The organism is Nocardia sp. NPDC049935, from assembly GCF_055586645.1.
On record NZ_JBVJHV010000001.1, the window covers coordinates 1762174 to 1819105 of the forward strand.

At 69.8% G+C, this 56932-nt stretch carries 50 protein-coding genes and 1 riboswitch (2 of these 51 running past the window's edge); of the genes, 34 read left to right on the forward strand and 16 right to left on the reverse strand.

Going from position 1 to position 56932, the window contains the following annotated elements; all coding sequences use genetic code 11:
* On the reverse strand, positions 1-2317 hold the start of the coding sequence (locus ACZ6SF_RS07965) for a non-ribosomal peptide synthetase (protein WP_466061218.1). The gene continues 22118 nt to the left of window position 1, outside the view; 2317 of the gene's 24435 nt are visible here — the first part of the coding sequence; the start codon lies at positions 2315-2317; its stop codon lies beyond the left edge, outside the window.
* Positions 2318-2630: 313 nt separating this feature from the next.
* On the opposite strand from ACZ6SF_RS07965, the gene ACZ6SF_RS07970 reads away from it, so the two are divergent.
* The 4 genes from ACZ6SF_RS07970 (at position 2631) to ACZ6SF_RS07985 (ending at position 7060) form a co-directional block, all read left to right on the forward strand.
* Entirely contained in the window at positions 2631-3569 is a 939-nt protein-coding gene (locus tag ACZ6SF_RS07970) for an undecaprenyl-diphosphate phosphatase (RefSeq protein ID WP_466061219.1), read from the forward strand.
* Between the two features lie 147 nt (positions 3570-3716).
* Positions 3717-5339 (forward strand): vWA domain-containing protein, encoded by a 1623-nt coding sequence (locus ACZ6SF_RS07975; protein WP_466061220.1) that lies wholly within the window; start codon positions 3717-3719, stop codon positions 5337-5339.
* 6 nt (positions 5340-5345) lie between these two features.
* Entirely contained in the window at positions 5346-5933 is a 588-nt protein-coding gene (locus ACZ6SF_RS07980; RefSeq protein WP_466061221.1) for a hypothetical protein, read from the forward strand.
* Positions 5930-7060: a hypothetical protein gene (locus ACZ6SF_RS07985; protein ID WP_466061222.1), complete on the forward strand. Its 1131-nt coding sequence runs from the start codon at positions 5930-5932 to the stop codon at positions 7058-7060. The genes ACZ6SF_RS07980 and ACZ6SF_RS07985 overlap by 4 nt, the downstream gene beginning before the upstream one ends.
* 3 nt (positions 7061-7063) lie before the next feature.
* Here ACZ6SF_RS07985 and ACZ6SF_RS07990 read toward each other — a convergent pair whose 3' ends face one another.
* Complete coding sequence (locus ACZ6SF_RS07990) at positions 7064-7945, reverse strand: LLM class flavin-dependent oxidoreductase (RefSeq protein ID WP_466061223.1); 882 nt, start codon at positions 7943-7945, stop codon at positions 7064-7066.
* Positions 7946-8051: 106 nt separating this feature from the next.
* Here ACZ6SF_RS07990 and ACZ6SF_RS07995 point away from each other — a divergent pair, with 106 nt between their 5' ends.
* Positions 8052-8801: an SAM-dependent methyltransferase gene (locus tag ACZ6SF_RS07995; protein ID WP_466061224.1), complete on the forward strand. Its 750-nt coding sequence runs from the start codon at positions 8052-8054 to the stop codon at positions 8799-8801.
* A gap of 19 nt (positions 8802-8820) precedes the next feature.
* Here ACZ6SF_RS07995 and ilvD read toward each other — a convergent pair whose 3' ends face one another.
* The gene (gene ilvD / locus ACZ6SF_RS08000) at positions 8821-10500 is read right to left on the reverse strand and encodes a dihydroxy-acid dehydratase (protein ID WP_466061374.1); all 1680 of its coding nucleotides are present in this window, start codon (positions 10498-10500) and stop codon (positions 8821-8823) included.
* 442 nt (positions 10501-10942) lie between these two features.
* Between ilvD and ACZ6SF_RS08005 the strand changes: the two genes are divergently transcribed.
* The 4 genes from ACZ6SF_RS08005 to ACZ6SF_RS08020 are packed head-to-tail and all read left to right on the forward strand — an operon-like array spanning position 10943 to position 15738.
* Positions 10943-11920, forward strand: coding sequence for an ornithine cyclodeaminase (locus ACZ6SF_RS08005; RefSeq protein WP_466061225.1), 978 nt, complete (start codon positions 10943-10945; stop codon positions 11918-11920).
* Positions 11911-13257, forward strand: coding sequence for an alanine racemase (locus ACZ6SF_RS08010; RefSeq protein WP_466061226.1), 1347 nt, complete (start codon positions 11911-11913; stop codon positions 13255-13257). The genes ACZ6SF_RS08005 and ACZ6SF_RS08010 overlap by 10 nt, the downstream gene beginning before the upstream one ends.
* Entirely contained in the window at positions 13254-14321 is a 1068-nt protein-coding gene (locus ACZ6SF_RS08015; protein ID WP_466061227.1) for a PLP-dependent cysteine synthase family protein, read from the forward strand. The genes ACZ6SF_RS08010 and ACZ6SF_RS08015 overlap by 4 nt, the downstream gene beginning before the upstream one ends.
* A gap of 7 nt (positions 14322-14328) precedes the next feature.
* Positions 14329-15738 carry an MATE family efflux transporter gene (locus ACZ6SF_RS08020; protein WP_466061228.1) on the forward strand — a complete coding sequence of 470 codons (1410 nt, stop codon included), beginning with the start codon at positions 14329-14331 and terminating at the stop codon, positions 15736-15738.
* 61 nt (positions 15739-15799) lie between these two features.
* On the opposite strand, the gene ACZ6SF_RS08025 is transcribed toward ACZ6SF_RS08020, so the two are convergent.
* Together ACZ6SF_RS08025 and ACZ6SF_RS08030 are read right to left on the reverse strand one after the other, a co-directional pair.
* On the reverse strand, positions 15800-16618 hold the full coding sequence (locus ACZ6SF_RS08025; RefSeq protein ID WP_466061229.1) for a mycofactocin-coupled SDR family oxidoreductase: 819 nt from the start codon (positions 16616-16618) through the stop codon (positions 15800-15802).
* A gap of 80 nt (positions 16619-16698) precedes the next feature.
* Positions 16699-17814, reverse strand: a complete 1116-nt coding sequence (locus ACZ6SF_RS08030) for a cytochrome P450 (protein ID WP_466061375.1) — start codon at positions 17812-17814, stop codon at positions 16699-16701.
* Positions 17815-18193: 379 nt separating this feature from the next.
* Here ACZ6SF_RS08030 and ACZ6SF_RS08035 point away from each other — a divergent pair, with 379 nt between their 5' ends.
* Positions 18194-18832 (forward strand): HD domain-containing protein, encoded by a 639-nt coding sequence (locus ACZ6SF_RS08035; RefSeq protein WP_466061230.1) that lies wholly within the window; start codon positions 18194-18196, stop codon positions 18830-18832.
* A gap of 9 nt (positions 18833-18841) precedes the next feature.
* Here the strand turns inward: ACZ6SF_RS08035 and ACZ6SF_RS08040 are convergent, their stop codons facing one another.
* The gene (locus tag ACZ6SF_RS08040) at positions 18842-20152 is read right to left on the reverse strand and encodes an aminotransferase class V-fold PLP-dependent enzyme (RefSeq protein WP_466061231.1); all 1311 of its coding nucleotides are present in this window, start codon (positions 20150-20152) and stop codon (positions 18842-18844) included.
* 45 nt (positions 20153-20197) lie between these two features.
* Positions 20198-20311, reverse strand: a riboswitch (SAM riboswitch).
* A gap of 196 nt (positions 20312-20507) precedes the next feature.
* On the opposite strand from ACZ6SF_RS08040, the gene ACZ6SF_RS08045 reads away from it, so the two are divergent.
* Entirely contained in the window at positions 20508-21569 is a 1062-nt protein-coding gene (locus tag ACZ6SF_RS08045; protein WP_466061232.1) for an LLM class flavin-dependent oxidoreductase, read from the forward strand.
* Positions 21570-21586: 17 nt separating this feature from the next.
* Here ACZ6SF_RS08045 and ACZ6SF_RS08050 read toward each other — a convergent pair whose 3' ends face one another.
* The 4 genes from ACZ6SF_RS08050 to ACZ6SF_RS08065 form a co-directional block, all read right to left on the reverse strand.
* A complete protein-coding gene (locus tag ACZ6SF_RS08050) occupies positions 21587-22618 on the reverse strand; it encodes an aldo/keto reductase (RefSeq protein ID WP_466061233.1) in 1032 nt (343 codons plus the stop codon).
* Positions 22619-22724: 106 nt separating this feature from the next.
* Entirely contained in the window at positions 22725-23552 is an 828-nt protein-coding gene (locus ACZ6SF_RS08055; RefSeq protein ID WP_466061234.1) for an NADPH-dependent oxidoreductase, read from the reverse strand.
* Positions 23553-23643: 91 nt separating this feature from the next.
* On the reverse strand, positions 23644-24294 hold the full coding sequence (locus ACZ6SF_RS08060) for a nitroreductase family protein (protein ID WP_466061376.1): 651 nt from the start codon (positions 24292-24294) through the stop codon (positions 23644-23646).
* A 90-nt stretch (positions 24295-24384) separates the two neighbouring features.
* A complete protein-coding gene (locus tag ACZ6SF_RS08065; RefSeq protein WP_466061235.1) occupies positions 24385-25005 on the reverse strand; it encodes a TetR/AcrR family transcriptional regulator in 621 nt (206 codons plus the stop codon).
* Between the two features lie 105 nt (positions 25006-25110).
* Between ACZ6SF_RS08065 and ACZ6SF_RS08070 the strand changes: the two genes are divergently transcribed.
* The 7 genes from ACZ6SF_RS08070 to ACZ6SF_RS08100 all read left to right on the forward strand — a co-directional run bounded on the left by ACZ6SF_RS08070 (position 25111) and on the right by ACZ6SF_RS08100 (position 30768).
* Positions 25111-25794 (forward strand): SGNH/GDSL hydrolase family protein, encoded by a 684-nt coding sequence (locus ACZ6SF_RS08070; RefSeq protein WP_466061236.1) that lies wholly within the window; start codon positions 25111-25113, stop codon positions 25792-25794.
* Positions 25795-25900: 106 nt separating this feature from the next.
* Positions 25901-26611 carry an oxygen-binding di-iron domain-containing protein gene (locus ACZ6SF_RS08075; protein WP_466061237.1) on the forward strand — a complete coding sequence of 237 codons (711 nt, stop codon included), beginning with the start codon at positions 25901-25903 and terminating at the stop codon, positions 26609-26611.
* Positions 26612-26698: 87 nt separating this feature from the next.
* Entirely contained in the window at positions 26699-27337 is a 639-nt protein-coding gene (locus ACZ6SF_RS08080) for a class I SAM-dependent methyltransferase (protein WP_466061238.1), read from the forward strand.
* Positions 27338-27452: 115 nt separating this feature from the next.
* A complete protein-coding gene (locus tag ACZ6SF_RS08085; RefSeq protein ID WP_466061239.1) occupies positions 27453-28382 on the forward strand; it encodes an ABC transporter ATP-binding protein in 930 nt (309 codons plus the stop codon).
* The gene (locus tag ACZ6SF_RS08090; RefSeq protein WP_466061240.1) at positions 28379-29230 is read left to right on the forward strand and encodes an ABC transporter permease; all 852 of its coding nucleotides are present in this window, start codon (positions 28379-28381) and stop codon (positions 29228-29230) included. The genes ACZ6SF_RS08085 and ACZ6SF_RS08090 overlap by 4 nt, the downstream gene beginning before the upstream one ends.
* A complete protein-coding gene (locus ACZ6SF_RS08095; protein ID WP_466061241.1) occupies positions 29220-29462 on the forward strand; it encodes a helix-turn-helix transcriptional regulator in 243 nt (80 codons plus the stop codon). Before ACZ6SF_RS08090 ends, ACZ6SF_RS08095 begins: the two co-directional genes overlap by 11 nt.
* A gap of 82 nt (positions 29463-29544) precedes the next feature.
* On the forward strand, positions 29545-30768 hold the full coding sequence (locus ACZ6SF_RS08100; RefSeq protein ID WP_466061377.1) for a lipase family protein: 1224 nt from the start codon (positions 29545-29547) through the stop codon (positions 30766-30768).
* 27 nt (positions 30769-30795) lie between these two features.
* Here the strand turns inward: ACZ6SF_RS08100 and ACZ6SF_RS08105 are convergent, their stop codons facing one another.
* On the reverse strand, positions 30796-34050 hold the full coding sequence (locus ACZ6SF_RS08105; RefSeq protein WP_466061378.1) for an arabinosyltransferase domain-containing protein: 3255 nt from the start codon (positions 34048-34050) through the stop codon (positions 30796-30798).
* Positions 34051-34830: 780 nt separating this feature from the next.
* On the reverse strand, positions 34831-35088 hold the full coding sequence (locus ACZ6SF_RS08110) for a hypothetical protein (RefSeq protein ID WP_466061242.1): 258 nt from the start codon (positions 35086-35088) through the stop codon (positions 34831-34833).
* Between the two features lie 18 nt (positions 35089-35106).
* Here ACZ6SF_RS08110 and ACZ6SF_RS08115 point away from each other — a divergent pair, with 18 nt between their 5' ends.
* The 8 genes from ACZ6SF_RS08115 to ACZ6SF_RS08150 all read left to right on the forward strand — a co-directional run bounded on the left by ACZ6SF_RS08115 (position 35107) and on the right by ACZ6SF_RS08150 (position 45809).
* Positions 35107-35763: a hypothetical protein gene (locus ACZ6SF_RS08115; RefSeq protein WP_466061243.1), complete on the forward strand. Its 657-nt coding sequence runs from the start codon at positions 35107-35109 to the stop codon at positions 35761-35763.
* 233 nt (positions 35764-35996) lie between these two features.
* Positions 35997-36830, forward strand: a complete 834-nt coding sequence (locus tag ACZ6SF_RS08120; RefSeq protein ID WP_466061244.1) for a GntR family transcriptional regulator — start codon at positions 35997-35999, stop codon at positions 36828-36830.
* A 52-nt stretch (positions 36831-36882) separates the two neighbouring features.
* Positions 36883-38319 (forward strand): amidase, encoded by a 1437-nt coding sequence (locus ACZ6SF_RS08125; protein ID WP_466061245.1) that lies wholly within the window; start codon positions 36883-36885, stop codon positions 38317-38319.
* Positions 38316-38477 carry a hypothetical protein gene (locus ACZ6SF_RS08130; RefSeq protein WP_466061246.1) on the forward strand — a complete coding sequence of 54 codons (162 nt, stop codon included), beginning with the start codon at positions 38316-38318 and terminating at the stop codon, positions 38475-38477. Before ACZ6SF_RS08125 ends, ACZ6SF_RS08130 begins: the two co-directional genes overlap by 4 nt.
* A 394-nt stretch (positions 38478-38871) precedes the next feature.
* Entirely contained in the window at positions 38872-44337 is a 5466-nt protein-coding gene (locus tag ACZ6SF_RS08135; protein WP_466061247.1) for an ATP-binding protein, read from the forward strand.
* A 186-nt stretch (positions 44338-44523) separates the two neighbouring features.
* Positions 44524-44667, forward strand: a complete 144-nt coding sequence (locus ACZ6SF_RS08140) for a hypothetical protein (protein ID WP_466061248.1) — start codon at positions 44524-44526, stop codon at positions 44665-44667.
* A gap of 88 nt (positions 44668-44755) precedes the next feature.
* On the forward strand, positions 44756-45268 hold the full coding sequence (locus ACZ6SF_RS08145) for an OsmC family protein (RefSeq protein ID WP_466061249.1): 513 nt from the start codon (positions 44756-44758) through the stop codon (positions 45266-45268).
* 250 nt (positions 45269-45518) lie between these two features.
* A complete protein-coding gene (locus ACZ6SF_RS08150) occupies positions 45519-45809 on the forward strand; it encodes a hypothetical protein (RefSeq protein ID WP_466061250.1) in 291 nt (96 codons plus the stop codon).
* A 5-nt stretch (positions 45810-45814) separates the two neighbouring features.
* Here the strand turns inward: ACZ6SF_RS08150 and ACZ6SF_RS08155 are convergent, their stop codons facing one another.
* Both ACZ6SF_RS08155 and ACZ6SF_RS08160 read right to left on the reverse strand, forming a co-directional pair.
* Positions 45815-46756 (reverse strand): NAD-dependent epimerase/dehydratase family protein, encoded by a 942-nt coding sequence (locus ACZ6SF_RS08155; protein ID WP_466061251.1) that lies wholly within the window; start codon positions 46754-46756, stop codon positions 45815-45817.
* A gap of 14 nt (positions 46757-46770) precedes the next feature.
* Positions 46771-46968: a hypothetical protein gene (locus ACZ6SF_RS08160; protein ID WP_466061252.1), complete on the reverse strand. Its 198-nt coding sequence runs from the start codon at positions 46966-46968 to the stop codon at positions 46771-46773.
* Positions 46969-46994: 26 nt separating this feature from the next.
* Here ACZ6SF_RS08160 and ACZ6SF_RS08165 point away from each other — a divergent pair, with 26 nt between their 5' ends.
* Positions 46995-47501 (forward strand): CGNR zinc finger domain-containing protein, encoded by a 507-nt coding sequence (locus tag ACZ6SF_RS08165; protein WP_466061253.1) that lies wholly within the window; start codon positions 46995-46997, stop codon positions 47499-47501.
* Between the two features lie 24 nt (positions 47502-47525).
* Here the strand turns inward: ACZ6SF_RS08165 and ACZ6SF_RS08170 are convergent, their stop codons facing one another.
* Positions 47526-48614, reverse strand: coding sequence for a methyltransferase (locus tag ACZ6SF_RS08170; RefSeq protein WP_466061254.1), 1089 nt, complete (start codon positions 48612-48614; stop codon positions 47526-47528).
* 119 nt (positions 48615-48733) lie between these two features.
* Positions 48734-49345 carry a TetR/AcrR family transcriptional regulator gene (locus ACZ6SF_RS08175; protein WP_466061255.1) on the reverse strand — a complete coding sequence of 204 codons (612 nt, stop codon included), beginning with the start codon at positions 49343-49345 and terminating at the stop codon, positions 48734-48736.
* 98 nt (positions 49346-49443) lie between these two features.
* Here ACZ6SF_RS08175 and ACZ6SF_RS08180 point away from each other — a divergent pair, with 98 nt between their 5' ends.
* The 7 genes in view from ACZ6SF_RS08180 to fadD11 are tightly spaced (at most 20 nt apart) and all read left to right on the forward strand, a layout consistent with a single transcriptional unit that may run on beyond the window.
* Positions 49444-50325: a metal-dependent hydrolase gene (locus ACZ6SF_RS08180; protein ID WP_466061256.1), complete on the forward strand. Its 882-nt coding sequence runs from the start codon at positions 49444-49446 to the stop codon at positions 50323-50325.
* Positions 50322-51353 carry a PDR/VanB family oxidoreductase gene (locus ACZ6SF_RS08185; RefSeq protein ID WP_466061257.1) on the forward strand — a complete coding sequence of 344 codons (1032 nt, stop codon included), beginning with the start codon at positions 50322-50324 and terminating at the stop codon, positions 51351-51353. Before ACZ6SF_RS08180 ends, ACZ6SF_RS08185 begins: the two co-directional genes overlap by 4 nt.
* A gap of 20 nt (positions 51354-51373) precedes the next feature.
* Positions 51374-51883: an SRPBCC family protein gene (locus ACZ6SF_RS08190; RefSeq protein WP_466061258.1), complete on the forward strand. Its 510-nt coding sequence runs from the start codon at positions 51374-51376 to the stop codon at positions 51881-51883.
* Entirely contained in the window at positions 51880-53346 is a 1467-nt protein-coding gene (locus tag ACZ6SF_RS08195) for a flavin-containing monooxygenase (RefSeq protein WP_466061259.1), read from the forward strand. Before ACZ6SF_RS08190 ends, ACZ6SF_RS08195 begins: the two co-directional genes overlap by 4 nt.
* Positions 53343-54218: a short-chain dehydrogenase/reductase gene (locus ACZ6SF_RS08200; protein WP_466061260.1), complete on the forward strand. Its 876-nt coding sequence runs from the start codon at positions 53343-53345 to the stop codon at positions 54216-54218. Before ACZ6SF_RS08195 ends, ACZ6SF_RS08200 begins: the two co-directional genes overlap by 4 nt.
* A complete protein-coding gene (locus ACZ6SF_RS08205; RefSeq protein WP_466061261.1) occupies positions 54215-55144 on the forward strand; it encodes an alpha/beta hydrolase in 930 nt (309 codons plus the stop codon). The genes ACZ6SF_RS08200 and ACZ6SF_RS08205 overlap by 4 nt, the downstream gene beginning before the upstream one ends.
* Before the next feature lie 17 nt (positions 55145-55161).
* Positions 55162-56932, forward strand: partial view of a fatty acid--CoA ligase FadD11 gene (fadD11, locus tag ACZ6SF_RS08210; protein WP_466061262.1) — the 5' portion only. Its footprint extends 50 nt past the window's final position; the window shows 1771 of its 1821 coding nt (coding positions 1-1771); it begins with the start codon at positions 55162-55164; its stop codon lies beyond the right edge, outside the window.

A 56932-nucleotide genomic window follows, 5' to 3' on the forward strand; every position in this document is an offset into this window, starting at 1 on the left:
AGCTGTTGACCAGCACCGGCCGATCGGGGTGGCGCCGGTACCACTGCTCCAGACCGGCCGGGTCCAGCCGTTCGCCCGACAGGATCACCAGTCGCAGCGCGAGCCCGCCCTCGGGTTCACCGGCTCGCGCGTAGCGCTCCCGGGCGGCGCTGAACTGCTGGAACGCCGACGGTGTCTGGTTGAACACCGTGACCCGCTCCCGGGCCACCAGCCGCACCATCTCGTCGGGCGACCGGGTGGTGGCGGCGTCCACGACGACCACCCGCCCGCCGCTGACGAGCGCGCCGAATATCTCCCATACCGAGTAGTCGAACGCGAACGAATGGAACAGCGTCCACACATCACCGGTACCCGCCCCGGCCGCCGCGCACGAATTCAGCAGGTACGTGGCGACCGCGCGGTGCGTGATCGCCACCCCCTTGGGCCGCCCCGTGGAACCGGAGGTGTAGATAACGTAGGCGATATTGTCACCGCGCAGCGGTGCGCGGCGGTCGGCATCGGTGATCGGTGCGGCGGACCCGGGCTCGACGGCCGGATCCTCGATGGCCGGATCGTCGAAGAGCACGATCCGGGCGGCATCACCCGGCAGCCGCTCCCGGCCGTCGCGATCGGTGAGCACGAGGATCGGATCGGCGTCCGCGCACACGTATTCGAGCCGCTCGGCCGGATGCGCGGTGTCCAGCGGCAGATAGCCGGCGCCCGATTTCAGGACCGCCACGGCCGCGACGATCAGGTTCGCCGTACGCGGCAGCGCGATCGCCACCAGCTGCTCCGGGCCCGCGCCCCGCGAGATCAGCACCCGGGCCAGCCGATCGGACCGCTCGTCCAGTTCGCGGTAGGTCAGGACGACCGATCCGTCGGTCACCGCGACGGCCGCCGGATCCGCGGCCGCCCGTTCGGCCAGCAGATCCACCAGCGTCGCCTCGGTGACCGCACCGTCGCGCCCGGCGAGTTCGCCGACGATGCGCAGCCGTTCGGCGGGGTCGAGCAGCGGGATCGCGGCGACCGGGGTGTCCACCGGTGAATCGGTGACCCGCGCCAGGAAATCCAGGAACCGGTCCGCGTGCGAATCGAGTTCGTCCTGGTCGTAGAGGTGGGCGTTCCCGTGCATCTCCAGCAGCAGCGGCGCGTCGGCGCCCGAGCGGTACAGGTTGAGCTGCAGATCGTCGAGCGGTCCGGAGGTCAGCGCGCGATAGTGCCCGACCGCCGACCCCAGCCGGATCTCCGATTCGAAGAACAACACATTCACCACCGGGCCGAACGAATTCGCGTCGGAGTCCATCGCCTCGGAATCGCGGCGCAGATCCTCGAACCGGTAGAGCTGGTGGCGGATAGCGGATACCAGTTCGGTCGCGGAGGTACGCACGAGCTGTGCCACGGTGGCCGCGGGGTCGAGCGGGAACCGGATCGGCACCATATTGGCCAGCATCGCCAGCGAATCCCGCAGTCGCCGGGTGACCCGTCCGCTCACCGGCATCGACAGCACCACATCGTCGCTGCCGGTCATCCGGGCGAGGAACGCGGCGAACACCGCGATCACCACCTGCGCGGGCGAGGCGTGCAGATCGGCGGCGAGCGCGTCGATCCGCTCGCCCAGCCGGGGCGGGAGTTGCCGGCCCGCGACACGGTCGACCGGACTCCAGCGCGCGGTCCGGCCGGACAGGCTCACCGGGGCGGGCAGATCGGCCACTTTGCCGAGCCAGTAGGCCCGGTCGGACTCGAAGCGCGGGCCGGACCGGTAGGCGAGTTCGGCGTCGGCGACCGCCCGCAGATCGGCGGCCGTCCAGGGCGCCGGGGGTCTGTTCTCGACGATCGCGTTGTAGTGCTCGGCGATCCGGGTGACACCGTTGAACGCGCCGTAGCCGTCGACCACCAGGTGATGCGCCCGCGCGTACCACAGATGGCGATCGGCGCCGATCCGGAAGAGCTGGGTGGCGGCGAGCCGGTCCCGGCTCAGATCCACCGCCTTGGTCTGGTAGTCGCGCCGCATCCACTCCATGGCCGCGGCGAACGGATCGTCCTCGCCGGTGAGGTCCAGTACCGACCGGGAGTAGCCGATACTGCGGTCGACGAACTGGTAGGGGCGGCCCTCGAATTCGACGACCCGGACGACGAGCGCCTCGGTCTCCTCGCCGAAGGCGATCACCGATCGCGTGAACACGTCGACGTCGAGCGGGCCTTCGATCTCGATGTAGTGCGCGATATTGGCGGCGGGCCTGCCGGGCAGATTGTCGGCCAGCCACATGCCGTACTGGGCACGCGACAGCGGTATGAGATCCAGTTCGTGATCAACAGTTCCGGCCGACTTCAGGTCCATCTCCAACCTCTCGCTCAGACTCGGAGGCACGAGAGCACGGCAGACCGATCCCCCTGCACATGCCCGAATTTGCCTGTATGCACTGCGTTCAGGTCGATGTGGCCCGCACCCCTGCTGCCGGTGCCACTCAAGAGCAAACAGCTATTACAGCCTGCGCGGCACAGTCTAGGCACACCCGCCCGCGGGCCCGCAAGACGAGTCGGCGCGTCGCGCTCCCCCGGGCGCGGCGCGCGACCGGGCCTCGCGGCACCCGGCCGGATATCGGGTATCCGCGCTGCGCAGCCGCTTTCGGCAGCGTGCGAGAATCGTCGCGATGCTCACCTACCTGCAAGCCACCGTGATCGGCGCGGTGCAGGGTGTCACCGAACTGTTCCCGATCTCGAGCCTCGGGCACTCGGTGCTGCTGGCCGGCTGGCTGGGCGACGATTGGGCGGCCCTGGTGCGGGCCGACGAATCCGAGGCCGAGACGCCCTATCTCGCCTTCGTGGTCGCGCTGCACGTGGCGACGGCGGTCGCGCTGATCGGCCACTACCGCCGGGACTGGTGGGCCATCGTCACCGGCCTCCTCACGACCCTGCGCACCGGGCGGCTCGATACGGTCCCGCATCGCCTGGGCATGCTGCTGGTACTGGCCACCGTTCCGGTGGCCGTGGCCGGACCGCTACTCGTGGATCCACTGCACGCACTGTTCGCCGCACCGGTTTTCGCGGCGGTGTTCCTGACCCTCAACGGTGTGGTCCTCCTGATCGGCGAAGGCCTGCGCCGGCGCAACGAGCCCACCCTGGCGGAATACGGCCGCCGCCACGCGCTCCGGCTGACGCGCCACAGTTCGATCACCACCGCCGACAATCCACCGCGCCGGTCGGACCGGCGCCTGGCGGCCCTCGACAGCACCGACGCGATGGCCATCGGCCTGACCCAGCTCGGCGCGTTGCTGACCGGATTCAGCCGGGCCGGGCTCACCATGGTCGGCGGGCTGTGGCGCGGCCTCGAACACCCCGACGCCGCCAAATTCGCCTTCCTGCTGGCCACTCCGGCGATTCTGGGTGCGGGACTGGTCGAGGCGCCGGAACTGGCCGGTCCGGCGGCCGCGGCGATCCGCGGGCCGATCCTGGCCGGCGCCCTCGTCTCCGGGTTGTCGTCCTGGCTGGCCGTACGCTACCTGGAGCGATACTTCCAGACCCGTACGCTCTTACCGTTCGCCGTGTACTCGCTCGTCGCAGGCGCGCTGTCCATCGCCCATTTCGGCTGAGGGTCGCGGCTGTCCTGCCGGTAACCCGGGCGCGCTTCCCCGGGCCGGGAAGGCCGACCCCCGAGGATTCGCCCGGCCGTCATCGGTTGTTCATCACCGAAACCCGTTCTCCCGCTTACGCTCACGGGAACGAGGGGAGGTGGCGCCGTGCCGTATCTGCGCACGCTGGTGCTGTTCACGGCGCTGGTCCTGCTGTGCGGGGTGGCGACGGCATGCGGGGGCGGCGACGATTCCCGAACTGTCACCGCCTACGATCCCGATCCGGATGTGCTGAACATCGTCGCGGGTTCCGAGCAGCGGGAGGTCTTCGCGCGGATCGTCGAACCCTGGTGCCGGGAACAACAATTGACCTGCACACTGACCGAACTCGGTTCGGTGGATCAGGCCCGGCTGCTCGATACCGGCGACGCGCCCTACGACGCGTTCTGGTTCGCCGGCGGCGTATTCCAGAAGTTCGGCGACAGCGCCGGCCGGCTGCGGCGGGTACGCCCGATGTTCGGCACCCCGCTCGTGTTCGCCGGCCCCCGCGCCGAGCTCGACGCGCTCGGCTTCACCGGGCGCGAAGTCGGGACCGAGGAGATCCTGGCCGCCGTCGAAGCCGGGCGCACCACCACCTGGATGACCAACCCCACCCAGTCCAACTCCGGCGCCACGGTGTTGCTGGCCCTGCTGAACCATTTCGCCGGTAACGGACCCGGAGTCGCCCTGACCCGTGAACAACTCGATTCCGACGCGGTGCGTACCGGATTCACCAGAATCGCGCGCGCCTTCACCCGGACCCCGCCGTCGACCGGGCTGCTCATGGACGAATGCCTCGCGGCGCCGCACCGGTGCCGGACCCTGTTCACCTACGAGGATCTGGTGATCGAACGCAACCGGCAGCTGGTGCGCGCGGGCGCGGAGCCGCTGCAGGTGGTCTACCCGAAGGACGCGATGGCCGTCGCCGACGCGCCACTGGGCTTCCTGCCACACGGCGACGATCCACAGAAGCTGGACAACTTCACCCGGCTCCAGGATTTCCTGCTGGCCGACGATACCCAGCAACGCCTCGTCGGCCTCGGCCGGCGCCCGATCACCAGTATCGGGCTGTCCCTGCCCGACGCGCCGCGCGAGGTGTTCGATCCGGCCTGGGGGATCCGGGCCACGTTGTCGGGGCAGCCCCTCACCTTCCCGTCCGCCGCGGTGATCGAGACGGTGCTGGAGAGCTACCAGATGGTCTACCGCACCCCCACCGATCTGGTGTATTGCATCGACGCCTCCCGGAGTATGGCCGGAAACAACGGCTGGACGGGAGTCCAGCAGGCCGCGGACCTGCTGTTCGACCCGGTGCAGTCCAAGCGCTACCTGTTGCGTACCGGGCCGCAGGACCGCACCGCGGTGCTGCTGTTCGACCAGGATTCCGCGACCACCCCCTGGACCGAGGGGAACGCCGCCCCCGCGCTGGCCGCGCTACGCGACACCATCCGCGACCGGGAACCGGGCGGCGATACCGGGATCCATCGCTGCCTGGGCACCGCCGCACGCCAATTCGAGGGCCCGGCGGACCCGCAGCGCAAACGCCTGGTGATCCTGATGACCGACGGTGACGATACCGAGGGCGGCACCGGCCTCTCCGAACTGTCCGCCACCGGTATTCCGGTGGTGGCGATCGGGTTCGGCTCGGCGGTCCACCACGACGCGCTCCAGGAGATCGCCCTGCGCACCGGCGGGTCCTTCCTCACCACCGACGATATGGTCGGGGCACTGCGCCAGGCCACCGGCTACCGGTAGCCGCCGGTGCCCAGTAATCTCGCCGGAATCACCGCGCTGGTCGTCCTGGTCCCCGTATTCCTCGTCCTCTACGCCCTGATCGGCTCCCCGGTGGGCGCGGCGCTGGTCGCGGGCGGCGCGGCCGTGCTGGCGGGACTGGGCGGGCAACTGGTGTCCGCGACCGCCCGCCGCCGGCAGCTGCCGCAGCGCGTCGGCGGGACCACACGACGGGTCGCGGAGCTGGCCCGCCGGGTCGACGAGCCGGGTACCCGGGCCTCCCTGCTCCGCGCCTGCGATACGGTCCCGCGGCTGCTCGACCGGACCGCGGCGGTGGATCCGGCGAGCCTGGCCGCCACCGCCCACGGCCTGCTGGACTATCTGGAGAGCGTGGAATCGGCCTTGCGCCGCTACCTCGAGATCCAGGACGATACGGCGTCCTACCGTGACGCCGCGGCGCTGCTGGCCCGCGGCCGCGCCACGCTCGCCGGTTTCGAGGCGTTCACCACGCACAGCGCCGATCGGCTCGGCGACGCGGACCTCACCGCGTTCTTTCGCGATCTCGCTCATCTGGAATTGATGAATCCCCCGCGGCTGCCCCCGAACGAGGAACGATGAACAGATCCCGCCTGCCCCTCGTCGTCGCGCTCGTGGTCGCCGTCGCCGCCCTCGTCGCGGGGGTGGTGGTGATCCGTGATACCGCCGGCACCGCGACCGTCCGGACCCTGAGCTGCCTGGGCGGATCGGAGAAATCGGCACTGATGGCCGACCCCGAGGTGACCGCGCTCCTGCGCGACGAGTACGGGCTGACCGTGCGATTCGACGAACGCGGCTCGTATGATCTGGTGCAGATACCCACCGACCGCCTGCGCGAGCAACGGATCGACTGCCTGTGGCCGGCCTCGGCCAGTGCGCGCAGCATTTTCGAGGACACCCACGACACGGCCGATTTCCCCGGCTATCGGGCCGAACCCGTGCTGGAGACACCCGAGGTGCTCTACGCGGGCGCCGCCGCCACCGACGCCCTGCTGGCCGCGGGGCTGGTGACCCGGCGGGACAACACCTACTACCTGGTCGATTTCAAGCGTCTGCTGCTGGATTACGTACTACCGCACCGGAAATGGGAAGCCCTGGGCGCGGCGAACCCCGCCGGGCCCATTCGCCTCACCAGTACCGATCCGGTCTCCTCGAATTCCGGATTCACCCTCATGCAACTGGCCCTGACGGTGATCGCCTCGGGCGATGTGTTCCAGCCTCCCACCGTCTCCGAGGCCCGGGCCGGGCTCCCGGCGGTCCGCGGTCTCTACGACGCCCAGGGCCTGCAGTCCGACACCTCCGACGGCGGGTTCCGCGAATGGCTGATCCAGGGCGCCTCCACCTTGTACGCCGGATACGAGAACCAGATACTGCAGCAGCTGGTGGCCTATCGCGGCAACAGCACCGCCACCGACGCGCTGCTGGCCGGTACCCGGCTGCTGTACCCGGACCCGACCATTTTCAACAGCAATCCGCTGCTGGCCCTGACCGCCGGCGCCGAGACACTGATCACGGCGCTGCAGGATCCGCGGATCCAGGAGATCGCCTGGAAACGCTACGGATTCCGCTCCGCCACCCAGCTGGGGACGGCCCAGGCCGCCGATTTCGCGCCGATCCCGCTGGCCGCCGCGCCGCGCTCCACCACGCCCCCGCGCGCCGATATCACCCGGCTGCTGCTGGACTGCCTCCACGGCAACCGGTGTTCCTGAGGCTCAGCGGGAGCCGATCAGCGCCAGGGTCTCCTCCAGTACCGGCACTCCCGGCGCTCCGGGGACCAGGATGAATTCGTCGAGACCCGCGGCCTCGGCCGCGTCCAGGGTGCGGTGCAGGGCGTCGGCCTCGAAGGTCTTCATCGCCGCCGCGGCGGCCGTGGCGTTACCGGAGCCCAGAAAGCCCAGGTACTCCGCGGTGAAATCGCGCAGCACGGTATCGGGTTCGGCCACACCCAGGGTGTAGAAGCAGCCGCTGACCAGGCGCGGCGCGGTGCGGCCGGCATCGGCCCACGCCCGCCGCGCCGCCTCGGCCGACCAGGCGATCTCCTCCGGGGAACCACTGACGCTGAAGGCCACCACACCGTCGGCCCAGCGCGCGGCGCGGGCCAGGGCTTTCGGGCCGAGCGCACCCGCGAGCACCGGCGGACCGCCGGCCTGGACACAGGGCGGGCCCACCGGGTCGGTGCCGGCGAAGGGCGGCTCTCCGGCCCACAGCGCGCGCAGTTCGGCGACCGCGTGATCCACCCGCTCGTGCCGCCGCTCCGCCCCGGCCCCGAGGCTCCGGTAGTCCGTGCCCCGGCCGCCGACCCCGACGCCGAGTGTGAACCGGCCCTCGGACAGCACATCGATGGTGGCGGCCTGTTTGGCCACCAGCGCGACCGGATGAGCGGGGAGCACCGAGAGGTTGGCGAAGATCCGCACCCGTTCGGTGACCGCCGCGGCGGCGGCCAGCGTGGTCCACATCTCGGCATTGTGGAACGTCATCCGTTCACCGCAGGAGACGCTGGACACCGGTCCCTCGTCGGCGAGACGGCACCATTCGACGGTTGCCGCCCGGTCGTAGCCCCGGCACATGGTGGGCAGCGCGATCCCGATTTCCATCGCCCCAGCATCGGCCAACCCGCCGCACATGGCAAGAACACGTTCCAGTTTCCCGCCCGGTGCGGCGCCGCGCTCCGCCCGCCGCGGGGTCTGCGATGATCCCCGGATGCGATCGTTCGACGAGCTCGTCGCCGAGGCCGAGGCCGCCGACGTCACCGGCTGGGGCTTCGACTACCTCGACGGCAGAGCCACCGAGACCCGGCCACCGTGGGGGTATGCCCGGCTGCTGGCGCACCGCCTGGCGTCGGTACGGTCGGCCCTGGATCTCGATACCGGCGGTGGCGAGGTCCTGTCCGAGGCCGCCGCCTTCCCGCCGATCCTGTTCGCCACCGAATCGTGGCCGCCCAACGCCGACCGGGCCCGGCGGCGGCTGGCGCCGCGCGGAGCGCAGGTGGTGCGGACCGCTCCCGGAGAACCGCTCCCGTTCGCACCGGGCGCTTTCGAGCTCGTCACCGCCCGGCATCCGGTGGCCCCCGACTGGCCCGGGATCCACCGCGTACTGACCGGCGGCGGACACTATTTCGCCCAGCACGTGGGACCCGGATCGGCGTTCGACCTCATCGAACGATTCCTCGGCCCGCTCCCCCGGCAGCGTCGCGACCGGGACCCCGCGGCCGAGACCGCCGCCGCGGAGGCGGCCGGCCTGACCGTGCTCGAGCTGCGCACCGCGCGCTGCCGGATGGAGTTCTTCGATATCGGCGCGATCGTGTGGACGCTGCGCAAATGCGTCTGGTGGGTGCCGGACTTCTCGGTGGACCGCTACCGCGCGACCCTCCGCGAACTCGACGCGCAGATGCGGGCGGGACAGCCGGTCGTCGCGTATTCGACCCGCCACCTCATCGACGCCGTCCGCTGACGCCGCGTTCCTCCGGGGTTCAGTCGCAGACCGCGCCATAGGAGGCCGAGCCGACCAGACGCGCGTACTTCGCGAGGACACCGCGGGTGTAGCGCGGCGGCAGCGGGGCCCAGCCCTCGGCCCGCCGGTCCAGTTCCTCGGGTTCCACCAGCAGGTCCAATGTCCCGGCGCCGACGTCGAGGCGGATCCGGTCGCCGTCGCGGACGAACGCGACGGGTCCGCCGTCGACCGCCTCCGGGGCGACATGACCCACGCACAGACCCGTGGTACCGCCGGAGAACCGGCCGTCGGTCAGCAACAGCACGTCCTTACCGAGCCCCGCGCCCTTGATGGCGGCCGTGATCGCCAGCATCTCGCGCATCCCCGGGCCGCCCTTCGGCCCCTCGTACCGGATCACCACCACATCCCCCGCGGCGATGGTGCCGTCTTCCAGCGCGTCCATCGCGGCGCGCTCCCGGTCGAAGACCCGCGCCGTACCGGTGAAGACATCGGATTCGAACCCGGCCGATTTGACGACGGCCCCACCGGGCGCCAGCGAACCGCGCAGAATGGTGATCCCGCCGGTCGGGTGGATCGGCGCGGACAGCGCGCGCACCACTTTGCCATCCGGATCCGGCGGCGCGATCTCGGCGAGGTTCTCGGCCACCGTGCGGCCGGTCACCGTGAGACAGTCGCCGTGCAGCAGACCGGCGTCCAGCAGGGCCTTCATCAGGACCGGGACACCGCCCACGCGATCGATATCGGTCATCACATGCCGCCCGAACGGTTTCACATCGGCGAGATGCGGAACCCGGCGGCCCACCCGCGCGAAATCGTCGAGATCCAGTGACACTCCGGCTTCGTGCGCGATCGCCAGCAGATGCAGCACGGCGTTGGTGGAACCGCCGAACGCCATCACCACGGCGATGGCGTTCTCGAAGGCCTCGAGAGTGAGGATGTCGGAGGTGGTGATTCCGCGCCGGATCAGTTCGACCACGGCCTGACCGCTCTTGCGGGCGAAACCGTCGCGCCGCCGGTCGGTGGCCGGCGGCGCCGCGCTACCGGGCAGCGACATCCCCAGCGCCTCGGCCGCGCTGGCCATCGTATTGGCGGTGTACATCCCGCCGCAGGCGCCCTCCCCGGGGCAGATGGCCCGCTCGATGGCGTCGACGTCCGCCCGGCTCATCAGCCCGCGCGCGCACGCGCCGACCGCCTCGAAAGCGTCGATGATGGTCACTTCGCGTTCGCTGCCGTCGGAGAGTTTAGCGATGCCGGGCAGGATGGATCCGGCGTAGAGGAACACACTCGCCAGGTCGAGCCGGGCCGCCGCCATCAGCATCCCCGGCAGCGATTTATCGCATCCGGCGAGCAGTACCGAACCGTCGAGGCGCTCGGCCTGCATCACCGTCTCCACGCTGTCGGCGATGACCTCCCGGGACACCAGCGAGAAATGCATCCCCTCGTGGCCCATCGAGATCCCGTCGGAGACCGAGATGGTGCCGAACTGCATGGGGTACCCGCCGGCGGCGAAGACACCGTCCTTGCAGCCCCCGGCCAGCCGGTCCAGCGAGAGGTTGCACGGGGTGATCTCGTTCCACGAGGACGCGACCCCGATCTGGGCCTTGCCCCAGTCGTCGTCGCCCATACCGACGGCGCGCAACATGCCGCGGGCCGCGGTCTTCTCCAGGCCGTCGGTGACATCGCGGCTGCGGGGTTTCATATCGGGTGCGGTGGATTGGTCGGTCACGCCGCCCATCATCCTCCCCGCATCCCGTGGCACCCGGGAACCCCGCCCGGCGCGCTGTCCCGGGCATCGTGACGGCCGCTCACCGGGTGCCGGCGCAGTCGTCGATCGAGCCGGACCCGGAGCCCGTGCGGAAGTTTGCACAACGACCCCCGCCGATCCGTGAATTCTGCGAAATCAATTGGCCCAGAATGTTATCCGTGCCCCGGCGAATCGCACCGGCAACGGACCCGGCGGCGGCACCCGGACACCGGCACATCCCGGGCATCCCGCCGGGCATCGACTCCCGGGCGAGGCGGTGTTCCATGTCACAAGCTACTGGCAATGATTGTCATTATCAGTATACTTCGATGCCGGTCCACCTTGACGTCGATCAAAACTGTTCTGCCGCAGATGATTCGCATGACATCGGAGTTCCATGAGCAACGCGTTACACATACTCACCCGCACCGATCTGGCCGATATCGAGATCACACCGGAGGAGGTCATCGAACTCGTCGAGGAGGGATATCTCGCCTTCGCCCGCGGGAGTTCGTCCTGCCCGGTGAAACTGATGATGCCACTGCCGAATACCGAACGTGACGCCGTCTCCTATTCCATGCTCGGATACGACGGCTCGCTCGAACACCTGGGCTTCAAGACCTCCTACCGCCAGGGCAGCGACAGCGCGGAGAAGTACTACACGACGATCAGCCTCTACGACGACACCACGGGAGCACCGTTCGCGCTGATGGACTGCCAGCGCGTCGGCGCGGCCCGGACCCCGGCCACCACCGCGATCACGGCCAAACACGCCGCCCGCGAGGGCGCGGAGACCGCGCTCATGATCGGCACCGGCATCCAGGGCCGCAATACGCTGCCCTATCTGCTCACCGCCTTACCCGGGCTGCGGCGGCTACGGCTGTTCGGCACCCACCCCGACGGTATCGCCGCCAGCCGGGAGGCACTGCACCGGTGGTTTCCCGACCGTGAACTCGAACTCGTCGACGATGTGCGCACCGCCGCCGCCGATGCCGATATCGTCGTCGTCGCCTCCGGCCGCGCCGCCCACCCGAAAGTGCGCACCGACTGGCTGCCGCCGGGCGGACTGCTGATCTCGGTGGCGAGCAAGGGCGTCGAGAGCGGCGCGCTGCGCACCGCCGATTACGCCATCGCGACCAGCGCCGGGCAATTGGGTGTCACGGGCACGCGGCTGGCCGGAGCGGGCGGCGAACTCGTCATCGACGCGGAACTGCCCGATATCGTGGCCGGGCGGGCCTCGGCGCGCCGGACGGCGTCCGACCGGGTGTTCGCCTTCTCCAGTGGGATGGTGATCACCGATATCCCGGTCGCGCACGCCCTGGCCACCCGGGCCGTCGCGGCCGGACGCGGACAGCGGGTGCGGCTGTGGAGTTGAGCGCCGCCCCCACCCGACCGGCCCTGCCCGCCATCGAACTGCCGTGGCAGCGCCGGGTGCGCGAGGATCCGCATCTGCTGTTCGATATCCACTACGCGGTGGGCGGTCCGTTCCATATCGTGTATCCCGATCGTTTCGCCGAGAACCTGCGCGCCTTCCGGGACGTGCTGATCCGGCACCGGGTGGACGGCCGGGTGTTCTACGGGAAGAAGGCCAACAAGGCCGGGTGCTGGCTGCCCGTGGTCGCCGATCTCGGCGCGGGCGTGGACGTCGCCTCGGAACCCGAACTCGTCCACGCTCTGGCCCAGGGCGTCCGGGGCCGCGATATCGGCGTCACCGGCGCCGCCAAAACCGACGGACTGCTGCGCCTGGCGGCCCGGCACGACTGCCTCGTCGCCATCGACGCGCTCGACGAACTCGAACGCGCCGCCGAGATCGCCCGCACCGCCGGCCGGATGCGTATCCTGCTGCGCCGGCTGCCACCGGCCGCGCCGCACAGCCGCTTCGGTTTCGCCGACGCGGACCTCGAACGCGCCGTCGCCCGCTGCGCCGACCTGTGCGACCACCTCGAACTCACCGGATTCTCGTTCCATCTCGACGGTTACGAGGCCGGACCGCGCGCCGAACTCGCCTACGACCTGATCGGCCGGTGCGAACGGGCGCGGGCCCTGGGCCTGCCGGTCTCGGCGATCTCCATCGGCGGCGGGTTCGCCTGTCGTTATGTGCGAGAACGGGATTGGGCCGCATTCACCCGCGATCACACCGATGAATGGTTCCACGCGAACAAACGTTTCGAGAAGTTCTACCCGTACGCGCAGCAGCCCACCGGGGCCGCCATGCTCGACGCGGTTCTCTCCCGGGTATTCGGCGGCCGCGCACTGGCCGGTCATCTCCGCGACGCCGGAATCGCGCTCTATCTCGAGCCCGGCCGGGCGCTGCTCATCGATTCCGGTTTCAGCGTCTTCCCGGTGCTCGGTTTCAAACAGCACGCCGACTACGGCATCACCACCGTGCACGGGCTCAGCATGAGTGTGTCCGAGCAGTGGAAGGGCAGCGAGTTCCTCCCCGATCCGGTGCTGGTCCCGCGCAGCGCCGAGGAACGGCCGCGGTCCGCGGTCACCTGTGTGGGCGGTGCCAGTTGTATGGAATACGACGTGCTCACCTGGCGCAAGGTCGCGCTGTCCCAGCGGCCCCGCCCCGGCGACCTGCTGCTCTACCCCAATACCGCCGGATATCAGATGGACAAGAACGAGAGCGAGTTCCATCAGCTCCCGCTGCCCCCGAAGATCGTGGTGTCCGAGGAGGCGGGGCGGATGCGCTGGAGGCCGGACCGATGACCGCGCACCGGCCCGTGGGCGAGAATGTCGTCCGCTTCGCCTCCGAATTGATCGGCGCCACCCCGTTGCTCGAACTGGTACGCACCGGCTCGGGCAGCAGACTGCTGCTGAAACTCGAGCAGTTCAATCCGACCGGTTCGGCGAAGGTCCGGATGGCCCGGGAGATGGTGCTGCAGGCCGAACTGGACGGCGAGCTGCGCCCCGGCGGCCATATCGTGGAACCCACCTCGGGTAACACCGGCACCGGACTCGCGTTGCTGGCGCTGGAGCGGGGATACACCTTCACCGCGGTGGTCGACGATCACGCCGCGAAGGACAAACTGCGCGCCATGAAGGCGATGGGCGCCCGGCTGGTCACCGTGGACAGTGCGGGAGCGGGCGGTCCCAGCAGTGTCCGGCGCCGGCAGGTGGCCGCCGAGATCGCCGCCGCGACCGGCGCGTTCCGTCCCGACCAGCACAACAACCCGCACAACAACGCGGGCTACCGGGAGCTCGCCGGCGAACTCCACAAGGATCTCGCGACCGATATCGACTGCCTGATCGGCGCGGTCGGCACGGGCGGCTCGCTGTGCGGCACGGTGGAGGAACTGCGCCGGCTGGGTTCGGCGGTCCGTGCGATCGGCGTGGAACCGGTGGGCTCCATCATCTTCGGCGGCGGCCCGGGCGGCTATTGGCAGACCGGAGCGGGCAGTCCGGCGGGATTCCCGGTGGGCGGCAATGTGAAATACCGGTCGATCGACGAGAACTGCCGGATCGGCGATATCGACGCCTTCGCCACCGCCCGGGTCGTCGCCCGGCGCACCGGAATCCTGATCGGCGGCACCGGCGGCGCGGCGGTGTACGCGGCGCTGCGCCGGCTGGTGCTGCTCCCGGCCGGGAGCACGGTGGTGGTGCTGGTGTGCGACGCGGGCGAGAAGTACCTCGATACCGTCTACGACGACGAGTGGCTGGCGGCGCGCGGGCTCTACGATCAGGCCGCCGGGCAGCGCGTCGTGCGGCTGTTCCGGGCCTACGACGAGTCGATGCGGCTGGCGGGTTCCGATATCCAGCGGAGGGGAGCGTGATCCGGCGATGATCCGGCACTGGCACAACTACCGGGCGATCCTCGCGCTCGCCGCGCCGCTGGCCGGTATCCAGCTGGCGCAGGTGGCCCTGACCACGGTCGATCTCGCGATGATGGGGCTGCTGGGTATCGCCTCCGTGGCGGCGGGCGGACTCGCGCTGCTGCTGTACAACCAGCTGCGCACCATGTGCGTCGGTATGGTCACCGGGGTCGGGAATCTGATCGCCGCGGCGGCGGGCCGGGGCGAGAAACGCACCGGCGCGGACCATCTCGACGACCGGGCACGCGCCGAGATCCGCGGCTATCTGCGGGCCGCGCTGCTCGTGGCCACCGTGACCGCCACGGTGGGGGCGCTGGCACTCGTGGCCCTCGGGGGCGCCCTGCCCTGGCTGGGCCAGGACGAGACGGTGGTGGAACTCGCCCGGCCGATCATCTGGGCCCTGGCCCCCGGCCTGGTGCCGATGCTCTGGTTGAACGTGCTGCGCCAGTTCGCGGTGGGCATGCGCCGGGCGGGTTCGCTGTTGCGGGTCACCCTCTGGTCGATCGGGGTGAACGCGCTGCTGAACGCGTTGTTCGTCTTCGGATGGTTCGGGTTGCCGAAACTGGGGCTCGCGGGGATCGGCCTGGCCACCACACTCGTGCAGTGCTGGACCTTCGGTACCTATCTGGCCGGTCTGCGCCGGGACCCGGTTCTCGGTGGGTTGCTGTCGCTGCGGGCGTGGCAGGCCGAGCGCGCCACCGTCATGCGGATCGCCGGTATGGGTACACCGATTTCGCTGACCTACGGCGCCGAGGCGGCGATCACCTCGATCGCCGCGGTGCTGATCGGCGGTTTCGGACCGGTGGCGCTGGCCGCGAGCAATATCGTCAACCAGCTCGCCTATATCGTCTACCAGGTCAATATCGGACTGTCCCAGGGCTCGTCGATCCTGGTGAGCCGCACCGTCGGGAAAGGCGACCATTCGGAGGTCGCCGCCGTCGCCCGCCGTACGGTCGCCCTGGGCGCCGCCTTCATGACCGTGATCGGGCTGGTCTACATCCTCGCGCCGGAACTGGTGCTGCTGCCGTTCCTGGGATCGCACCACGACGACGCCGCGGTGATCGGGGCGGCCGGCACACTGCTGTGGTTCGCGATCGTCCAGCAGTACTGCAAGGGTTCGCAGAACCTGTGTATCGGATTGCTGCGCGGTATCGGGAACACCAAGGCCGGTATGCAGAGCACCCTGATCGGCTACTTCGCGATCGGGGTGCCCGCGATGGGACTGTTCGGCTTCGTCCTCGGAGGGGGCGCGCCCGGGGTATGGCTCGGGCTCTGCCTCGGTTTCGGTGCCACCGCGGTCCTGGTCTGGCGCCGATTCCTGCGCGGATTGCGGGACGGTGACCGCGACGGACAGCTGGTGGGACAGCGGCCCGGATGAACCCGCGGGCGGCGCCGCACCGGCGCCGCCCCGGACACCCTCCCGGGCCGCGGTGGTATCGCTACCGCTTGTTCAGCTGACCGGCATCGACCGGAACGACCGTCCCGGTGATATAGCGGGCGTCATCGGAGACGAGCCAGGCGATGGCATTGGAGACGTCGAGCGGCTCCACCAGGTCGACCGGCATCGCGTTCGACAGGGCCCGCGCCAGTTCCGGTGCCCGTTCCATGATCGCCTGCAGATCACCGTCCGCCGCCATCGGCGTGCGCACCGCCGTCGGCGCGACACTGTTGACCCGGATGTGATGCGGGGCGAGGAAATTGGCCCAGGACCGCATCAGCCCGACCACCCCGTGCTTGGCGGCGGTGTAGCCCAGGAATCCGGCCGTCGGGATACCGACGCCCATCAGCCCGCCGGTGGAGCTGGTGAGCACGATCGACCCGCCCTGCCCGCGTTCGAGCATCGAGGGAATGGCGACGCGGCCGGTGTTCCAGACGCCCTTCAGGTTGACACCGATGACCTCGTCCCATTCGTCGTCCTCGGCAGCGACCGCGCCGCCCGCGCCGATACCGGCGTTGGCCAGCACGATATCGACCGGTCCCAGTTCGGCGACGCCCTCCTCGAAGGCCTGTTTCAGTGCGGCGAAGTCCCGGACATCGGCTTTGCGGGCGACGATCCGCCGACCCAGTTTCTCGACCTCACGCACCGTCTCGTCGAGTTCTTCGGCGGTGCCCATCGGATAGCGCACCGTTCCCAGCTGTTCGCAGATATCGACCGCGATCACCTCGGCGCCCTCCTGCGCCAGCCGGATGGCGTGGCTGCGGCCCTGACCGCGAGCGGCGCCGGTGATGAAGGCGACCTTGCCGTCGAGCTTTCCCATACTTCTTCTCCTCGCGGAATATGCGGTACACGCCGGCGGCCGGTGGGCCTCCGGCCCGGTGCGCTGACCGGCGACGCCGGTCAGCCGACCGTGAGCGGCAGGCTCTCCCAGCCGCGCATGGTGGAGGTCGAGGACAGTTCGGGCGCGTCCGGATCGATCTGCCAGGACGGGAAACGGAGCAGGAACTCCTCGAGCGCCACCCGGGCCTCGAGCCGGGCCAGCGACGCGCCCAGGCAGTAGTGGGTTCCGAAACCGAAGGTCCGCAGATTGCTCATCCGGCGGTGGATATCGAAACTGTCGGGATCGGTCCAGCGGTCCTCGTCACGATTGGCGGAGGCGACCAGCAGCATCATGGCGCTGCCGGCGGGTACGGTGCGGCCGTAGAGTTCGACATCGGCGGTGACGTACCGGGCGAGGGCGTGGCCGGTGGGTTCGAAGCGCAGGGTCTCCTCGATCGCGTTCGGGATCAACCGCGGATCCTCGGCCAGCTCCGCGCGCTGTGCGGGGTGGCGGGCCAGCAACCAGCCCAGCCAGCCGATGAGGCGGGCGGTGGTCTCGTTACCGGCGCCGGCCACCACCGAGACGTAGGTCAGGATCTCCTCGCGCGTCAGGGTGCGTGTCACGCCCAGGGTGTCGACGAATTCCGCGCGCATCAGCTCTGTCATCAGATCGTCGGAGGGATGGTCGGCGCGCCAATCGATGTATTCGGCGAAGAAGTCGGCGTTCGGGATGGCCCGATCCGATATCTGCATCTGCTGTCCCGGTTCGGTGCGCAGATTGGCGTCCGCGCGGTCACGGACCGCCTGCTGATCGGCCTCCGGAATCCCCAGCAGCATCCCGATCACCCGCATCGGCACCTCGTTCGCGAAAGCCGTCATCAGATCGAATTCGCGCGCACCGGCCAGCCGGTCGAGCGCACGCGTGCACAGGGCCCGGATCTGCGGTTCGAGGGCGAGCACCCGGCGCGGTGTGAAAACCCGCGCGAGCAGTGCCCGGTGGATGTCGTGGGCCGGCGGATCCTCCATCAGCAGAGTGCCCGGTGGGATCTGCACGCCCGATTTGATGATCTCGAGGATCGGGCCGCGCGCCGAGGAGAAGGTCTGCCAGTCGAGCAGGGCGCGATCGATATCGTCGTAGCGGGTCAGGACGTAGAAGTCGTGCCGATCGTTGTAGTACAGCGGCGAGTGCGCGCGCATCCGCCGGTAGACCGGATAGGGGTCCCGCGCGATATCCCGGTCGAAGGGGTCCCAGTAGACCGGTTCTTCCTGAGGCACTGGCGAACTCCTTCGATCGCTTCATGCGGTCCGCGGCGCACGGGCGTGGGCGCTCCGGCGATTCCCTCGCTCGCGAATCGTGGCTCTCGTACTCAGAAAGTCAGATTATCTAGTTCGAAGTCTTGATATGCGTAAATCGACAATTCGATTCTCACACCACCCGGGACCACGGCTTTCCCCTGCCCGGACCCGGCCGTATGCTCGGAAGCGGTTCTCGGGCCGGGCCCTCGGCCCGCGTCGGTGAGTCTGCGCAGTACAGGTAATCCCACGATCTCTAGGCACCCGACCCAGGAGCATCGTCATGACCGAGCGCATCGCAGGAATCACGATCCCCGACAGCGGGCTCGTCGCGGAGGCCACCGAACTGGTCCGCGATACCGCGCCGCCGCTGCTGTTCCACCACTCCCGCCGGGTCTACCTGTTCGGGATGCTCCAGGGCCGGCGGCGCGGCCTGGAGCCCGACCCCGAACTGCTGTATGTCGGCGCCCTGTTCCACGATCTCGGGCTGACCGACAGATACCGCACCGCCGACCGGCGCTTCGAAATCGACGGTGCGGCAGAAGCGCGCCGTTTCCTCATCGATCACGGTATCGATGCCGCGTCGGCACAGCGGGTGTGGACCGCCATCGCGCTGCACACCACACCCGGCGTTCCCGAACATATGGAGGCCGAGATCGCGCTGGTCACGGCCGGAGTCGAAACCGACGTGCTCGGAATCGGCTACCGGGATCTGGACCCGGCCGATATCCGGGAGGTGGTGGCCGCGCATCCGCGGCCGGACTTCAAGAAGCAGATCCTCGCCGCGTTCACCCACGGTTTCGCCGACCGGCCCGACACCACATTCGGCACCGTCAACGCCGATGTGCTCGCCCACTTCCTGCCCGGTTTCCGGCGTACCGATTTCGTCGAGGTCATCGAGAACAGTCCCTGGCCGGAATGAGCGCCGATCTCAGACGCAGGGCGCGGCGCCCGCCGCCCCGCCGGCGGTCAGTCCCGGGCGGGTCTCCGGCACCGGATCCCAGTGTCCGCCCACACCCGTGTAATGCCAGGCCGGACCGTCGGCGACCAGGGCGCGCACCGCGTCGAGCAGCCGGTCGACATGGGCCTCGGTGGTACCCAGCCCGATACTCGCGCGCAGACCCGCCTCGATTCCGAACCGCGCCAGCAGCGGGTGGGCGCAGAACCGGCCGTCCCGGACGCCGATCGCGTGTTCGGCCGACAGATACGCCGCGACCCGGCCGGGCTCGTACCCGGCCACCGTGAAGGCCACGATCCCGACACAGTCGCCGGTATCCGGCCAGATCCGCAGGCAGCGCACGCCCGCGATATCGGCCAGACCGGCCCGCAGCCGTCCGGTGAGCGCACGCTCCCGGGTCTCGGCCGCATCGCGGGATTCGGCCAGTGCGTCGCAGGCGGCGGCCAGGGCCGCGGCCCCCAGGACGTTCGGTGATCCCGCCTCGTGCCGGTGCGGCGCGGCCGCCCAGCTCGCACTGTCGGCCGTCACCTCGGTGACCGCGCCGCCACCGGCCAGATACGGCGGCGCCGCGTCGAGCCAGTCGCGCCGGCCGGCGAGCACGCCCGCGCCGAACGGCGCATACAGTTTGTGCCCGGACAGTGCCAGATAGTCGATACCGGCGGCCCGCAGGTCGATCCGCCGGTGCGGCGCCAGCTGCGCGGCGTCCACCAGGATCCGCGCCCCGCACTGATGGGCCAGCGCGGCGAGCCGCTCCAGCGGCAGCACCTCGCCGGTCACATTCGAGGCCCCGGTCACCGCGAGCAGCGCCGCGGGTTTCGCGCACAGTTCGGCGGCCAGCCGGCGCAAGGTCTCCTCGACGGTATCCGCGGCCCGCACCACCCGGCGGCCGTGCCGCTGCCACGGCAGGAAGTTCGCGTGATGTTCGATATCGAGCACCACGGTATCGCCGGGCACACAGCTCGCGAGCAGATTCAGCGCGTCGGTGGTGTTGCGGGTGAACACCACGACCTGATCGGTATCGCAGCCCAGGAACCGGCCCACCGTCTCCCGCGACGCCTCGTAGCACCGGGTGGAGATCCGCGAGGCGTAACCGGCGCCCCGGTGCACGCTCGCGTAGTAGGGCAGCAGTTCGGCGACCCGCGCGGCGACGCCGGACAGAGCGGGCGCGCTCGCCGCGTAGTCGAAGTTCGCGTAGTCGAGTTCACCGCCCTGTACCAGCGGCACCCGCAGGTCGTCGCCGGTCACCCGGGCGGGGGCGCAGGTGGGGTCGAGTACAGCGGTCATCGGGCAATCCCTTCGTGGAGGGACTCCGGAGCCATCGGAGAACGGAGTCCGCGCTTGCCGCGCTCGGTCGAGCCGCGGCCCGGTCGTCACCCGGGGCACCCCACCGCGGAGGAGGGTTGCCGGCCAGCAAGCCGGGGCTTGACGCTGGCACTCATGACCTGATCCGAAACCTTTGCAGACACCTCGCGGGCTTGTCAACCGCGCCGCACCGTGCCCGCGCGATCCGCCCGGCACCGGGCCGTCGCCTCCTTCGGATCACGGTGATCGAGTCCGTGGACCCGGAAACTTCGGCGGCGCACCATATCCCGTGCGGCCACGAGTCGCCGTTGGTCATCCGCCGCCGACCCCCAGGAATATGCCGATGAGCGCCGAATTTCTCTGGTACATCCCGAACCAGGCCCGGCCCGGGCATCGCGGCGAACCGGTGACCGACGATCACAACAGTATCGGGACGCTGACCACCCAGGCCGAAGCGCTGGAACAGCACGGATGGACCGGTGCACTACTCGGCACCGGCTGGGGCCGGCCCGACACCTTCACGGTCGCGACCGCGCTCGCCGCCCGGACCACCACCTTCGAGCCGCTAATCGCGGTCCGGCCCGGTTATTGGCGCCCCGCGCATTTCGCCTCCGCCGCCGCGAGTCTCGATCACCTCACCGGTGGCCGGGTGCGCGTCAATATCGTCTCCGGTAAGGACGATCTCGCCGCCTACGGTGAAAGCGAGGACGACCAGGCGGACCGCTATGCCCGCACCCGCGAGTTCATGCAGCTGGTCCGCCGGTTGTGGACCGAGGACAACGTCACCTATCGCGGTGACCACTACCGGGTCACCGATTCCACCGTCGAACCGCGGATCGCCGCGCGACCGGGCCGGCCGCATCCGCTGCTGTACTTCGGCGGCGCGTCGGCGGCGGCCGAACGCGTCGCCGCCGCCGAAGCCGATGTGCAGTTGTTCTGGGGCGAACCCCTGTCCGGCGTCCGCGAGCGGATCGACCGGCTGCGCGCCCTGAGCGACGAACTGGGCCGCCGGCACGCGCCGCTGCGATTCGGGCTGCGGATCACCACCTTCGTCCGCGATACCACCGAACAGGCCTGGGCCGAGGCGGAAGCGAAGGTCGCCGCGATGGCCGCCGCGTCCGGCGCCGCGCCGCGCCGCCACGCCGCGGTGGGCCAGCAGCGCCTGCTCGACCTCGCCGCGCGCGGTGAGGTCCTCGACGACAACCTCTACACCACCCCCGGCACGGTCGGTGGCGGCGGCGCGGCCACCACCTGGCTGGTGGGCTCCGCCGAGGATGTCGCGAAATCGCTGCGCCGCTACCAGGATCTCGGCATCACCCATTTCGTCCTGTCCGATACTCCGTACCTGCGGGAGATCCGCCGGCAGGGCACCCGGCTCCTGCCGCTGCTCCGCGACTGAGCCGGGTACAGGGCCGATCAGAGATTCAGTCCGGTGCCGTGGATTCCGTGTTCGTCGATCAGCGCGAGTTCGTCGTCGGTGAGTTCCGGGAAATCCACCGCGGCGATATTGTGATCGAGCTGCGCGGTACTGCTGGCACCGATCAGCGCAGAGGTGACCTCCGGCCGTCGCAGCACCCATTGGAGGGCGAGCTGGGCCAGCGACTGCCCCCGGGCCGCCGCGAGTTTCGCGAGTTCGGCGGTCCGCGCCCGGTAGGTCTCGTCGATCACATCCGGTGACAGGAAGGTGCTGTTCTGCGCCCGCGCGCCGTCGGGGATACCGTCCAGGTATTTATCGGTGAGCAGGCCTTGGGCCAGCGGCGAGTACACGATGACCCCGAACCCGTCCTGGTCGGCGGTCTCCAGCAGGCCGTTGCGCTCGGGCCGCCGGTCGTAGATCGAGTACCGGGCCTGGTGGATGAGCAGGGGGACACCGGCCGCGCGGAGCAGTTCGGCGGCGGCGTGGGCGCGTTCGGGCGGATAGTTCGAGATCCCCACGTAGAGCGCTTTACCCTGCTGGACGGCCGAGACCAGCGCGCCCACGGTCTCCTCCAGGGGCGTACCGGAATCCGGGCTGTGGTGGTAGAAGATATCGACATAGTCGGTGCCCAGATCACGCAGGCTGTGCTCGAGCGAGGTGAGCAGCGATTTCCGCGAACCGCCCCGCAGGTAGGGGCTCGGCCCGATCGGGTTCCCGGCCTTGGTCGACAGGATGAGTTCGTCGCGGTAGCGCGCGAGATCGGCGCCCAGAACGCGCCCGAAGTTCTGCTGGGCGGCGCGATGCGGCGGACCGTAGCGGTCGGCGTTGTCGAAATGGGTGATGCCGAGATCGAAGGCCCGCAGGATGATCTCGCGCTGGGTCGCGGCGGAATAGTCGCTGCCGAATTTCTGCCACAGACCGAAGGAAAAGGCGGGGAGGTCGAGACCGGAATTCCCGGTGCGCCGGTAGGGGATTCTCTCGTATCGGTTACCGGCGGCGGTATAGGACAGGTCGTGGGGTCCGTAGCTCATCACACCAGTCGACCACCCGCCGGCCCGGCGGGCGATGGGTCCGCTCAGCCTGATCGAAACCACGCCGGGTCTGCCACGACCGGGCCGGCTAGGGGGAAGGGACCGGTCAGCGCAGCGGAAAACCCCGGGCGGCCAGCGATTCACGCAGACGGTCGCGCCCTTTGAGCGATTCCGCCGACGCGAGCCGGGCCAGCACCCGTTCCGACCACGAGTGCGCAAGATCCTGTTCGGCGTAGAACTGCGCGATACGGCGTTCGTACTCGCTCAAATGCTCGCGCCGGCCGTCCGCGGAATAGGTCTCCTCGTGCAGGACCGCGGCCTGCGGCAGGCGTGGTTTCACCCGGGCGCCCTCGGCCGGATCCGGGCGCCCGACCACCAGACCCACCACGGCGAATACTCCTGCGGGCAGCGCCAGTTCGGCCGCGACCTGTTCCGGATTGTTGCGGATCGCCCCGATGTACACGGTGCCCAGCCCCAGGGATTCGGCCGCCACCACCGCGTTCTGCGCGGCCAGCGCCGCGTCCAGGAACGCCACGTAGCTCGATTCGAGATAGTCGGCGCCCTCCAGTGGCGCGCCGCGGTCGGCGGCCAGGCCGCGCAGCCGGGCGAGGTCGGCGGTCCACACCAGTAGCAGCGGCGCCTGCCGGATCTGTTCCTGATCGCCGGCCAGCGCGGCGATCCGGGCCTTGCGCTGCGGATCACGCACCGCCACCACACTCCACACCTGGAGATTCGAGGAGGTGGGCGCCGATTGGGCCGCCGAGACGAGCAGTTCCAGCACGCCGTCGGGCAGGGGTTCGGGCAGATAGCGGCGGACGGAGCGGTGCTCGTGCAGTACCTGCAGCACCCGGTTCCATTCGGCGGGTGCTGCAGGGGCGGGATCGCGGTAGCGCTCGGCCACCACCAGGTCCGGAGACGGCGCGGTCTGGGTCATGGGGTCATCCTCGCCGCCGCGCGCCGACCGGTCAGCCATTGCCCGCACCTCGAGTCCAACACCGGCGCCGCTCCCCCACCCGCACGCGCGATTACCAGCCGCCGACGTGGACGATACGGTCCAGGTCTTTGCGGGGAGCCGGTTTGAACTCCGTGCCCAGGGTGTACGCGACCGGGATCAACGCACCCTGGGAGACCTTGTCGTACGGAATCCCCAGCACCTCGGCGGCCTCCCGCTCGTACTGCAGATGCAGTGTGGTCCACGTGGTTCCGAGTCCACGCGACCGCGCCGCCAGGCAGAAACTCCACACCGCCGGGAACAACGACGACCAGTACGACGCGCTCCGCACACTGGAAGCCTCGTCCACCCGGCCCTCCTGGCACGGGATCAGCAGGGTGGGCACCTCGCCCATCTTCTCCGCCAGATACGTCGCCGAACTCGCGATCCGCTGCCGGGTGACGTCGGCGGCGGTGTTCCCGCCGGGTTGATTGCCGGGAAAACTCGCGGACGCCGCGTACTGCTCGAACGCCCGCCGGTACAGTTCACCCAGAGCCCGGCGCTGTCCGGCGTCGGTGACGACCACCCAGTGCCAGCCCTGACTGTTCGAGCCGCTCGGCGCCTGCACCGCCAGTTCCAGGCATTCGCGGACGACCTCGAGGGGGACCTCACGGTCGAGGTCGAGGCGTTTGCGCACGGCGCGGGTGGTGGACAGCAGTTCGTCGGTCGACAACTCCAGCTCTATCGGCACATCGGCCCTTTCCGCGATTCGGGTACGGGGTCTCGGGCCGGTGCACCCGGCCCGCCCACAGGCTAGGCGACGCCGGGCACCGCCCTACTCGGCCGCCGCGTCCGGCACCGTCAGCAGCCGGTCGATGATGCGCCGCGCGAACGCCACCCGGGCCTCGTCTCCCAGCTGATGGGCGGTGTTCGCGGCACCGGCCACGGCGTCGAGTTCGAAGGCGAATTCGACCGGGTCGCGGCCGGACAGCGCACCGCCCTCCTGCGCTTTCCCGATCTCGCCGGCCAGGAACCGGAGCCACTCGTCGTGGTCGGCGGCCACGGCGTCGCGCACCGCGCCGGGCCGGCTCTCGAATTCGGCCAGGACCGCGGTCCGGAAACAACCACCGGGAAACGGCGGGTCGGTGAGGTAGTCGAGCCAGCGGTCGATCAGGGCACGGACCCGGGGCAGGCCGCGCGGTTCCCGCAGGCTCGGGGTGACCACCCGATCGAGGAACACCTGCCGCCCGGCCCCGACCGCCGCCAGTTGCAGGGCCTCCTTGGTCTTGAACAGGGTGGCGATACCGCTCTTGCTGATCCCGAGATCGGCGGCCAGACGGCCGATACTCACGCCGTTCAGCCCTTCGACCGACGCCATATCCGCGGCGTGGCGCGCGATCGCCGCGCGGGATCGCGCCCCCTTGGCCAGGCGCTGATCGCCGGTCGTCTCCACCATGCGCCCCATTCTGACATTCCCGTCTTGTGAATACGAACGATCGGTCGTATTTTTGTTTACGAACGTTCGTACTTCTTTATCGGCGACGACACGACCGGAGCAGCCATGACCGACCACCTCGCCCATACCGAACTCGACGATCCGATGCTGATCTCGCCGGACACCGCACGCGAACTGCTGGCCGGAGCCCCGTGGCGCCGGTACGCGGTGCTCGGGGACTCCCTCGCCCGGGGCACCGGAGACCCCAGCCCCGGCTACCGCGACATCGGCTGGGCACAGCGCGTCGCGGAGACACTGGCGGCCGCGGTGCCGGACTCGGAATACCTGAACACGGGCCGGATCGGCGCCACCTCCGGCCAGGTGATCGAAGACCAGCTGGCCCGGGTGCTGGAATTCGGCCCGGACCTCGTCCACATCTCCTGCGGCGGCAACGATCTGTTCGGGCCGGGTGGTGACGTCACGACCCTCCGCGATAATCTCGAGGCCCTGTTCGCGGCGCTGGCGACAACCGGTGCGCAGCTCTGCACCTTCACCGTCGCCGATGTCTGGGGAACCGACCGGATGGCGCCCATGCGCGCCATGCGGGACCGGATGGCCGAGCTCAACGCGATCGTCCGGGATATCGCACTGCGCTACGACGCCGTCACCGTGGACTTCTGGGATCATCCCGTCCGGCACCGGCCCGATCTGATGAGCGCCGATCTCATCCATTTCACGACCAGCGGCCACGCGGTGGTGGCGACGGAGATGATCCGCGCCCTGTCCCGGCGTATCGCCGTGCCGCAGTAGAATCGGAACCGGTTACCGATACGCGTTCCGTCGCCCGGATCCGGGTACACGCACCCGGATCCGGGGATTCCGCAGCGGGGGCCGGATCTACCCGGGACAGTCACTCATGCCACTCCGAACAGACGAGATCGCCGACGGCATCTACCGCTTCTCCACCTTCGTTCCCGATCTCGGACCCACCGGATTCACCTTCAACCAGTTCTTCGTCGACGCCGACGAACCGCTGCTGTTCCATACCGGGATGCGGGCCCTGTTCCCGGATGTCTCGGCGGCGATCGCGCGGATCCGGCCGGTCGAGCAGTTGCGCTGGATCACCTTCGGGCACGTGGAGGCCGACGAATGCGGGGCGATGAACCTCTTCCTGGCAGCCGCTCCGCACGCCACGGTCGCGCACGGCGTCCTCGGCTGCCAGGTCTCGCTCGACGATCTGGCCGACCGCCTGCCGCGCCGGCTGGACGACGGGGAGGTCTTGGATCTCGGCGGGCGCCGGATCCAGCACTTCGATACCCCGCACGCGCCGCACAACTGGGAATCGCGGGTGCTCTACGAGCAGACCACCGGCGTGCTGTTCTGCGGCGATCTGATGACGCAGCTGGGCGACGGGCCCGCCGTCACCGGCGCCGACCCGGTAGGGCCCGCGGAACAGGCCGAGGACGTCTTCCACGCGACCTCACTGGGACCCGCGGTTCCCGCCGCGCTGCACCGGCTCGCCGCACTGCGTCCGGCCACCCTCGCGGTGATGCACGGATCGAGTTTCACCGGTGACGCCGCCGGGGCGCTGCGTGATCTCGCGACGGTCTACGAACAGCGGATGTGATCGCGCCCGGGGCGCCGCGGTGGCCGGGTACGGCCCGTACAGTCCGGTACCGGGCAGCCGCCCCGGGCGCCCGGCGAGGAGAGACCGATGAACGCGCACACCCCACAGGACCGGGTCCGCAACCGGTGGGAAGAGCTCACCGCCGCCGATCCGTCCCATTCGCAGTGGTACGTGCAGCGATTCCGCACCCTGGCCGCCGAGGGCCACGACATCTTCGGTGAGGCGCGGTTGATCGACGCGATGCTGGGGCGGCGCGGGCGAGTGCTCGACGCGGGCTGCGGCCCGGGGCGGCTGGGCGGGCATCTGCACAACGCGGGCCACTCGGTGGTCGGCGTGGACCTCGATCCGGTGCTCATCGCCGCCGCGGAGGCCGACTATCCGGGCCCGCGGTGGCTCGTGGGCGACCTCGCCGTTCTCGACCTACCCGCCCGCGGTATCGAGGCCGGTTTCGATGTGATCGTCTGCGCGGGCAATGTGATGACCTTCCTGGCACCGGACACCCGGGGCGCGGTCCTGGCCGGATTCACCCGCCATCTGGCGCCGGGCGGGCGGGTGGTCACCGGGTTCGGCGCGGGTCGCGGCTACGACTTCGACGAGTTCCACGCCGATGCCGACGCCGCGGGTCTCACCGCGGACCTGTTGCTGTCCACCTGGGATCTGCGCCCCTTCTTCGCGAACTCGGACTTCCTGGTGGCGGTGTTCTCCCCCACGTCCCCGGACGCCTGACCGTCCGGCCGCGACCCTCCCGAACTGTCCAGAACGACCAACTCGGAGCATTGCCGCTCTCGAATGTAGTAGGTATGCTACAAATCATCGAAGGATGATTACTCGGGAGGTTCTCATGACTTCGACCGGCGACCTGGTACTCGAGGTCGACGCCCTGCGCATGCGCTACGACACCACCGACGTACTCCGCGATGTGTCCTTCCGGGCGCGCCGCGGCGAAGTGCTGGTGATGCTGGGCCCCAACGGCGCGGGCAAGACCACCACCCTCGAAATCCTCGAGGGGTTCCGCGCGCGGTCGGCCGGTCGCGTGACCGTGCTCGGCACCGACCCCGAACACGGCGGCGAACAGTGGCGGGCCCGCATCGGGGTAGTCCTGCAGTCGTGGCGCGATCACGCCAAATGGCGGGTCCGCGAACTGCTGGGCCATCTCGGGGAGTTCTACCGGCCCTACTCCACCGACCGGGTCCGCAAACCCTGGGACACCGCCGAACTCATCGAGCTGGTCGGGCTCACCGAACACGCGGACGCCGCGATCGGCACACTCTCCGGCGGTCAGCGCCGCCGCCTCGATGTCGCGATCGGCGTCGTCGGACGGCCGGACTTGCTGTTCATGGACGAGCCCACCGCCGGCTTCGATCCCGCGGCCCGGCGCGATTTCCACGATCTCGTGCACCGGCTCGCGGATCTCGAGAACACCACGATCCTGCTCACCACCCATGATCTCGACGAGGCGCAGAAGATCGCCGACCGGATCCTCATCCTGGCGGGCGGGCGGATCATCGCCGACGGATCACCCGACGAACTGTCGCGGTCGGTATCCGGCGATTCCGAAGTGCGCTGGACCGTGGACGATCAGCGCTTCGTGCACACCACCACCGAATCGGCGAAATTCGTCCACGAACTGTTCGAGCAGTACGGCGATCAGGTCGGCGAACTCGAGGTCCGCCGTGCCTCTCTGGAAGACACCTATATGACACTGGTCCGCCGGCACGAAGCCGGCAAGGCCGGTACCGAGGTCCACACGCTCGCGGAGGTCACCCGATGAATCCCACCGCATACGCCGTCCGCGCCGGGCTGGTCCGCGGCCGGATCGAACTGCGTCAGATGTTCACCCACGTACCCGATCTGCTCGGCCAGTTCCTCACTCCCGCCATCTCCCTGGCCGCGCTGTATCTGCTGCGCGATCGCGACTACGGCGCCAGCGGGTTCTCCATCGCCGAACTGGCCGTCCCCGGTCTGCTCGGCAGCATCATCGCCTTCAACGGACTCTATGCCCTCGCCACGGTGATGACGCTCGACCGCGAGGACGGCACCGTCCTGCGTGCCAAGAGCGCACCGCACGGGATAACGGGCTATTTCGTCGGCAAGGTCGTCGCCGCCGCGGGTTCGGTCGTGGTGCAGGTTCTGGTCATCCTGCTCGCGGGTGCACTGCTCATCGGCGGAACGGCACCGGACTCACCGGGCGCGTGGGCGACTTTCGCCTGGGTCCTGCTACTCGGCCTGCTCGCATCCCTGCCCGCGGGGGCGATCCTCGGTGCCGTGCTCGACGGAGCCCGCTCCACCTTCCTGCTGTCGATGCCGCTCATGGGACTCATCGCCATATCCGGCATCTTCTACCCGATCACGGCGCTGCCGGGCTGGTTACAGGTCGCGGCCCAGGCGTTCCCGATGTACTGGGCCGGGCTCGGGATGCGGTCGGCGCTGCTCCCACCCGACGCGGTACACGTCGAGATCGGCGAATCCTGGCGGCATGCCGAGACCGTGGCGGTACTGGGCGCCTGGGCCGTCGCCGGCCTGATCATCGCGCCGGTAGTGTTGCGCCGCATGGCACGACACGAGTCCGGTTCGCGAATGGCCGCGCGCCGCGAGAAGGCGATGCAGCGTGCCTTCTGAGGTCATCTACAACCGCATCGCGATGCTGCGCGCCGAGCGCGGCATCTCGCGGCGGCAACTGGCCGAGGCGCTGAGCGTGCACTACCAGACGATCGGATACCTCGAACGCGGGGAATACAGTCCCAGTCTGCACCTGGCCCTGCGGATCGCGGCGTATTTCGAAGTGGCGGTGGAGATCGTGTTCTCCACCGAACCTTTCCCACGCCTGGGATCGGGCGCGGAATCGGCCTGAACGCGGTGGACACGACACACAACAATCAGCGACCGCATTTCCCGAATCCGCGCGGACCTGCCGTAATACTTATCGCGTGCAGATTCCGACGATCGATCGAAATCTAGTCGTACTCACCATCGGCGCACTACTCCTGGGCAGTCTCACCGTACTGTCCGGGACCGGTGCGCCTCCAGCCGCCGCCGCCCCCGTGTATCCGGCACCCGATCCCGACCCGTTCTATTCGGCGCCCGCGGATATCTCGGATAAATCTCCGGGCGAATTACTCGATTCCCGGGTGATGCCGCCACTGCCCATATTTCCCGGCACCACCGTGACCCTGGTGAAATTCCGGTCGAACAATTCCCGGGGACTGCCGATCGCGGCCACCACCACGGTGCTCACTCCGCAATGGCGCGCTCCGGACGGACCGTTGCTGTCCTATCAGCACATCATCAACGGCCTCGGCGCCCAGTGCGCGGTCTCCCGGGTCCTCTACACGCCCGACCCCACCCTGCAGGTTCGCGAGGCGGCCGCGCTCAACGCGGTACTGGCCCGCGGCTGGAGCGTCGCGCTCCCCGACCACCTCGGCCCGACCTTCGCCTACGGCGCGGCCCGGCTGGGTGGACAGATCACCCTCGACAACATCCGCGCGGTGCGGGCGGCCGGGCTCGGACTCCAGAACAGCCGGGTCGCCATGGCCGGGTACTCCGGTGGCGGGATGGCGACGGCCTGGGCGGCCGCGCTCGCCCCGCGCTACGCCCCCGAACTCGAGATCGCCGGCGCCGCGACCGGTGGCGTGCCGATGAATCTGGTGCGCATGCTCGAGGCGGTCAACACCGGTCCGCATCCGGCATTCGGTCTCTTGATGGCCGCCGGTATCGGCCTGGAACGCGAATATCCCGACCGTTTCCCGATCAGCGAATCCATGAACGTGCGGGGCCTCTCCGCCCGCAACACCGTCGCCAACGGCTGCACGAACGAGATACTCGCCACCGGCGCCGGCCGCAGCATCGTGGAATACGCGAGCAGTATGTCGATGGTGACCGATCCGGACGCCCGGGCCGTCGTTGAGGAGAACAGCCTGGAGTTCTTCGACGGAATCCCGAATATGCCCATCATCGAATGGCATTCGGCCTCCGACCCGTTGATTCCGGTGGATTCCATCCTGCGGACGAATCGTCGCTACTGCGCGGCGGGAGTCCGGGTCCAAGCGGAGAACACGCTGTCCCCGGAACACCTGTCCGCGGCCGTCCTCGGAGTCCCGCAGGTTCTGTGGTGGTTGGAGGGCCGATTCCGCGGCGACCCCGCGCCGTCCAACTGCTGACCGGGCGGCACGGGGCCTACACCGCGTCTACCAGTCGACGTTGATCGGCCCGGGGCTCCACAGTCCGGAGTGGGTTTCGCGGCCGACCTCCGGAATCCCCGGGCGCGCGGCGGTATCGAGCGGGGTCAGTCGTTGCAGCTGGCCCCAATCGTGGCTCCAGTCGTCCTTCAGATAGGTGGCCAGCGTCTGCGAACGCAGCAGCTGCCGGCTCCATCCGAGCGGGCCGCCACCGTCATGGCTCTGCCACAGGTTGGTGGCATTGGCCAGCGGGCGATCGGGCAGGATGCGCCAGCCCGGGGCCTGGGCGATCCCGTGATTGTGATCGAACGGCCGCTGACACGGGAACTGCAGACCCACCGCCCAGTCCAGCAGCACCGGACTGTCCGACCCGATCAATTCGTCGACCGTGCGGGTCTGCGGGATCCGCGGCGGCGTCAGCGCCATCCACTGCTGCGGATCGAGTGTTTTGTCCGCGGCCACGATCCGCACCACATCGGCCTGGTCCGGGATCTGGTCCAGCGGCACCCGCAGGTTCCGCCAGGACGGCGTGGGTCCGATATCGATGGGCATCACCGTTCCCAGCGACCGCGCGGTGGTCGCGGAATCCGCGACACCGTATTCGATATCCACCGGCTGGCCCGGCATCACCGAACCGTCCTGCGTCACGGCCCGGAACCGGCCCGCAGCCGTCAGCGCGAGAACGCCCGCACGGTCGGCCGGTGCGGGCAGGCGGTACCAGCCGGTGGTCAGCTCGGCCGATTCCGTCTGCCCGACACTGCCCAGCACCGGCGTGGTGGGCGCGAGACCGAAGGGCAGCGGGTCGCCGCCGGTCTGTGTGCTGGTACCGGTGGCCGACGAATCCTTGAGCGACGCGGCGATACTGTCGTCCTCGTCGTCGGACCCCTCCTTGTCGTCGTCGGAGGTGACATTGCCGACCCCGCCGGGCACGAACCCGGTCGCGCCGGCGGCGAAGGTCTCGGCCGGGCTTCCGGTCAGCGGGGCGAGCATGGAGGCATTCGGGTCGGTTTCGACCAGAACGTCCTCGGCCAGGCCACAGGGTTTACCGCGCAACGCGTCGATATTCGAGCGGGCCAGCGAGAACGCCGGATACTGGGTCGCCGCCGCGGTGGCGAACGATCCCACCTGGAAGATCACGATCAAGGCCGCGGCCACGGTCAGCGGTGGAATCTTGATCAGCCGCCAGGAACGCACCGATACGCGATGCGGTGTTCCGGGTTCCGGTGCCCGCACATGCCACCACGCGGCCAGCGCCAGGCACAGCACCGCGATGGTCAGGAAGATCTGGCTCAGGCCCACCCCGGCGATCTCCGGCGGGGTGTTCCACCACGGGATACCGTGCCCGGAAGCGTAGAACCATTTGTTGACCCCGGTGAAGATCTGGGCCAGGGCGATCGCGACGATGGCGGCGAACAGCGCCCGGTAGCGCGGGGCGCGCATCACCTTCGGACCCACGGCCACCGCGGTCACCACCGCCACGGCACCGGCCAGGCCCGCGAACACACCGTTGTGATGGGTGAACTTCGTGGGGACGGTCGCCATCAGCAGCATGGCCCCGAAGGTGATGCCCAGCAGGCGTTTCGCCGGGCCGGACGCCACGAACGGCATCCGCCCGCCCTTGCGCAGGATCACGAACGCGCACACCAGCAGGCCGAGCCACATCGCGACCACCCCGAACCGGCGGCCGATCGAACCATCGGCGGTGGGCGTGAACAGCCGCTGGTAGGCGAGGTAGTCGTCGTACCACGGCACCGCCGGCCCGACCGCGTTGTGCACCCGCGTCATCTCGAACATCGCCGACAGCGGCTGCACGCCGAACGCGAAGACGAGCACCAGGGTGCCCGCCGCGGCCAGCGGCGCCAGCAGCGCGCCGTAGACCGTCCACCGGACGGTCCGGGAACTGCGGCCACTCCCCGCGATCTCCGCCGCCCGCCGGACCCCGAACCGGACCACCGACCGCGCGCCCGCCAGCAGCGGCGCGAGACAGATCACCCCCGACGGCGCCGCGGTGAGGCTGAAAGCCGCGATCAGGATCGCCACCGCATACGGCAGCAGCCGCTCGGTCGCGATGGCGCGTTCGACGAAGACCCAGGTGAGCAGGACGGCGGCCGCGATGATCGGCTCGGGCCGCAACCCGTTGTTGTAGGGCAGCCAGATGGCGAGGAAGCCCAGGGCGCCCGTCGCCACCACCACCCTGTCGTGGCGCAGCCGGATTCCGAGCCGGGGTATCACCTCCCGGCTCAGGGCCAGCCAGGTGAGCACGGCCGCCAGCAGGGTGGGCAGCCGCATCCAGGGGCTGGCCGTACTGATCTCGGTCATATGGGCGATCACGTCGTAGGGCGGCGTGCCGACCGGGTTCTCCGGGACCCCGAAGAACCGGAAGTAGTTGGCCATGTACCCGGAGACCAGCGAGGTCCTGGCCATCCCGAACTGGTAGCCGTCGTCGGAGGTGGTCGATCCGATGAAATGCCACAGCAGCAGCGTCCCCAGCACCACACCGTCGATCACCGAGAAGGTCCGCCAGCGTTGCGGCAGCAGGCAGCGCAGCCCACCGCGGCCCGACCGGTCCAGCCGGTACAGCGCCCCGAGCGAGATCACGGCCAGGACGACCGCCAGCACGGTCGCGGCGCGTTTGAGCAGTGTCGGCTCGACCGAGAACCGGCTGTCCACCTCCACGCTCGCCGATGCGCCCCCGGAACTGCGCAGATCACTGAACACCCCGACCACCTGCGGCCGGAAGTCACCGCCCAGGAACACCGGTTCGATACCCGTTCCGGTGAGTTCGGCGGTGGTGGAGGTGTTGTCGGAGTGCACGGTGAGGACCGCGTCATCGAGTTCGTCCACCGGCACGCTGAACACCGATTGGCTGCGCAGCACCACTTCGAGCCGGGCCGGCTCCCGGCCCGGGCCCGGCTGCACCCGGGCGACGAAACCGTACTTCTCCAGATCGGGCGCGCCCGCGGGCATGGTCGCCACGGCCTGGCCGCCGCGATCGGCCAGCGTGCGCAGCGCCGGGCCCGGGACGGTGGCATCGAAGGTCCGCGGCGCGTACGACACCAGCGGCGCGCTGATACTGCGGGTCGAACCCTCCTGCGGCCAGGTCAGCGTGGTCTTGTCGACGTGCACCGGTAACAGCGGTACGGCAACGGCCAGCAGGGTCGCGAACAGGCCTCCGATCAGGGCCACCCACCCCGCCCATCGCCCGCGCCGGGGCCTGCCGGCCCGAGGTTGCTCGCCCGCGGGCGCCTCGTCCGCTCTCACCATCGTGTCCGTCACGGGGGGCGATAGTATCGTGACGTATTTGTAACGGGAGAATTCGGGCGAGAAATTCACGATGCGGCCGGATCGTCCAATACTCCTACAGCCTCTCTACCTGCATAGTTACTCGATAGGCCTATTTCGCGGCCACGCCGGACCGATGTGAATCCCGCCGGACGGCGGTGCGATTCCGATATCGGCAGCCGGGCCGCGCACCGGATCACCCTTATTCCCCCGGCAATTCTCCACGAAGGCTCGAAATGCCAGCGGATACCGCATTTCGACCGCCGATCACGCGGACCGGGCAATTATTCGGCGAACAACATGCGGTTCGCATATTTCGGGCCTTCCGGGGGCGCGGGGTCCGGAATCGGCGACGGCGTCCGGGCTCCGTGCGCGCCCGGCCCGCGAGGTACTCGCCGGACCGGGCGCTCGGACAGAAGCCGTACGGGGCGTGAGCATTTCGCAGATCCAGGCCTCGCCGGCGACCAGGGCGCGCGAGCTCGCACAGGACGTCACCCGCGACCATCCGGACCGGAATCGGCGAGCAGGATTGAAATCACGCCGGATTGGGTAATCCAATGCACTCGGATTATCACGGCATAATGATCGCGCCCGGTGATGTGGTAGCTAATCGCATTCCACGCGAATACGACTATTCCTCCGATCAGGGCGGTCCGCATCTCCGAGCGCAGTGATCGATATCCCATGCGGCCATATCGCCGGGCGCCATCGGGCGAATAACCACCGGACCCTCGATTCCATTGCGCGGCGGTGGCCGCCTTTTCAGTTTCGGGTGCCGCGCCCCGGAATCCGGCGCCGGAAGAGCGCGCGCATCCGTGTCCGCAGCCGCGTGAGCCGGGATTCGGTCTCCCCGGCGTCCGCGGTCTCCTCGGCCGCCGCCTGCGCGAACCGGGCGTGCAACTGTTCGCGGACCTGATCCGGTGTGTAGGCGCGGCGGCGCCGCTCGGCGCGCACCACCACCGCACCGGTGGCCACCACACCGGCCGCACCCGCCAATCCCAGTACCTTCCACCACCTCATACGCATAGGCTACGTTCCATGGCGGGTGCGGGCATCGATCTCGATCGGGCTGTCGAGATCACCAGAACGGGCGATATCTGGCTGTTCCGTGGACATTCCACGGCCGACCGGATGATTCGGATGACGACGAACAGTCCGGTCAACCATGTCGGGATGTCGGTGGTGATCGACGATCTGCCGGCGCTGATCTGGCACGCGGAACTCGGACGTTCGCTGCCGGATATGTGGTCGGGCACCGCGCACCGCGGCGCGCAGTTGCACAATCTGCGCGACGCGGTTCTGGTGTGGGCCAACCGATACGGTCAGCAGGCCTGGTTGCGCCAGCTCGAGCCACCGGCCACCGCCGGGATGGAGGACGGCGCGCTGCGCACCGTCGCACGTCTCGACGGCACCCCCTTCCCGTCCACCGCCACCCTCGCCGGGCGCTGGTTCCGCGGCCGGATCCGGTTACCGCGCCGCCACTCCCGCCGGCCCGCGGCGCGGGAGGTGGAGAACGCCTACTGCGCGGAGATCGTGGCGGCGACCTATCAGGCGATGGGATTGCTCCCGCAGAACCGCGACCCCGACTGGTACGACCCGGGCCGCTTCTGGAGCGGCGACCGGTTGCGCCTCACCGGCGGTCACACCCTCAGCGGCGAGATCGCGGTCCGCGTCCCGGACGAACCACCGGCCTGACCGGCGCCGCACCGCCCGCGCTCCGGGCCACCGCGCCCGCCGGCGCGCGACCCGCGTAAGTCGCTCGCAGACCCCGGCCCCGCCCGCGCGCCTTCGGGTGTGCGCCGCGCAACCAGTCGCGCGGGTACCGGAAAGCGCAGGTCGGAGCCGTGCGATCCGGCGAACGCCGGGCGTAACCGGACGTTTACGCACGATCCTTGTCGCGTAACCGGGTGCGGTCGCACCCTTCGGATATGCGCCACACCGCCGAATCACGCGAACGCCTGGACCCAGGTGACGCGGCCCGCGACCGTCCGGTCTTCCGGGACCAGGTCCGCCGCCTGCTACCGACCTCGGGACAGCTGACGGCCCGCCGGTTGCGTGATCTGCTCCGCGCGGAGCTGCGCGCGGGCGCGTTCGGTTCCGGCCGGCTGCCCGGTGAATCCGATCTCATGGCCCGGCACCGGGTCTCCCGCGATATCGTCCGGGCCGCGCTGGATCTGCTGCGCCGCGACGGCCTGATCGAACGCAGGCGCGGCCTGGGCACGGTGCCGATACGCGAGGAATACGTCGTGGCCGGCGCGCTGCCGCCCGCCGGCCGGTCGCTCGAACAGCATCTGGCACTCGGCCGGATCACGCCGCGGCTGTTGCACTGGGCGTGGGCACCGGCGCCGCCGGTGATCGCCGGACGGCTCACCGGCGTCGCCGAAGGCGCCGACTGTCTCTGTATCGAGTACGTCCTGCTGCTCGACGAACGGCCGATCTCCGTGTTCACCAACTATCTGCGCGCCGCCGAGGCCGCCGGTGTGGACCAGTCGGCGTTCCGCGACGATTTCTACACCCTGCTGCATACCGGCGGTATCGATATCAGCGCCTGCGATGTCGGCGTCCAAGCCGGTGCCGCCGACGACTGCGCCGCCGCTCTCCTGCACGTCCTGCCCGGCGAACCGGTGCTGCTGGTCGAACAGACGATCCGCGACCACACCGGTGCCGCGGTCGACTACGCGCTCGGCACCTGCCGGGGCGAGATCCAGCTCGCGATCGGCGGTATTCCCCGTATCGACGTCACCGCCGCGCTACGCGCCTGACCACCGGCCGGACCGGCCGCGCACACCCCGACCCGCCGCAACGAGGAGATCCATGACCACCGCAGTACCCGCCACCACCTTGCCCACCCTCACCGCCGCCGCACATTCACTGCGGGAGCGGGAGGTCACCGCCACCGAACTCGTCGAACAGGCGATCGCCGCGGCCGATGCCGCCGACGAGGCGATCGGCGTCTACCTCACCCGGTTCGACGATCACGCCCGGGCGGCCGCCGCCCGGGCCGACGAGAAGATCGCGGCGGGCCTGCCACTGGGACCGCTCGAGGGAATACCGGTGGGTGTCAAGGATATTCTCGCGCATTCGCGCGGCCCCACGACCGCCCAGAGCCTGGTGCTGGACCCCGCGTGGGGCGCGGCGACCGGCGACTGCGCGGTGGTGCGCAGGCTGGAACAGGCCGGGGCGATCATCACCGGCAAGACCACCACCATGGAATTCGCCATCGGGGCACCCGATCCCGGCAAACCGTTCCCGGTACCGCGCAACGCGTGGGATACGGCGCGCTGGGCCGGTGGATCGAGTTCGGGTTCGGGAAGCGGTGTGGCGGCCGGGATGTTCTGCGCCGCGATCGGCACCGATACCGCCGGCAGTATCCGTATCCCCGCGGCGTTCAACGGGATCACCGGCCTGAAACCGACCTTCGGGCGGGTCCCGAAATCCGGGGTGGTGCCCCTCGGCTACACACTGGACCATATCGGCCCGATGGCACGCACCGCCGCCGATTGCGCGGTCGTCCTCGCCGCCCTCGCCGGATACGACGCCGCCGACCCCTACAGCGCGCCGGCGCCGATCGACGACTACCCGGGCGCGCTCACCGGTGACCTGCGCGGCGTCACCATCGGCGTGGACGATCTCGACCGGTACGCCACCGGCGGTATCGACCCCGCGCAGCCGGAACTGTTCACCGCCGCGGTGGACGCGCTGCGGGACGCGGGGGCGAAGATCGTTCCCGTCGAGCTGCCCATGTACCCGGAGCTGACGGCGATCGATATCGTCGTCATGCTGGCCGAGGCGCACGCCTACCACCGGGAGGACCTGCGCACCCGCTGGAGCGACTACGGCCGGCCGACCCGGATCATCCTGGCGGGCGGGGCCGGAGTCGGCGGTTCCGATTACGTCCAGGCACAGCGGGTCCGGCAGATCGCGCGGCAGCGGATGGCCGAACTACTGGGCACCGTGGATCTGGTCGTCACCCCGACCGGTCATCTCGGGGCCCCCGCGCTCGCCGAGATGGACCCGCTCGATCCGCTCGGTGTGCTGCCGTCGCTGCACACGCCCTATTGGAACCCGCTGGGCAATCCCACGCTGGCGGTCCCGATCGGGCTGTCGGCCGCCGGCACCCCGCTGTCGATGTCGATCTCCGGCGCGTACTTCGCCGAGGCCGCGGTGCTGCGGGCCGGTGACGCCTTCCAGCGCCGAACCGGCCACCACACCCGGACTCCGGGCACCACGACCACAGGAGGAAACCGATGACCACCACCGGAGCGCACGAGTGGACCGACGATCCCGAGGAGACGGCCGCGGTCGAGGCCATGTACCGGGTCGTGACGGAGATGGCGCAGGCACTGCACGCCGTCACCGGCGCGCGCTACGCCGATCCGAGCGGCGGCCACCGGGTGGGCCCGGCGTAGCGGCGGATCGGTCGATGAGCATCCGGAACAGCGGAAAGCCCCGGCGCCCCGCGCGCCGGGGCCCGACACGTCGCCGCGGCGCCCGCGCGCGGGCGCGGGCGCCGGTAAGCTGAACGGCACCGTGACCAGGTGATCACTGGTTCTCGCGACGCCGGAGCAGCCCGTCGCGGAAGCCGCTCCGAATTACGGACGGAAATCTCCGGTACCCCCGTTCCCGCCGCTGTGAACGGGTCTCCGGAGACCCTGGCGGAGACCGGCCACGCATGATACGCGCCAGTAGCACCCGTACGCCGTGCATTTCTGCGGAGTGAGGGTGCACACTACGCAGAGCGAGAGCCGCAACCGGCTCGCCCGTCGACCGGGCCCGCACATAGGAGAGGAAGGAGACGGGCGAGTGTTCAGCCGTATCGCCATCGTGAACCGAGGTGAGGCGGCGATGCGCCTCATCCACGCTGTCCGGGATCTCGCGGCGGAGACCGCACGGCCCATCGAAACCGTCGCGCTGCACACCGATGTCGACCGCAACGCCACGTTCGTGCGTGAGGCCGATATCGCCTACGATCTCGGACCCGCGTCCGCGCGTCCCTACCTGGACCTGAAGGCGCTGGAGAAGGCGCTCGTCGCCACCGGCGCCGACGCCGCCTGGGTCGGCTGGGGATTCGTCGCGGAGGATCCGGCGTTCGCCGAGCTCTGCAAGCAGATCGGGGTGACCTTCATCGGCCCCGACGCCGACGCGATGCGCAAACTCGGCGACAAGATCGGCGCGAAGCTGATCGCCGAGGAGGTCGGGGTACCGGTGGCGCCGTGGAGCCGTGGCGCCGTGGAGACCGTGGACGCGGCGGTCGCCGCCGCCGCCGAGATCGGCTACCCGCTGATGCTGAAGGCGACCGCCGGTGGCGGCGGCCGCGGTATCCGGGTCATCACCAATGAGTCCGAGCTGGTCGACGCCTATGAGCGCACCAGCCAGGAGGCGGCCCGCGCGTTCGGCAGCGGCATCGTCTTCCTGGAGCGGCTCGTCACCGGGGCGCGCCATGTCGAGGTCCAGGTCATCGCCGACGGTCAGGGCACCGCGTGGGCCCTGGGCGTGCGCGACTGCTCGGTGCAGCGCCGCAACCAGAAGGTCATCGAGGAATCGGCGTCGCCGGTGCTCGCGCCCGACCAGGCCGACGAGCTGAAGGCCTCCGCCGAGCGATTGGCGATAGCGGTGGGCTATCGCGGCGCGGCGACGGTGGAGTTCCTCTACCACCCCGGCGATCGGCTCTTCGCCTTCCTCGAGGTCAACACCCGCCTGCAGGTCGAGCACCCCATCACCGAATCCACCACCGGATTCGACCTGGTGCGCGCCCAGCTGCACGTGGCCTCCGGCGGCCGGCTCGAGGGTGAGCCCCCGGCCGAACGCGGGCACGCCATCGAGGCGCGCCTCAACGCCGAGGACCCCGATCGCGATTTCGCGCCCGCCCCGGGCCGGATCGCGCTGCTGGACCTGCCGGCCGGGCCGGGTATCCGCGTCGACACCGGCGTGAGCCAGGGCGACACCATCCCCGCCGATTTCGACTCGATGATCGCCAAGATCATCGCCTACGGCCGCGACCGTGACGAGGCGCTGGGCCGGCTGCGCCGCGCCGTCGCGCAGACCCGCGTCATCATCGAGGGCGGCGCCACCAACAAGAGCTTCGTCCTCGACCTGCTGAACCAGCCCGAGGTCATCGACGCCAGCGCCGATACCGGCTGGATCGACCGGGTGCGCGGCGAAGGCCGCCTGGTCTCCCATCAGCACACCGCCATCGCCCTGGCCGCCGCCGCCATCGACGCCTACGAGGAAGAGGAGCACGTCGAACGTCAGCGGCTGCTGTCCACCGCCTCCGGCGGCCGGCCGCAGGTGCAGCACGAGAGCGGCCGTCCGCTCGACCTCAAGTTGCGCGGTGCGAGCTACCGGGTGCGGGTCGCGCGGATCGGCGCGCACCGCTTCCGGATCGGCATCGAAGCCGCCGGCGATATCCGCACCGCCGATGTCGACCTGGAACGGTTCGACCGCCACACCGGGCAGATCGTGGTCAACGGCATCCGGTACCGCCTGGTCACCGGCACCCACGGACCGATCCACCTGGTGGACGTCGAGGGTGTCACCCACCGGGTCAGCCGGGACGAGGGCGGCGTCGTCCGCTCCCCCGCCCCCGCCCTGGTCGTCGCGACCCCGCTGGAGGTCGGCGCCGAGGTGGAGGCCGGGGCTCCGGTGCTGGTACTGGAGAGCATGAAGATGGAAACGGTGCTGCGCGCACCGTTCCGCGCCCGCCTCAAGGAATGCGCGGTATCCGTCGGCACCCAGGTCGAGACCGGTGCGCCCCTGCTGCGGCTGGAACCGCTGGCCGACGGCGACGAGGAGGCGGAGACCGCCGCCACCGAGACGGTCGAACTGGATCTGCCCGCCGATCCCACGCAGGCCCGGCCGCACGAGAAGTTGCTGCGCGGCCAGCAGGATCTGCGCAGCCTGCTGCTGGGCTTCGACGTCGATCCGCACGACGACCGCCGGGTGGTGGAGGACTACCTCGTCGCGCGCCGCGCGGCCGTCGCCGACAACCGCCGGCCGCTGGCCGAGGAGATCGAGCTGGTCCGCGTCTTCGCCGACCTCGCCGAACTCAGCCACAACCGGTCCTGGGACGAGGACGGCGGGCCCGGGCATGTGCACAGCGCCCGCGAGTACTTCCACACCTACCTGCAGAGTCTCGATGTGGAGCGGGCCGGACTGCCGGAGTCCTACCGGGCCGAGCTCGCCTCGGCGCTGGGTCACTACGGTGTCGGCGAGCTGGATCGCACCCCCGATCTCGAAGCCGCGGTGTTCCGCATCTTCCTGGCCCAGCAGCGGCCGGCCGATACCGTCACGGTGATCACCACGCTGCTGCGCGAATGGCTGCGGGAGCCGGTCCCGGACCGGGTTCTGCGCGAGCCGGTCGGCCTCACGCTCGAGCGGCTGGTGGCGGCCACCCAGGTGCGCTTCCCCGTCATCGCCGACCTGGCCCGCGGCCTGGTCTACGCCTGGTACGGCCAGCCGCTGCTGCGGCGCAACCGCGCCCGCGTGTACACCAACGTCCGCAAGAATCTCAGCCATCTGGACGCGAACCCCGCCAGCGCCGATCGCGCCGACCGCATCTCGGAGATGGTGCGCAGCACCGAACCGCTGGTGCGCCTGCTCGGCCAGCGGCTCTCGCGCGGCAGCGCCGACAACACGGTGATGCTCGAGGTGCTGACCCGGCGTTACTACGGCAACAAGGACCTGTCCGATGTCCGCACCCAGGAAGCCGGCGGCGCCTCGTTCGTCGTCGCCGAACGCCGTGGACTGAGCCTGGTTTCGGCCGCCGTGAAGTTCGACGCCCTGGGCACCACGCTGCGCGGGCTCGCGGAACTGGCCACGGGCACCGCGACCATCGAGGCCGATATCTACCTCGGCTGGGAGAAGCAGCCCGAGGATTTCGACGCGATGGCGGCCGCGCTGCAGGATGTGCTCGCCGCGCATCCGCTGCCCAACCAGGTCCATCGCATCACCGCCACCGTCGCGGGCAGCGGCAGCGCCGTTATGCACCACCACTTCACCTTCCGCCCCACCGCGACCGGCATGGTCGAGGAGCGGCTGATCCGCGGTCTGCACCCGTATATCGCGCAGCGGATGCAGATGAAGCGGCTGCACAAGTTCGACCTCACCCGCCTGCCCTCCTCCGACGACGACGAGGTCTACCTGTTCCGGTGTGTGGCGAAGGAGAACAAGGCCGACGAGCGCCTCATCGCCTTCGCGCAGGTCCGCGACCTGACCGCGCTGCGCGAGAACGACGGGCGGCTGGTCGCGCTGCCCACGGCGGAGAGCACCATCGCCACCTGCCTGGACTCCATCCGCCGGGCGCAGGCGGGCCGGCCGTCGGCCAAGCGGTTCCAGACCAACCGCATCGTCATGTACATCTGGCCGCCGATCGATATCACCCGCGCCGAACTGGAGGCGATCGTCGAACGCGTCCGGCCGACGACGGCGGGGTCAGGGCTGGAGGAGATCCTGCTCATCGCGCGCCAGCGCGACGAGCAGTCCGGTGAGCTCATGAAGCTCGCGCTGCGGATCACCTTCGATGCCACCGGCGGCACCGAGGTCACCGTCGGCGACCGCACCGACGATCCGGTCGAACCGCTCGACGAATACCGGCAGAAGGTGCTGCGCGCCGGTAGCCGCAATACGGTCTACCCCTACGAATTGACCGGCCAGCTCGGCGAATTCGTCGAACACGACCTCGACGCCGACCACGCGCTGGTCCCGGTGGACCGGCCCAGGGGCCGCAATACCGCGGCGATGGTGGCGGGCGTGGTGACCACGCCGACCGAACGCCATCCCGAAGGCGTCACCCGCGTGGTACTGCTCGGCGATCCGACGAAATCGCTGGGCGCGCTGTCGGAGCCGGAATGCCGCCGGGTGATCGCGGCCCTGGATCTGGCCGACCGGATGCAGGTACCGCTCGAGTGGTACGCGCTGTCCTCCGGCGCCCGGATCTCGATGTCGTCGGGTACCGAGAACATGGACTGGGTGGCGGCCGCGCTCAAGCGCATCGTCGAATTCACCCAGGACGGCAACGAGATCAATATCGTGGTCTCGGGGATCAATGTCGGGGCGCAGCCGTACTGGAACGCCGAGGCGACGATGCTCATGCACACCAAGGGCATCCTGGTCATGACCCCCGATTCGGCGATGGTCCTCACCGGCAAGCAGGCGCTGGACTTCTCCGGCGGTGTCTCGGCCGAGGACAACTTCGGTATCGGCGGTTACGACCGGGTGATGGGACCCAACGGCCAGGCGCAGTACTGGGCGCCGAATCTCCAGGCGGCCCGCGCCGTGCTGATGTCGCACTACGACCACACTTATGTGGTCCCCGGCGAGCAGGGACCGCGCCGGGCGCGGACCACCGACCCGGTGGACCGCGATATCTCCGATTTCCCGCATGTCATGGCGGACAGCGGTTTCACCACCGTCGGCGAGATCTTCTCCGCCACGGCGAATCCGGACCGCAAGAAGCCGTTCGATATCCGCACGGTGATGCGCGCGGTCGCCGACCAGGACCACGAGGTGCTGGAACGCTGGGCGGGGATGGCCGACGCCGAGACCTCGGTGGTCCAGGACGTGCACCTCGGCGGTATCCCGGTATGCCTGCTGGGTATCGAATCCCGGGGTGTGCCGCGCCGCGGTTTCCCGTCCACCGACGGCCCGGACACCTACACCGCGGGCACCCTGTTCCCGCGGTCGTCGAAGAAGGCCGCGCGGGCGATCAACGCGGCCAGCGGTAACCGGCCGCTGGTGGTGCTGGCCAACCTGTCCGGCTTCGACGGGTCGCCGGAGTCGATGCGCAAACTGCAGCTGGAGTACGGCGCCGAGATCGGCCGCGCGATCGTGAACTTCGAGGGCCCCATCGTGTTCACCGTGATCTCGCGGTACCACGGCGGCGCGTTCGTGGTGTTCTCCAAGACGCTCAACCCGAATATGACCGTGCTCGCGCTGGAGGGTTCGTTCGCCTCGGTGCTCGGTGGCGCACCGGCGGCCGCGGTGGTGTTCGCAGGTGAGGTCGACAAGCGCACCGCGACCGATCCGCGGGTCCGCGATCTGGAGGTCCGTGCCGCGAACGCGTCCGGTACCGATCGCGCGACCCTCACCGCGGAACTCGACGAGCTCCGGTCCTCGGTCCGCACCGAGAAACTCGGTGAGGTCGCCGCGGAATTCGACCGCGTGCACGATATCCATCGTGCGGTCGAGGTCGGTTCGGTCGACGCGGTGATCCGCGCCGCCGAACTGCGGCCGCGCATCATCGAGGCGATCGAGGCCAATCTGGCGAAATAACGCCGGGGCCGGCTTCGTCGAAAGGGCCGCCACGGGCGGGGCAGCGGTGATCACCGCTGCCCCGCCCGTTCGCTTCTCCTGTCCCGCACGGACGTCCGGCCGGATTCTTTCCGGTCCAGAGGAATATTCGCGTGAGATCGGGTACCCGGTTCTCGTCAGGCAGCCACACTTCTCTGGAGGTGCACCATGCCCGCGCTCACCGCGATGTTCGACCATGCCACGCGAACCCGCTCCGCCAATCCGCCCGCCGCACCCGTTTCCGGGCAATTACTGATCGGCTTCTGGGTGGTATCGGTCGCTCTCATCAGCCTGCTGCTGGCTCTGCTCTGAAAATTCGCGGCGCCGGGACACCCGGGCAATTCGCTTCCCCGTGAGCGCAATCCTCGCTGCCCGGGTATCCCGGCCCTACTGTCGCGCCATGACCAGCGGCACCACCTCACTCAACGACATCACCGAGGCCACCGCGAAAGCGGTGCGCGAGAACCCGGCCGGCGCCGCCGTGGTCTTCCGGGCCGCCGGAACTCCGCACGGCACGGTGGGCAGCACCGTCACCGCGGGCCTGCACCGCCTCGCGGTCGACGAACCTCCCGCCCTGGGCGGCGAGGACACCGCGCCCAACCCGGTAGAGGTCTATCTCGGCGCGCTGATCTCCTGCCAGATCGTCACCTACCGCTTCTGGGCGCAGCGCCTGGGGATCACGGTCGACGATCTGTCCGTCGAAGCGGAAGGCGATCTGGATGTCCGGGGCTTCTTCGGTCTCGACGATCGGGTCCGCGCCGGATTCCAGGCGGTCCGGGTGCGGGTCCGGATCACCGGCCCGGAAACCCCGCAGCGCTACGCCGAGTTGCAGGCCGCGGTGGACGCCCACTGCCCCGTCCTGGATCTCACCACCGGCGCGACCCCCGTCCACACCACCCTCGAAACCGCCTGACCCCACACTTCACACCGTCCGCCGACGACGGTCCGAGGCGCTGGCCGGCCTTCCTTGCCAGAGGGCCGCCGGTCTTCGTGGGTCGCACTCATAGTCTGATGCGCATATCCGAGTATCGTGATCTGATTACCTCGGTGATGGCCTCCCTGACGCCGATCCCGCTCTCCCGCAAACAGATCGGGACAGGAGGGCAGATCACCGGCCGCCCGATCCGGACGCCGCCGGCCGCGGGGATACCTACACTGCTCTTATGGTGGATCCCTTGAGCCTCGCCGTCGGCGCCGGCCTGCTCGGCATCGGCTGGGCGTGCGGTCGATTCGGCCATCGCGGGCGCCGGACGAACAAGAAACTGGTCGCCCGGTGCGGATGCGGACACGATTTGGCCTTGCACGACCGGGAATCCGGAACCTGCCACGCGGAAACCTCCCGGCGGGGTATGCACGGGCTGCGGGAATGGGTGCCGTGCCACTGCCGCCGCTACACCGGCCCGACGCCGCTGGAAGACGTCTTCGCCTCCCCCATACTCCCGCCCGAGGCCTGATCCGGCTATCCGGGCGCGGAACCGTCGCGGGTTCCGGTCTCGATCCCCGACGCGCCGGGCAGGTCGGCCAGTGTCACGACGTCGTGCAGATGATGCACTCCGGGCGCCAGACCCGCCGTGGCGCGTACGGCCGCGGCGGCGAGCAGCGCGGTCGCCCGTGACTGGCCGCGGCCGCGCGCCCAGGCCTCGTGCCCGGATACCGAGCGGGCCAGCACGATCCATCCGTCGCTACCGGGCAGCGGCAGCCCCCGTGGCATCCGGGCCGCACCCGGGACCCACGTCGCCAGCGCCAGCGCCGCCGTCGCCGCACGCGAGTCGAGTGCGAAGTAGGTACGGACGTCCACGCCCAGCCCGCGCGTCAGGATGTGCTGATCGGCGAAATCGGCCCGGAACATCCGGCGGCGCCGGAGGCCGGGTAGCTCGAATTTCCGCGGGCGCGTGAAATTGCGGACGGTCTCGTTCCCGGCGCGGAATCGCCGGCCCAGCAGTCCGTAGGTCCACTCCGTGGCGGCCGCACCGTGGTGCTCCCCCGCCCCCAGCAGGACCGCGATATCGATCGGGCCCGGCGACCGCTCGTGGACCGCCGCGGCGAGCAGCGTGGTGAGTCCGGGCGCCAGCCCCACGCTCAGGAGTACCGGGGCCTCGAACGCCGAGGCCTCCAGCAGGGCGGTGTATTCGGTGGACGCGGTGATGTCCACGAACGCGCGACCGCGCTCGGCGGCCGATCGCGCCAGGTCCGGGTCCTCGGCTCCGGAGGCATTGACGACGATATCGGCGTCGTCCAGCGCGGCCCGGTAGGAGCGTAATCCCGGCTCGCGCAGGTCGACGGCCACGTCGGCGCGACGCGGGTCACGCCCCGCGCCGCGCACCGCTATCCCGTCGGCCCGGAGCAGATCGACCAGATACTGCCCCACCGCCCCGTATCCGCCCAGGACGAGCACTCTCATCGGACCTCCCTCTCCTACCCCGACCGTACCGGCCCGCCGTCCGATTCGGCCACACGATCACCGGCCAGATCGCTGTGTCCCGCGGATGCCGTGACCCGGCCGCCCTCCGTCACCAGCCACTGCCCGCAGACGCAGCGCCAGTAGCGCACCGCGCCGTGTACGGACACCAGTCCGGGTGCGGGCCAGGAACAGGACAGGCAGACGATGGTCATACCCTCGAGTCTGGTGTAATGGTTCTATGCATTTCAACCCTTACGGTGGCGCCGCGGCGGAATTGGCGGCCCGGCTGGTCAATGCCTCCCCGGACCACGATCCGGCCGCGCTCCTGATCGAATCCGGCTACAAACCGGTCGGCACCGTAACCGCCAGGCAGGCCGCCGAACTGCGGCGCTGGGCGGCCCGCCTCGACGAGGTGTTCCGCGCTCCGGGGGTCGAGCCGATCAACACGCTGCTGGCGGAAACCACCAGTCGCCCCTATATCTCGACCCACGACGGCAGGGCCCCGCACCTGCACTACGCCGCCGAGGACGCGCCGATCGACGAACGGGTCAAGGCCTATACCGCCGCCGGGCTGGCCGAACTGTACTGCGAAGCGCCACACCGGATCGGGCGATGCGGCCGCGAACAATGCCCGCGGGTTTTCGTGGACACCTCACGTAACGGGCGGCGGCGCTTCTGCTCCGACCGCTGCGCCAACCGGGTGAACGTCGCCCGCCATCGCGCCAAGGCCGCGCATCCGTCCTGACCGGAACCCCGCGATCCGGGAACCTCAGGGCACCGGGACCGCCTCCAGGACGTTCTCGGGCGACAGGGTCGGCGTGCACGAGCGGAGCGTGAACCCCGCCTCGGCCAGCAGCGCCCGGTACTCGGATTCGGTCCGCTCCCGGCCGCCGGTGTTGACCAGCATCTCGAGATCGATGTAGTTACCGGGATGCGGACGGTCGTGCCCGGGCAGCACCAGTTCGATCAGCAGCAGCCGGGCCGCCGGGGACATCGCCGACCGCACCGTCCGCAGAATGTGGACGGCCCGGTCGGCGGGCCAATCGTGCAGGATGTGCTTGAGCAGGTAGGCGTCGGCACCCCCGGGCACACTGTCGAAGAACGACCCCGCTACCACCGTGCACCGCCCGCCGGGCCGCGCCTCGGGTAGCCATTCCGGTGCGCCGGCGACGACCTCCGGCAGATCGAACAGCACACCGCGGCAGCCGGGCGCGTGCCGCAGGATCGCCGACAGCAGCGCACCCCGGCCGCCGCCGATATCGACGATGCTGCGATAGCGGGTGAAATCATGAGCGGCCAGCACCGGTTCCTGCCCGAGACCGTCGATGCTGACCATGGCCCGCTCGAACATATCGCCGAGCGCGCGGTCGCCGCGGATCCGGGCGAAGAAGGTATCGGCGGGTACCGTCGGGCGGCCGGTGCGCACGGCGTCCACCAGGTGGGTCCACCGGTCCCGGTGTTCGGCCGACCCGTAGAACAGCACCGCGTCGCGCAGCGACACGGGCGCGTCCGCCCGCAGCGCCCGCGCCATCGGAGTGAGCGCGTAGCGCCCGTCACGCCGCCGCGCGAAGATCCCGTGCCCGGTCAGCAACCGCAGCAGCCGGTGCAAGGCGTCCTCGTCGGCTCCGACGGCGCGGGCCAGATCCGCCCCGTCGCGCGGTCCTTCGGCCAGCGCACCTGCGATATCGAGGGCCGCGGCCGCGTGGATCGCCTGGGACAGCCACCCCGCGGCCACCATTTCCAGTAACGCCAGATGACCGGGCGCCAGCCGGCGGTGCAGGGCCGGCAGGGCATCACGAATCCGTTCCACCGTGCGGATCACGGCCCGTGGCGGCGATTTCCGTGGATCGGAGCGCATCACGACTCCCTCTCGTGGACCGGTGTCCTCGCCGAGACTACGGCCGCGGCCGGACGCCGCCGCGCAATCGCCTGCCGTGTCGGTTCGCCGCCGCGTACGGCTCCCCCGCCAGCGACCGGTCAGCCCAGGATCAGGGGCACGATCCGGGTGCGCGCGAACCCCGCCAGCTGGGTCTCGGAGTCGAGATCCAGCGCCCCCACCGGCTGCAGGATCAGGGAGTGCACCAGTCGCGCGGCGATCTCCACCCGGGTGGTCAGGTCGGGAATCTCCGCGAGCCGCCGTTGCCGCAGCGCGCTGTCCAGCAGCGCCGAGGTCGTGCTGATGGCCATGGTGAAGAAGGCGCCGCCCTCGGTGGTGATCTGCGGCAGCAAACGGCCCGGTTCGAGGGTCAGCACCCGGTTGACCAGCCGGTGGTTGCGCCATCGGGTGATGACGGTGACGAAGAGATCGGCGACCACGGCGCCGATGTCCTCGTGCCGCGCCGGGATGGACTGCAGTTCACCGAGCAGATCTCCCACTTCCCGGGCGGTGACCGCGCGGACGAGATCGTCGCGGGATCCGATCCGGCGGTAGATGGTGCCGCGGTCGACCGATGCCCGCCGGGCGATATCGCCGATCGTCGTCTTCTTCACGCCGAACTCTTCGAACTGGGTGCGGGCGGCGTCGAGGATGCGGGTATCGATTCCGTCGGCGATGGGTCGGTCTTTCGAGGTGGGGGCGGGCGCGGACACGGCACCACGCTAGCAGCGATCGGGCCTTCTGCAACAAATTGAAAGAAATCGTTGCGACAACATTGCCATGCAATCTGTTGCATTGTACGGTTCTCGGTATGTCTGATGACAGTGCAGCGCCGCGCTCCTACCGGGACGAAGCCCACGCCATCCACGCCCGCGATGTGCATTTCGACTTCTCGACCGTTCCTATGCACTACATCCCCGGGGAAGTACTCGCCACTCATGTCACGAATGTGATGCATCTGGTGCTCCCCGAAGGCGAGCGCGCCATGGCAACCTGCCTCGCCGAAGCCCTGCCGTATATCGACGACGAGCGGCTCCGCGAGGAGGTCACCGGCTTCATCGGGCAGGAGTCCATGCACGCCGGCAGTCACGAGGGTGCCCGCGAGCACCTGCAGTCGATCGGCCTGGATGTGAAGTCCTACGTCGAGAAGGTCTCCTGGCTCGTGGACCGGGTCCTCGGTGATCACGGCCTCAGCGGCCGGGCCGAGGAGGAATGGCTCAAGGAGCGCCTCGGGCTCTTCGCCGGTATGGAGCACTTCACCGCCGTCATCGGCGAATGGCTGCTCGAATCCGATGTCCTCGAGGAACTCGGGATGCATCCGACCATGCTGGACCTGGTGCGCTGGCACGGCGCCGAGGAGGTCGAACACCGCAGTGTGGTCTTCGACGCCTATATGCACGTCGACGGCGGCTACGCCCGGCGGATGCGCACCGGGCTGCTGGCCAGCGGGCTGTTGCTGCCGCTGTTCGTGCTCTCGACGGCGTACATGTACCGCAAGGACCCGAGCCCGGCCAAGGGCCGGTTCTGGGGTCAGCAGTTCGTCAGCGCCACGCTGCGTGGCGTCATCCCCAGTTTCACCACGTTCTTCACCGAGATGCCGCGCTACCTGCGGCCCGGATTCCACCCCTCCCAGCTGGGGTCGATGGACAACGCGCTGCGCTATCTCGCGCACTCACCCGCGACCCGCGCATGACCACCCGCGACCCCGCCGCGACCGCGGGCCTGCGCCTGCTCGGTCTCGCCATGGACGCCTACAAGATGGTGTTCACCAATCCGGCCCTGTCGCCGCCGCGTCCCGTGCGGCGCAGCGGTTTCGATTTCGAGGTCCGGATCGAATCGGTGCGCGAGGAGGCCGCCGACGTCGTCTCCCTCGCCCTGGTGCGCCCGGACGGCGGGCAGCTCCCGTCCTGGAAACCGGGCTCCCACCTCGATGTCTTCCTGCCTTCCGGACGGCAGCGGCAGTACTCCCTGTGCGGTGACCCCCGGGAGCGTTTCCGCTACCGCATCGCGGTGCGCCGGATCGCGGACGGCGAGGGCGGATCGCTGGAGGTCCACGGGCTGCGGCCCGGGACGACCCTGCGGGTGCGGGGCCCCCGCAACGCCTTCACCTACGTCGATTCCGCCCCCTCGTACCTGTTCGTGGCGGCGGGAATCGGGATCACCCCGATCCTGCCGATGGCGCGCGCGGCGGGTGAGCGCGGACGTCTGGTCTATCTGGGCCGGTCCCGTGCGACCATGCCGTTCCTCGGCGAACTCCCCGAGAGCGCCGAGATCCGGCCCGACGACGAGGCCGGGACCCCCGATATCCCCGCCATCCTGGCCACCGCGGCGCCCGGCGCGGCGGTCTATGTCTGCGGGCCGCCGCCCGTGCTCGAGGCCGCCCAGCGGTCGATGTTCGCCCTGAATCCGGCGGGATCGCTGCACACCGAGCGCTTCTCGGCGCCGCCGGTCCTCGACGGCCGGGAATTCGACGTCACGCTGGCCAGATCCGGCCGCCGGGTGCGGGTGGGCGCCACCGAGACCACCCTGCGGGCCGTGCAGCGGGAGCTCCCGGACGTGGTGTTCTCCTGCCGCCAGGGTTTCTGCGGCACCTGTAAGACCCGGGTCCTGTCCGGGGATATCGACCACCGCGACCGCACCCTCACCGCCGGTGAACGTCCCGACCACATGCTCACCTGCGTATCCCGCGCCGCGGGCGAGTCGCTGGTTCTCGATCTCTGAAGCGAAAGGCACACCGCCTCATGGGCACACGTTTCGCGCTCGGCACCGCCGACGACACCTTCCTCGACACCGCCGCACACCGCTACACCCACGTCGTCGATATCCCGGCTCCCGCCGAGCGGGTCTGGGACACCCTGACCGCCGACGACGCGCTGGTCTCGTGGTCGCCGGTGATCACCGCCGCCCGCTGGACCTCGGCCCGGCCCTTCGGAGTCGGGACCACCCGCGAGGTCACCCTCGGCGGCGTCCTGCGGCTGGACGAACGGTTCTACCGCTGGGACGAAGGGTCGCGGATGACATTCACGGTCGATGCCGCCTCGGTACCCGGCCTGCGCCGCTTCGCCGAGGATCTCACCCTGCTCCCCCTCGCCACCGGCACCCGGCTGGTCTGGACCTTCGCGCTCGAAGGAAAGCCGGCCCTGCGCCCGCTGCTGCTCGCGGCGAGCCCGGTCAACCGGTTCGTCACGCAATCCATCGCCCGGGGCACCACCCGGGGCGTGCGCGCCGCGTCCACCGGAGCCCGCCGATGAGCGCCCCCGCCGCGGAACATCACCGCATCGTCGTGCTCGGCGCCGGATTCGGCGGAATCGGACTGGCGATCGCCCTGCGCAAGGCCGGATTCGACGATCTGGTGGTGATCGAACGCGCCGCCGACCTGGGTGGCACCTGGCAGGCGAACACCTATCCCGGCGCCGCCTGCGATGTGCCGTCGCATCTGTACAGCTATTCCTTCGCGCCCAATCCCGACTGGTCGCGGATGTACGGCAAACAGGGGGAGATCCTCGAATACCTGCGCGGGGTCGCCGTGGCGCACGATGTCGTGCGTCATATCCGGTTGAACACCGAACTGCTCGAGGCCCGCTGGGACGAGGACAGCGCGCGGTGGCGGATCGATACCTCGCAGGGTGTGCTCACCGCGGACTATTTCATCTCCGCGGCCGGCGTGTTCGCCGAGGCGAAATATCCCGAACTGCCCGGTCTCGCCGATTTCGAGGGCACCGCGTTCCATTCCCTGCACTGGGACCACGAGCACGATCTCACCGGTGAGCGGGTCGCGGTGATCGGCACCGGCGCGTCGGCGGTGCAGTTCGTTCCCGAGATCGCGCCGCGGGTCGCCGCACTCACCGTTTTCCAGCGTTCGGCGCCGTGGATCGTGCCGCGGATGGACCGCGAGACCCTCGGACTCGAACGCAGTCTGCTGCGCCGGTTGCCGCTGGCGCAGAAAGCGATCCGCGGGACCTGGTACACGCTGATCGAGGGATTCGGCCTGGTCGGTTTCGTGGACAACCGGTTCCGGCATCCCTATGAACTGCTCGGCCGGTTCCAGCTGCGGCGCCAGATCCGGGATCCGCAGGTACGGCGCAAGGCGACTCCCGACTACATCATCGGCTGTAAGCGCGCGATCTTCTCCGACGCCTATCTGCCGGCCCTGGACCGCGACAATGTCGACGTGGTCACCGACGGGATCGCCGAGGTCCGGGCCCGGTCCATCGTCACCCGCGCCGGCGCCGAGATCCCGGTCGACACCCTCATCTACGGCACCGGATTCACCCCGATTCCGAGCGCCTTCGAGCGGATCGTCGGCCGCGACGAGACGACCATCGCCGATCTCTACCACGACCATCCGCAGACGTATCTGGGTACCGCGATCGCGGGATTCCCGAACTTCTTCTGCACCCTCGGCCCCTTCGGCGCGGCCGGGAACCAGTCGGCGATCTTCATGCTGGAATCACAGATCACCTACATCGTGGACGCCCTGACCACCCTCCGCGACGAGGGCGCCCGCCGGGTCGAGGTCCGCCGCGACACCCAGGACGCCTTCGTCGACGAAATGGCGCGCCGCAGCGCCGATACGGTCTGGCTCACCGGCGGCTGCCAGAGCTACTACACCACTCCCGACGGCGGCAACGCCGGGCTGTACCCGAACTGGAGTTTCGAATACCGCCGCCGCACCAGGCGGTTCGACGCCGATTCCTACGAGGTGACCCGATGAAGCCGAAACTGCCCGACCCCCTGGGCCTGCTCGCACCGGTCACCTACGACGTGAAGGACAAGGTCGCGCTGGTGACCGGCGCCGGCCAGGGCATCGGACTCGAGCTCGTCACCCTGCTGCACCGGCGCGGCGCCGTGGTGGTGGTCGTCGATATCGACGAGACCGCGGCCCTGCGCACCGCCGAAAGCCTCGGCGCCCGCGCGCACGGGATCGGCGCCGACGTCGCCGATCGCGCGCGGATGGAACAGGTGATGGCCGAGGTGGACGAGCGGTTCGGCGGGCTGGATATCGTCGTCGCCAACGCCGGGGTGACACCGGTGCCCGCGACGATCCGCACCATGGAACCCGACGATTTCGACCGGGTGCTGCGGATCAACCTGACCGGCGTCTTCAATACCGTGCATCCCGCGCTGGACCAGATCGTGCGCAGCAGGGGGCATGTGGTCGTGGTCTCCTCCTGCGCCGCCTTCGCCCCCGGTATGGGCGGTTCGCCGTACATGGTGAGCAAGGCCGCTGTGGAACAGTTCGGCCGGGCGCTGCGGGTGGAACTGGCGGCTTCCGGCGCCACCGCGGGCATCGCCTACTTCGGTCTGGTGGAGACCCCGATGACCCACGATATGCTCGACGCCGACGATCTCGGCCGCCGGATCAACGGACTGCTGCCGTGGCCGCTGAACGTCCGGATCTCCGCGGCCGAGGCGGCGCGCACCATCGCCGACGGGATCGGCCGGCGGGCGCCCCGCACCATCGCACCGAGCGGATGGCGGCCCTACGCACTGCTGCGCGGCATGGTCAACACGGTGCTGGACAGCCGCCTCGCCGCCGACGCGACCGTGCAGGAACTGGTCCGGGCGATCGAGAAGCGGCGATGACCGGCGGGCCGGTGCGCGGCTCGTGGCAGTCGCGCACCGTACGGCAGATCTCCGCCCTCACCGCCCGGCGGCTGGCCGCGCTCGCCCCCGTGAATGCCCACACCCTGCCCGCCGCGCGCGCCGTACTCGACCACGCCCTGCGCGCCGCCGCCCCCACTCTGCGCGGTACCACGATCGATTCGGTGCGCGCCGGCGCGGTGCGGGGGGAATGGATCCGCGGACCTCGGGCCGGCCGCGGCGACGCGGTCGTTCTCTACGTCCACGGCGGCGGTTTCGTCGCCGGGTCGGCGGCCGGATACCGCGGGGTGGCGTCCCGGCTGTCGACGGCGACCCGGCTGCCGGTGTTCACCCTCGACTACCGGCTCGCTCCCGAACATCCGTTCCCGGCGGCGCCGCGGGACGTCGCCGGCGCCTATCGATGGCTCACCGAGCACGGCCACGACCGGGTGATCGTCGCGGGCGATTCGGCCGGCGGCTTTCTCGCCGCGGATTTCGCCATCACCCGTGCCGGGGAGGGCGCACCGGCGCCGGCGGCCCTCGTACTGTTCTCGCCGCTCACCGATCTGAGCCTCGCCCTGGCCCGCACCTACGAGCACGCCGCCACCGACGGACTGCTGTCGGCGCGGCTGTCCCGCCGCGCCGTCGCGCATTTCACCACCGATCCCCTCGACCTGCGACCGGTCCGCGGAATGCCGTTGCCGCCGGCCCTCATCCACGCCTCCGATACCGAATTCTTCGGCGGCGACGCGGTGGCCCTCGCCGAGCGCTGGTCCGCCGCGGGCGCCCACTGCGAACTGCGCGTCTGGCGCGACCAGATGCACGCGTTCCAGGTCATGCCCGCACTCGTGCCCGAATCGCGATTCTCCTACCGGGCCACCGCCCGTTTCGTCTCCTCGGTCCTCGACCCCACCGCAGCCGCGGTCTGATCCGGAAGAAATCTCTCGTGCGCACAGCCCGTTTCACCACCCTGCCCGCCGCGTTCCAGCACATCTCCGCCCTGGCCCCCGACGCGATCGCCCTGCGCACCCCGGGTAGCGCGCACACCCTCACCTGGGGCGAATACGCCGAGCAGGTACGCGAATACGCGGCCGGGCTCGCCGGCCTGGGGGTGCGCCGCGGCGACACCGTCGCGCTGATGATGGCCAACCGGATCGAGTTCTATCCGCTGGAGGTGGCCGCGCAGCATCTGGGAGCGACCTCGTTCTCGGTGTACAACACCCTCGCCGACGACCAGCTCGGTCATGTTCTCGGCAACGCCGGGCCCCGGGTGGTGATCTGCGAAGCCCAGTACGTCGACCGGCTGCGCGCGTGCGGCGCGGATATCGATCATCTCGTCTGCGTGGACGACGCACCGGACGGCACCTGGTCGACCGAGGAGCTGCTCGCCTCGGCCCGCATCGATTTCGATTTCGACGCGGCCTGGCGCGCGGTGCGGGCCGACGATATCGCCACCCTCATCTACACCTCCGGCACCACCGGCGCGCCCAAAGGTGTGGAAACCAGTCACGCCAACCTGCTCTTCCAGATCTACGGGATCGCCGACGTGCTGGGTATCGAATTCGGTGACACCATCACCTCGTTCATGCCGAGCGCCCATATCGCCGACCGCCTCACCGCCCTCTACGTCCAGGAAGTGCTGGGCACACAGGTGACCTGCGTGGACGACCCCAAGAACATCGGGGCGGCGCTGGCCGATCTGCGCCCCACCATCTGGGGCGCGGTACCGCGGGTCTGGGAGAAACTGCGGGCGGGTATCGAATTCAAGGTCGCCGCCGAACCCGACGAGCAGCGACGCGGCGCCCTGCGGTGGGCACTGTCGATCGCCACCGCACGCGGTGAACGCCTGCTGTCCGGTGAGCCGATGCCCGCCGAGCTCGACGCCGAATGGCAGCGCGCCGACGAACTCGTACTGCGCGGGCTGCGGGCGGCGCTCGGCCTGGACCGGGTGCGCTGGGCCATGTCGGGCGCGGCCCCCATTCCGCCCGCGACGCTCGGTTTCTTCGCCGGCCTCGGGGTGCCGATCACCGAGATCTGGGGGATGTCGGAACTGTCCTGTATCTGCAGTGTGAGCCATCCGCGGGATGTACGGCTGGGCACGGTCGGACGGCTGCTGCCCGGTATGGAATCCCGGTTCGGCCCGGACGGCGAACTCCAGGTCCGGGGTCCGCTGGTGATGAAAGGGTATCGGGGTCGGCCGGGCAAGACCGCCGAGGCGATCGACGGCGACGGCTGGTTGCACACCGGCGATATCGTCACCACCGACGACGACGGTTATCTGCGTGTGGTCGATCGCAAGAAAGAGATCATCATCAACGCGTCGGGCAAGAATATGTCCCCCACCCATATCGAGAACACGATCAAGGCCGCGACCCCGTTGATCGGCGCCATGGCCGTGATCGGTGAGGGCCGCGCCTACAACACCGCGCTCCTCGTGCTCGACGCCGAATCCACCGGGCCCTACGCCCGGCAACACGGACTCGCCGACGCTTCCGCCGCCGCGCTGGCCGCCGAACCGTCGGTGGTGGCGGCGATCTCGGCCGGGGTCGCCGCGGGCAACGCCCGGCTGGCCCGGGTGGAGCAGATCAAACGGTTCGTGATCCTGCCGGTGTTCTGGGAGGCGGGCGGCGACGAGGTGACCCTGACCATGAAACTCAAACGCGCCGTCATCGCGCAGAAGTACGCGGACCGGATCGACGGGCTGTACGGCGACCGGC

Excerpts from the sequence above, each read along its gene's own strand:
- ACZ6SF_RS08030 (WP_466061375.1), bottom strand. The coding sequence starts at position 17,814 with ATGCGCGCGCACTCGCCGCTGTACTACAACGATCGGCACGACTTCTAC.
- ACZ6SF_RS08045 (WP_466061232.1), top strand. The coding sequence starts at position 20,508 with ATGCCGATGAGCGCCGAATTTCTCTGGTACATCCCGAACCAGGCCCGG.
- ACZ6SF_RS08005 (WP_466061225.1), top strand. The coding sequence starts at position 10,943 with ATGAGCAACGCGTTACACATACTCACCCGCACCGATCTGGCCGATATC.
- ACZ6SF_RS08120 (WP_466061244.1), top strand. The coding sequence starts at position 35,997 with ATGCGCCACACCGCCGAATCACGCGAACGCCTGGACCCAGGTGACGCG.
- ACZ6SF_RS08150 (WP_466061250.1), top strand. The coding sequence starts at position 45,519 with ATGGTGGATCCCTTGAGCCTCGCCGTCGGCGCCGGCCTGCTCGGCATC.
- ACZ6SF_RS07970 (WP_466061219.1), top strand. The coding sequence starts at position 2,631 with ATGCTCACCTACCTGCAAGCCACCGTGATCGGCGCGGTGCAGGGTGTC.
- ACZ6SF_RS08085 (WP_466061239.1), top strand. The coding sequence starts at position 27,453 with ATGACTTCGACCGGCGACCTGGTACTCGAGGTCGACGCCCTGCGCATG.
- ACZ6SF_RS08080 (WP_466061238.1), top strand. The coding sequence starts at position 26,699 with ATGAACGCGCACACCCCACAGGACCGGGTCCGCAACCGGTGGGAAGAG.
- ACZ6SF_RS08160 (WP_466061252.1), bottom strand. The coding sequence starts at position 46,968 with ATGACCATCGTCTGCCTGTCCTGTTCCTGGCCCGCACCCGGACTGGTG.
- ACZ6SF_RS08180 (WP_466061256.1), top strand. The coding sequence starts at position 49,444 with ATGTCTGATGACAGTGCAGCGCCGCGCTCCTACCGGGACGAAGCCCAC.
- ilvD (WP_466061374.1), bottom strand. The coding sequence starts at position 10,500 with ATGAAACCCCGCAGCCGCGATGTCACCGACGGCCTGGAGAAGACCGCG.
- ACZ6SF_RS08110 (WP_466061242.1), bottom strand. The coding sequence starts at position 35,088 with ATGAGGTGGTGGAAGGTACTGGGATTGGCGGGTGCGGCCGGTGTGGTG.
- ACZ6SF_RS08105 (WP_466061378.1), bottom strand. The coding sequence starts at position 34,050 with ATGGTGAGAGCGGACGAGGCGCCCGCGGGCGAGCAACCTCGGGCCGGC.
- ACZ6SF_RS08040 (WP_466061231.1), bottom strand. The coding sequence starts at position 20,152 with ATGACCGCTGTACTCGACCCCACCTGCGCCCCCGCCCGGGTGACCGGC.
- ACZ6SF_RS08205 (WP_466061261.1), top strand. The coding sequence starts at position 54,215 with ATGACCGGCGGGCCGGTGCGCGGCTCGTGGCAGTCGCGCACCGTACGG.
- ACZ6SF_RS08090 (WP_466061240.1), top strand. The coding sequence starts at position 28,379 with ATGAATCCCACCGCATACGCCGTCCGCGCCGGGCTGGTCCGCGGCCGG.
- ACZ6SF_RS08170 (WP_466061254.1), bottom strand. The coding sequence starts at position 48,614 with ATGCGCTCCGATCCACGGAAATCGCCGCCACGGGCCGTGATCCGCACG.
- ACZ6SF_RS08155 (WP_466061251.1), bottom strand. The coding sequence starts at position 46,756 with ATGAGAGTGCTCGTCCTGGGCGGATACGGGGCGGTGGGGCAGTATCTG.
- ACZ6SF_RS08115 (WP_466061243.1), top strand. The coding sequence starts at position 35,107 with ATGGCGGGTGCGGGCATCGATCTCGATCGGGCTGTCGAGATCACCAGA.
- ACZ6SF_RS08195 (WP_466061259.1), top strand. The coding sequence starts at position 51,880 with ATGAGCGCCCCCGCCGCGGAACATCACCGCATCGTCGTGCTCGGCGCC.
- ACZ6SF_RS07985 (WP_466061222.1), top strand. The coding sequence starts at position 5,930 with ATGAACAGATCCCGCCTGCCCCTCGTCGTCGCGCTCGTGGTCGCCGTC.
- ACZ6SF_RS08025 (WP_466061229.1), bottom strand. The coding sequence starts at position 16,618 with ATGGGAAAGCTCGACGGCAAGGTCGCCTTCATCACCGGCGCCGCTCGC.
- ACZ6SF_RS08140 (WP_466061248.1), top strand. The coding sequence starts at position 44,524 with ATGCCCGCGCTCACCGCGATGTTCGACCATGCCACGCGAACCCGCTCC.
- ACZ6SF_RS08125 (WP_466061245.1), top strand. The coding sequence starts at position 36,883 with ATGACCACCGCAGTACCCGCCACCACCTTGCCCACCCTCACCGCCGCC.
- ACZ6SF_RS08190 (WP_466061258.1), top strand. The coding sequence starts at position 51,374 with ATGGGCACACGTTTCGCGCTCGGCACCGCCGACGACACCTTCCTCGAC.
- ACZ6SF_RS08055 (WP_466061234.1), bottom strand. The coding sequence starts at position 23,552 with ATGACCCAGACCGCGCCGTCTCCGGACCTGGTGGTGGCCGAGCGCTAC.
- ACZ6SF_RS07990 (WP_466061223.1), bottom strand. The coding sequence starts at position 7,945 with ATGGAAATCGGGATCGCGCTGCCCACCATGTGCCGGGGCTACGACCGG.
- ACZ6SF_RS08020 (WP_466061228.1), top strand. The coding sequence starts at position 14,329 with ATGATCCGGCACTGGCACAACTACCGGGCGATCCTCGCGCTCGCCGCG.
- ACZ6SF_RS08035 (WP_466061230.1), top strand. The coding sequence starts at position 18,194 with ATGACCGAGCGCATCGCAGGAATCACGATCCCCGACAGCGGGCTCGTC.
- ACZ6SF_RS08185 (WP_466061257.1), top strand. The coding sequence starts at position 50,322 with ATGACCACCCGCGACCCCGCCGCGACCGCGGGCCTGCGCCTGCTCGGT.
- ACZ6SF_RS08130 (WP_466061246.1), top strand. The coding sequence starts at position 38,316 with ATGACCACCACCGGAGCGCACGAGTGGACCGACGATCCCGAGGAGACG.
- ACZ6SF_RS07995 (WP_466061224.1), top strand. The coding sequence starts at position 8,052 with ATGCGATCGTTCGACGAGCTCGTCGCCGAGGCCGAGGCCGCCGACGTC.
- ACZ6SF_RS08065 (WP_466061235.1), bottom strand. The coding sequence starts at position 25,005 with ATGGTGGAGACGACCGGCGATCAGCGCCTGGCCAAGGGGGCGCGATCC.
- ACZ6SF_RS08075 (WP_466061237.1), top strand. The coding sequence starts at position 25,901 with ATGCCACTCCGAACAGACGAGATCGCCGACGGCATCTACCGCTTCTCC.
- ACZ6SF_RS08050 (WP_466061233.1), bottom strand. The coding sequence starts at position 22,618 with ATGAGCTACGGACCCCACGACCTGTCCTATACCGCCGCCGGTAACCGA.
- ACZ6SF_RS08070 (WP_466061236.1), top strand. The coding sequence starts at position 25,111 with ATGACCGACCACCTCGCCCATACCGAACTCGACGATCCGATGCTGATC.
- ACZ6SF_RS08200 (WP_466061260.1), top strand. The coding sequence starts at position 53,343 with ATGAAGCCGAAACTGCCCGACCCCCTGGGCCTGCTCGCACCGGTCACC.
- ACZ6SF_RS08145 (WP_466061249.1), top strand. The coding sequence starts at position 44,756 with ATGACCAGCGGCACCACCTCACTCAACGACATCACCGAGGCCACCGCG.
- ACZ6SF_RS08015 (WP_466061227.1), top strand. The coding sequence starts at position 13,254 with ATGACCGCGCACCGGCCCGTGGGCGAGAATGTCGTCCGCTTCGCCTCC.
- ACZ6SF_RS08165 (WP_466061253.1), top strand. The coding sequence starts at position 46,995 with ATGCATTTCAACCCTTACGGTGGCGCCGCGGCGGAATTGGCGGCCCGG.